Source organism: Kitasatospora sp. NPDC096204, assembly GCF_044763205.1.
Classification (GTDB): domain Bacteria; phylum Actinomycetota; class Actinomycetes; order Streptomycetales; family Streptomycetaceae; genus Kitasatospora.
Map to the genome: position 1 here is coordinate 225,852 of NZ_JBIWFT010000004.1, position 57,671 is coordinate 283,522.

The following is a 57,671-nucleotide window of genomic DNA, read 5'->3' on the forward strand; positions in this document are numbered from 1 at the left end:
GACGAGCGCCCGCGAGCGGCTGCCGCTGAAGTGGCCACTGGCGTCTCCTGGGCTCACAGTGGAACAAGGGGACGTGGGCGTCACGCCCGCCGGAGGCCGGGCGCGCCGCGGTCGGCCGCTGTCGAGGAGTCCGGGAGAGCCCGGTCCGGTCGGCATGCCCGGGGTTCGTCGCGTCGCCGGTCCGCGGCCGCACACCCGGCGAGCAGGTGGAACACGGCTGATCCCCCGTCCGACCGCTCGTGATTCCGAGAAGGGTGGTGGAGAAGATGGCAGAAAAGTTCACCGAGTTCGTGCTGAAGCTCGCGGAGGATCCTGGGACGCTGGCTCGTTTCCGAGAGGACTCACTGGCCACGATGTCTGCCGCAGGGCTGACTCCCGCCGAGCAGGTCGTGCTGGCGAGTGCGGACGCGACGCTGATCCGCAACGCGCTCGCGGCGGACATCGGAGCCAAGGCGAAGTTCGAGGCGGCGTCGCACGGATTCTGGCCGGTCTATGTCGTCGTGGCGGTGACCGTGGCGGTCGCGGCCGTCGAAGGGGTCGAGCCGGACACCGAGAAGTAGGGCAGCCGGGGCGAGAGAACCCGCCCTGTTCTGCAGAGCCGAAGGAGGGATCGACATGGCTCAGCGCCTGACGGAGTTCGTCCTCAAACTCGCGGAGGACCCCGCGGCCGTTCGTCGATTCGAGAAGTACCCGGCCGAGATGATGGCGGAGGCCGGACTCTCGCAGGAGGAGAAGGACGCGCTGACGAGCAATGACCCGATGCGCGTCAGGAGCCTCATCGCCGCTGAAACGGGCGGAGGGCCGGTATTGGCCAGCACGACGATCGTCATGACGCTCGTCTGGGTCATTCACCACCCCCACTAGGCGGAGGATCAGCGGGCGGAGGATCAGCCGAACCCCCGGCTTCCCCCCGTGGAGGCCCGGAACATCGACCACGAACCTGGAAAGAGGAGAAGTCTTGACAGCGCCGAAGACCCGCGGATCTCTGACCGTGGTGGGTACCGGGATCGGCATCGCCGGTCAGGTCACCATCGAGGCTCGCGCCCACATGGAGCAGGCGGACAAACTGCTGTTCCTGGTGGCCGACGTGGCCACCGGCTACTGGCTCACGAAGCTGAACAGCACGGCCGAGTCGCTGCAGTCGTTCTACGGTGAGGGCAAGGACCGCCTCGTCACGTACACCGAGATGATCGAGCGGATCCTGTCGTGCGTCCGGGAGGGCGGCCGGGTCTGCGTCGCGTTCTACGGGCACCCCGGCGTGTTCGTCCATCCCGCGCACGAGGCGGTGCGGATCGCGCGCGAGGAGGGGTACGACGCGCGGATGCTGCCGGGCATCTCGGCCGAGGACTGCCTGTTCGCCGACCTCGGCCTCGATCCCGGGAAACTCGGCTGCCAGAGCTACGAGTCCACCGACTTCCTCGTCCACCACCGCCGGTTCGACCCCAATGTCCCGCTGATCCTCTGGCAGATCGCGGTGATCGGTGAGATCGGATACCGGACCGACCAGGCCTTCAGCAGGGCGGGCGTCGAGGTCCTGGTGGACGCCCTGCTGGAGGACTACTCGCCCGATCACGAGGTGGTCGTCTACGAGGCGGCCCAGTTCCCGATCTGCGAGCCCGTCATGAAGCGCGTCCCGCTGGCCAAGCTTCCCGACGCGCCGGTGACGGGGATCTCCACGCTCTACGTCCCCCCGGCGGCGAAGACTCCGATGGACGAGGGGATGCTCGAACGCCTCGGTCTCCGGGCGGCCACGAGCACGAAGGGCTGAACGAGCGCCGGCCAGGACGGGACCGGGAGGACGGAACACATGGACATCCCGCAGGAACTGATCGATGCCGTGGACGCCGTGGCCCCCGGGCTGATCGCGATACCCGGAGTCACCGGGGTGGGACTCGGGTTCCGGGAGGAGAACGGCGAGTTCTTCGACGAACTCGCCGCTCGCGTCCTCGTCGCCGACGCGTCCGAGGTCCCGGCCGGGGTTCCGGACAGCATCGCGGGGCTCCCGGTCTGCGTCGTCGAGTTCATGGTCGAGCCGCTGTTCGCACCGGACACCACCCGCTATGACGATCTTCCCGGAGGTGCGCAGATCCAGCCGGCGCCGGGCGCTTCGGGCACGCTCGGCGCGATCGTGCAGGACGGCAGCGGCACCGAGGTCGGCCTGACGTGCCACCACGTCTCCGGTGACCCGGGCACGACGGTGTGGCAGCCGATCGCCCCGCCGATCATCGCGGGCGGCCCGCCCGTGGACCTCACCGACGCCCTCGGGCAGACCATCACCGTCGAATCCCCGGCGACCCAGACGATCCCGGTCCCGTCCGGCCCCGTCCTGCTGCTCGGACGCCCGCTCGACGCGGCCACCGTGGCGCTGGACGAAGCGCTCAACCAGGGGCGCACGATCTCGCACGCGATCGTGGACGGTCCGGACTTCGGGGTCGTCGACGCCACCAAGCCGCCGTCGGTCGGGACGTTCGTCAAGAAGCGCGGTTCACAGAGCGGCCCGACGGCCGGGACCGTCACCGGAATCCAGTCGCTCGTGCCGTGGGACGTCGGCGGGCCCCCGCCGGGCCACCGGTTTGTCATGTCCCGGCAGTACGAGATCTTCTACCTCCCGGACGGATGCCCGGACGGGATCTTCGCCAGGGGCGGCGACTCCGGTTCCCTGGTGCTCGAACGGGGCTCCCGCACCGCGGTCGGTCTGCTCTGGGCCGGGAACCGCGCGGGTGGCACGAGGGCCCTGATGTCCGACATCACCGTCGTGGAGAGTCGGCTCGGCGTCACCGTGGCCTGGGCCGGGCAGTGACGTCCCACCGCTCCGGACGGCGCCCTCAGGTGTCGATGCCCTCCCGGCCGCGGCGCTGCGGGCGTTCGGCCCGCCGCCCGGCGGACCGGCTGCGGTAGACCAGGTACGGGCGGAACAGGTAGAACCACGGGTCCGCTTCGACCTCCGGCAGATCCTCACCGGGGCCGGTGACCAGTGGGTGATCGCCGGGGCGCTGTCCGTCTCGGCCCTCGCCGCCGGCAAGCTCACCGCCCTGCCGGACCGGACGTCGGGCGTGCACTCCACCCTGCGCGCCGCCACCTGGGTGCTGCGCGGTTCGGCGCTCGCCGGGTACGCCGTCCTCCTGACGGCGGAGCTGCGCAGCCCGCGCCCGGCCTACGACCTGCGTCGCTGGGCCACCGTCTTCCCGCTCGGCATGACCGCCGTCGCCGCCCTGGTCGCCGCGACGGCGACCGGGGTGGACTGGCCGCGCCCGCTCGGCCGGGTGCTGCTGGGGGTCGCGGCGGGCGCCTGGCTGCTGAGGGCGGCCGGGTTCCTGGCTGCCGCGTCACGGTGGCCCCGGGTGCGCCGGGTGCGCCGGGTGCTGCGGCGCGGCCGCTGATCTTCACCCGGAGTTCTCTCGGAGGACAGCACGCACTCTTCCCGGAGCTGAGGTTCCGTCATATCGTCGGTCCTCGCCGACGGCACCGGTGTGCCCGGTCGCGGCCCGAGCCACCTCACCACAGCGGGGATGACGATGAAGAGTCTTGCGGCGCGTCTGCTCGCCCTGGCCGCGGCCCTGCCGGTGCTCGCCGTCCTGGCGGCGGGCCCCGGGGTCGCGGCGCCCGGCGAGGAGCCCCGGGCCACGGCGACCGCGTCCCCGGCCGCCTCCCTGTCCGCGTCCTGGACCGGCCCGCTGAGCACCCGCGGGCGTTACATCGTGGACGCCGACGGCGCGCGCTTCAAGCTGAAGGCGGCCAACTGGGCCGGTGCCCAGGGCACTTGGCAGGGCAGCGGGAGCACCGACGACCCGGCGAACAACCAGGCCGGGCAGGTGTCCCACAACATCCCGTTGGGTCTGGACCGGGTGCCGATGGCGCGGCTGCTGGCCGACTTCCACGGGCTGGGCCTCAACAGCATCCGGCTGCCGTTCGCCAACGCGATGATCCACGACACCGTCCCCGTCCCGGACTCCGCCGTCGCCGCCAATCCCGGTCTGCGCGGCCGGACCCCGCTCCAGGTGTTCGACGCCGTGGTGGCGGCGCTGACCGCCGACGGCTTCGCGGTGATCCTCAACAACCACACCACCAGCTACCGCTTCTGCTGCGGCCTGGACGGCAACGAGCGCTGGAACAGCGGCCAGTCGACCGCGCAGTGGGAGGACGACTGGCTGTTCATGGTGAACCGCTACAAGGCCGACAAGCGGGTGGTCGGCGCCGACCTGCGCAACGAGGTCCGCCGGGACGTCTGGGACGACCCCAACTGGGGGATGGGCGACGCCCACGACGAGTACGCCGCCTTCGAGGAGGCCGGCAACCGCATCCTCCAGACCGACCCGGACATGCTGGTCGTCATGGAGGGCATCAACTGGTACGGCATCCCCGCCGCCGGGTTCAGCCACGGTCGCCCGATGCTCACCCCCGTGCGCAACCTCTCCAACACCCTGATCGACTCCGGCAAGCTGGTCTACGCCGCGCACTTCTACGGCTACACCGGCCCGGCCAACACCGGTGCGGGCAGCGGCCCCGGATCCACCGGCGACCCGCGCTACCAGGACTTCACCCCCGAGCAGCTCGCCCAGGCCGTGGACGACGAGGCGCTGTTCGTCACCCGCTCCGGCCAGCACTTCACCGCCCCGGTGTGGATCAGCGAGTTCGGCGCCGGCGGCCGGGGCTCGACCGACGCCAAGGAACAGGCCTGGCTGCACGCCTTCACCGACATCCTGGTCCGCAACGACACCGACTTCGCCATCTGGCCGCTGGTCGGCTGGGCCGACACCGCCGGCCGCCCGCTGGACACCTGGGCGCTGCTCTCCTACGGGCCGGACGGCACCCGGACCGGCCTCACCGACCCCGGTGACTGGCGGGCCGCCGACTGGACGAAGCTGGTCGGCGCGCCGGCGGCGAGCGGCCCGGTGCCCGCGGTGAACCACTGGAACATGCTCAGCCTCGACCACGCCGACCAGGACCTCTCCCGGCGGATGCTCGCGCGCGCGGACTGGAGCCCCGGCAACCGCAAGGGCGACTGCCCGGACGGCCAGCGCCTGACCGCCCTCGCCCGCGGTGACAGCCGGGCCCTGTGCACGGACGCGGGCGAGCCGGCCGGTGGCAGCGGCGACTGGACCACCGTCACCGACGAGCGCTACGTCACCGGGGGCGACTGGGCGTCCGGCTACGACAAGCTCCAGTGCCCCGACCGCACCTTCGCCGTCGGCTACAGCGTGCGCAACAACGGCATGGCTGCGCTGCTCTGCGCCCCCGCGGCGGCCCCGCTGCCGTTGACCGGCCGCACCCTCTGGTTCGACCGGGGCGACAACCGGCCCGCCACGGGCGGCTCGGTGGCGAGCGACTGGGCGCCGGGCCGCTACAAGGGCCAGTGCGCGGACGGCGAGTACCTGGCCGGCGTCGCCTCCACCTGGCAGCGCCTCCAGTACGGCGCCCCGGCCGCGCTGCTCTGCCGCCCGCTCGGCTGATCCGGGCCCGGTCCGGCTGTCCCACTGATCCGGGCCCGGTACGCCCGATCCGACGCCGGGGTACCGGCCGCCGTCCGGGCGGCCGGTGAGACGATGACGAACGATCAGAAGCCCGCCCCCGTCGCCGCGTTCCCGCAGGTTGGACGCGTGCATGACGCCTCTTCCGGGGGGCGGGACGACCCTTGACGGCGCTGGGCTTCTCTGCCAACCTCTCGGCAGGTCTGGACCAAGATCGGCCTCTTCGTCGGGGGAGAGGACCGGCTCGGACCCGGTCGTGCGCAGGGGGGATCTGCGGGCCGGGAGGGTCGAGACCGCAGCGGCCCGTCGGCCGCGTCACCAGAGAAACCGCGGTGCCGGCCACGTCGGCGCCCGGTCACGGGGAACGCACCATTCACCGACTGCGGAATCGAGCCCCACATGCCACACTCCCTTCCCCCGCACGCCTCGCCCTTCCAACGGGGCATCTGGTTCACCGAGCGCCTCGGCCGGACGCACGGGGTGTTCCACCTGCCCGTCCTGATCTCCTTCGACCGGGTGGATGCCGAGGCCCTCGCGCGGGCCGTCAAGACCGTGACGGCACGTCACCCCGTCCTGTCCCAGGTGTTCGTGGAACGCGAGGGGAGCCTCCTGGCGGAGCCCGGCACCGCCCCCGCCCTCGAGGTGGTCGACGCCTCCGGAGACTGCGCGCAGGGCCGGGAGAAGCGGCTGGCCGAGGACGCGGCGCGGCCGTTCGACCTGGCGGCCGGGCCCCTGGCACGGTTCACCCTCCACCGGGGCCGCGGTGACGCGGCGGTGCTGCTCGCGGTGGTGCACCACACGGTGTTCGACGGGGAGTCCAAGGACGTCCTGGTGGCGGAACTCGCCGCCGCCTACGCGCAGGCCCTCGGCGAGGCCGCTCCGCCGACTCCGCCCGGCGGGACGCCCACCGCGCCGCCGACCCCGCCCGGCCCCGACCTGGTGCGCCGCGCGGCGGACTGGTACGGCCCGCGTTGGGCCGCGGTGGCGGAGCCCGTGCTGCCGGGGCTGCCGCAGGCCGTCACCGCCCCGGCGTCCGGGGCGTCCGTCGAGTGGCGGACGGACGCGCCGGGCCGGGCGGGACTGGCCGCCGCCGCCGAGCGCTGCGGCGTCACCGTCTTCGAGTTCCTGCTCGCCGCGCTGCACGGACTGCTGCTGCGCTACGGCGCCGAGGCGGCCGCGGTCTCCGTGCCGCTGTCCGTCCGGACGGCCGAACAGGCCGGGGACATCGGCCTGTTCGTCAACGAGCTGCCGGTGCACGCGCCCGCCGGGGCGAGCGCCGGGATGCCCTTCGCCGAGTACGCCCGGGCCGTGCGCGCCGAGGCCCGCGGCGGGTACCCGTTCCGCTCGGTGCCCTTCGGGGCGGCCGTCGGCGGCCTCACGCCGCGCGCCGGGCTGGCCCCCGTGTCGTTCGGCTACCGGCGCGCCCGGGCCGCCGACCCGGTGTTCCCGGGAAGCGCCGTCCGGGTGGAGCGCGCGGTGTTCAACGGCGCCGCCCGCAACACCCTCCACCTCCAGGCGGTCGACACCGCCGAGGGGCTCGCCTGTTCGCTCCAGTACGCCCCGGCGGTCCTGGCGCCGGAGGTCGCGGAGCGCATCGCCGGGCACTACCGGGCCCTGCTGGAAGCCGCGACGGCCGCGCCCGAGGCCCCGCTGGGCGCCCTGCCGCTCCTGGGCGAGGCCGAGCGGCACCTGGTGCTCGACGAGTGGAACGACACCGCCCGCCCCTACCCCCACGAGCGCACCGCCCTGGACCTGGTGCGGGAGCGGGCCGCCGAGACGCCGGACGCCCTCGCCGTCAGCGCGGGCACCGAGCGGCTGACCTACCGGGCGCTCGTGGAGCGGACCGACGAACTGGCCGCCGTGCTGGGCCGGGCCGGAGTCCGCCGGGGTGACGTCGTCGCCCTGCACCTGGAGCGCTCCGCCGACCTGCCCGCCGTCCTGCTCGCGGTGCACGCCGCCGGGGCCGGCTACCTGCCGCTCGACCCCGGCCACCCCGTCGAGCGGCTCGCCTTCCTGCTCGCCGACTCGGGCGCGGCCCTGCTGGTCGCCGACCGGGAGCCCGCGCCCGACGTGGTGGCGGCGGCACCGGCCGTACTCCGGCTCGGCGAAGCCCGCACGGAAGCCCGCACGGAACCGGGGCCCGCCCGGACCGAGCCGACCCCGCCCGGCGGCCTCGCCTACGTGCTGTACACCTCCGGCTCGACCGGCCGGCCCAAGGGCGTGGAGATCGGGCACCGGGCCCTGGTCAACCTCCTGACCTCGTTCGCCCGGCGCCTGGGCTCGGGCCCGCGGGACGTCTGGCTCGGACTGACCTCGCTCTCCTTCGACATCTCCGGGCTGGAGATCCTGCTGCCGCTGACCACCGGCGGCCGGCTGGTCCTCGCGCCGGACGGCGCCGCCCTGGACGCTCAGGGCACGCTCGCGCTGATCCGGCGCGAGGGCGTGACCCATCTGCAGGCGACCCCCTCCGGCTGGCGAGTGCTGCTCAGCGCCGGGCCGCTGCCCGCGGGGCTGACCGGGATCGTCGGCGGGGAGGCGCTGCCGCTCCCGCTGGCCCGCGAGCTGCGGGGCTCCCTCGCCCGGTTGATCAACGGCTACGGTCCGACCGAGGCGACGATCTACGCCACCTGCGCGGACGTCCCGGCCGGAGCGGACACCGTGGTGATCGGCCGGCCGATCGCCAACACCAGGGCGTACGTCCTGGACGCACACGGCCGGCCGCTGCCGGTCGGCATCCCCGGCGAGCTCCACCTGGGCGGCGACGGCCTCGCGGACGGCTACCGCGGGCGGCCCGAACTGACGGCGGAACGTTTCGTCGAGGACCCCTTCGGCGGCGGCCGGATGTACCGCACCGGCGACCTCGCGGCCTGGACCCAGGACGGCGAACTGGAGTACCACGGCCGGATCGACGACCAGGTGAAGATCCGCGGCCACCGGATCGAACTCGGCGAGATCGAGGCCGCGCTGCTCGGCCACCCGGCGGTCGCGGCGGCGGCCGTCGCCGTGCACGACCAGGCCGAGGGGGAGCCCGCGCTGGTCGGCTACCAGGTGCCCGCACCCGGCAGCCCGACGCCGGACGATGCCGAGCTGCGGGACCACCTGCTGCGCACCCTCCCCGCCGTCATGGTGCCCCGGCAGTTCGTGGCCCTCGACCGGCTGCCGCTCACCACCAGCGGCAAGCTCGACCGGCGCGCGCTGCCCGCCCCGCCGCGCGCGGCCGCCGCTGCCCCGGCGGAGGCCGACGACCTCACCGCGAGCATCCTGGCGATCTGGGAGGAGGTCCTGGGCGCCCCCGGCATCGGCCCCGAGGACGACCTCTTCGACCTCGGCGGGCACTCGCTGACGATCATCCAGATCACCGCCCGGATCCGCGCCTCCTTCGGGGTCGACCTCGCCTTCGACCTGTTCTTCGACGCCTCCACCCCGGCCGCCCTGGCCGACGTCGTGCGCGAGCGGCGTTGACCGCCGCCGGCCGCCCCGCCGTCGACCGCCCCGCCGTCGGCCGCCCCGCCGTCGGCCGCCCCGCCGTCGGCCGCCCCGCCGTCGGCCGCCCCGCCGCCGGCCGCCCAGCCGTCGACCGCCCCGCCGCGCCCTCCCCGCTCCACGCCCGAACGGACTGCCGATGACCGACACCCAGGACCTGCCCGCGGACTGGTCCGCCACCAAACGATCCCTCCTCGCCCAGCGCCTGCGCGGAGCCGCCGCGGCGGCGCCGGTGCGGGTGGTCGAGCCCCGCCCGGAGGGCAGCGCGCCGCCCCTGTCCAGCGGACAGGAACGGCTCTGGTTCATGGACCAGTTCTCGCCCGGCGGGACGGCGTACACGCTCGCCCCGGCCCGCCGGCTGCGCGGGCCGCTGGACCGCCCGGCCCTGGACGCCGCCCTGACCGCCCTGGTGGCGCGGCACGAGGGCCTGCGGATGACCTTCCCGGTCACCGAGGACGGCCGGGCCGAGGTCCTGGTCGTCGAGCCGGGCCCCTTCGCCGCCGCCTACCTGGACGCCTCGGACGACCCCGACCCCGGGCGAAGAGCCGCCGACGAGATCGGTGCACTGGTCTCCAGACCCTTCGACCTCGCGGCCGGGCCGCTGCTGCGGGCCCTGCTGATCCGGCTCGCCGACGAGGACCACGTCCTCGCCCTGGTCATGCACCACATCGTCGGCGACGGCTGGTCCATCGACATCATCAACCGGGAACTGGACCTGCTCTACGCCCGGTACGCCCACCACGCCGAGAGCGAACTCCCGCCCGTCCCCGTGCAGTTCGGGGACTACGCGCGCTGGCAGCGCGACCGGCTGGACAGTGGCGCCCTGGCAGCCTCCCGCGACTACTGGCGCACCGAACTCGCCGACGTACCCGCCCTGGAACTGCCCGCCGACCGCCCCCGGCCCCCGCTGCTCACCTTCGACGGCGCGGCCGTGGAACTGCACTGGAGCCCGGAACTCGTCCGCGCCCTCGCCGAGTTCGCCCGCGCCCACGGGGCGTCCCCGTACATGGTGCTGATGGCCGGGCTCCAGGTGCTGCTCGGCCGGCACGCCGGCCGGCGGGACTTCGCGATCGGCTCGGCCGTGGCCGGCCGCCTCCACAGGGAACTGGAGGGGGTGGTCGGGGCCTTCGTCAACATGCTGCCGATCCGGGCCCGGCTGGAGGAGGGGCTCACCTTCGGACAGCTGGTCGGCCGGGTGCGGGAGACGACGCTCAACGCCTACACCCACCAGGAGGTGCCGTTCGAGCAGATGGTCGCGGACCTGGACATCGAGCGGGACGTCAGCCGCTCGGCGGTGTTCCAGACGACCTTCGCCTACCAGAACTACGGCGAGCGCGCGGCCTCCACCGCCCCCGGCACCCCGGCCGAGGGATTCGGGCACGCGGTCACCACGAGCCACTCCGACCTCGCGTTCTACCTGCGGGAGAAGAAGGACGGCGGGCTCTTCGGCCTGATCACCTACCGCACCGACCTCTTCGACGCCGACACCGTACGACGGCTCGTCGAGCGCTTCGAGGTCCTGATGACGGCGGCCACGGCCGACCCGGACCGTGTCGTCGTCGACCTGCCGCTGTCGCCCGAAGCCGAGCACCGCGACCTGGTCGAACGATGGGCCGCCGGACCGGCGCTCCCCGAGGGCGGACCGGCGACGCTGACCGCCCTGCTCGCGGAGGCCGCCCGGCAGGCCGGCGACCGCCCCGCGCTGGTCTTCGAGGACGCCACCGTCACCCACCGCGAACTCGACGCGCGGGCGGCCGCCCTGGCCCGGCGGCTGCGCGCCCTGGGCGTCGGCCGTGACGACCGGGTGGCGGTCTGCCTGGAGCAGTCCCCGGACCTTGCCGTGGCCCTGGTCGCCGTGCTGAAGGCCGGCGGCTGCTACCTGCCGCTGGACCCGGAGCAGCCGCCCGCGCGACTGTCCTACCTGGTGGCCGACGCGGACGTCCGCGTGCTGGTGACGGACTCGCACCTGCGGGACCGGATCCCCGGGTACGGGGGCGCCGAACTGCTGGTGGACCGCGTCGACCTCCCGGACGGAGCGACGGACGAAGCGACGGACGAAGCCCCGGACGAGGAGCCGCTCGCCGAGGCGTCCGGACCGGAGGACCTCGCCTACGTCATCTACACCTCCGGCTCCACCGGACAGCCCAAGGGCGTCGCGGTCCAGCACCGGGAGATCCTCAACTACCTGGCCGGCGTCCGGGAGAGGCTGCGGATCGAGCCCGGCGCCCGCTACGGACTGCTGCAGTCCCTGGCCTTCGACTTCAGCATCACCATGCTGTACCTGGCCCTCACCACCGGCGGCCGGGTGCACCTGCTGCCGCGCCGCATCTCCGGCGCCGAACTCGCCGGACACATCGAGGCCCACGCCCTCGACTACCTCAAGATGACGCCCTCCCACCTGGCCGCGCTCTGCGCCGACGCCCCGGTCGAGCGCCTGCTGCCGCGCCGGGCCCTGGTACTCGGCGGGGAGGCCTCGTCCTGGGCCTGGGCCGCCGACCTGGCCGCCCGGGGCGGTTGCGCCGTGTTCAACCACTACGGCCCGACCGAGGCGACGGTCGGCGTCACCGTGCACGAGGTCCTCCCGGGGGAGCACGGCCCGGGGAGCACCCCGATCGGCACCCCGCTCGCCGGCGCGCGCTGCTACGTCCTGGACGGGGCCCGCCGGCCGGTGCCGCCCGGCGTGACCGGAGAGCTGTACCTCGGCGGGCAGCGGCTGGCCCGCGGCTACCTGGGCCGCCCCGACCTCACGGCGGAACGCTTCGTCGAGGACCCGTTCACCGGCGGCCGGATGTACCGCACCGGCGACCTCGCCCGCCGGCGCCCGGACGGTGTGCTGGAGTACCTGGGCCGCGCCGACGACCAGATCAAGGTCCGCGGCTACCGGGTCGAGCCCGGCGAGATCGAGGCCGCGCTCACCGCGCTGCCCGGCGTCACCCAGGCCTTCGTGACCGTCCGGGGCGAGGGCATCCGACAGAACCTCGTCGCCTACCTGGAACGCGCCGGCGGCGCGACCGTCCCCGCCCCGGCCGACCTGCGGACGGCACTCGGCGAGGTCCTGCCGGACTACATGGTCCCCGCCCGCTTCGTCGTCCTGGACCGCCTGCCGCTGCTGCCCCACGGCAAGATCGACCGCAGGGCGCTGCCCGAACCCGAGGACACCGCCCCGGCCGCCGGACACGTCGAACCCGAGGGCGAGACCGAGACCCTGATCGCCGCGATCTGGGCCGAGGTGCTCGACCTCGCGAAGGTCGGCGCACTGGACGACTTCTTCGAGATCGGCGGGCACTCGCTGCTCGCCACCCAGGTCGTCGCCCGGCTGCGCCGAGCCTTCCCCGACCTGCCGACCCCGGTCGGCGTGATGGACCTCTTCCGCTTCCCGACCGTCCGGCAGCTCGCCGGGCTGGTCGCCGACCCGGGCGCCGACCGGGGGCCGCGGGGACTGCTGCACCGGCTCACCCCCGAACGCCGCCGCACCACCGCCAGCGTGGTCTGCGCACCCTACGGCGGCGGCAGCGCACTGATCTACAAGCCGCTCGCCGACGCCCTGCCCGAGGACTGGGCGCTGCACTCCATCGCCGTCCCCGGACACGAACTCGGCGAGGAACCGATGGACGTCGACGAGGTCGCCGACCGCTGCGCGCGCGAGATCCTCGACAACGTCGAGGGCCGGATCGTGCTGTACGGGCACTGCGGGGTCGGCGTGCGCCTCGCCGTCGAGATCGCCCGCCGGGTCGAGGCCGCCGGCCGGGAGATCGACGCCGTCCACCTCGGCGGCATCTTCCCCTTCGCCCGCCCCGGGGGGCGCGGCGCGGTGGTCGGGGAACGGTGGGCCCGGCTCCTCGACCGGATGCGCAGCGACCAGGACATGATCAACGGGCTGGCGGCCGCCGGGATGGACACCGACGACCTGGAGCCCGAACAGCTGCGGCTGATCGTCCGCAACCGCCGCACCGGCACCAAGGACGTCGAACGGTACTTCACCCGGATGTTCGGGACCGAGGGCGGACGGATCAAGGCGCCCGTGATCGCGGTCTGCGGCGACCGCGACCCGGCCACCGAGTTCTACCGGGAGCGCTTCCGCGAGTGGCACCGGATCGCCGACACCACCGCCGTGGTGGTCCTCGACGAGGCCGGCCACTTCTACCTCAAGTACCGGGCCGCCGAACTCGCCGCCATCGTCTGCGGCGTCCACCGGTCGATCGCCGAGGGGCGGGAGGACCGCCACCGCCGGACGGACGGCGCGACCTGGTGGCTGGCCGGGCTCTCCCGGGACGCCGAAGGGCCGGCGGCGGACGACGGACGGGCGCCCGTCCGCCCGACCATGCGCCGTTTCCTCACCGTCGCCTCCGGGCAGCAGGTGTCGATGATCGGATCGGCGCTCACCGAGTTCGCCCTCCCGGTCTGGATCTACCTGCGCACCGGCTCCCTGGCCCAGTTCGGGCTGCTCGCCGCCTGCGGCCTGGTGCCCGGCATCCTCGCCGCCCCGATCGCCGGCGCGATCGTCGACCGGGGGGACCGCCGCAGGACCATGCTCCTCGGCGACCTCGCCGCCGGCCTCACCCAGGCCGTCCTGCTCCTGCTGTACGCCACCGGCGCCCTGGCGGTCTGGCACGCCTACGCGCTCGTCGCCGTGCTGTCCGCCGCGCTCTCCTTCCAACGGCTCGCCTGGAACGCGGCCGTGCCCCAGCTCGTCCCCAAGCGCTACCTCGGCCGCGCCAACGGCGTGGTCCAGATGGCCTTCGGCCTCGCCCAGTTCCTCGTCCCGCTCTTCGCCGTGGGCCTGCTCGCCACGCTCGGGCTCGGCGGCATCCTCGCCCTCGACGTGGCCGGCTACGCCGTCGCCATCGCCGTCACCCTGGCCGTGCGGTTCCCGGACGTGCTGGGCGCCACCCGGCGGGAGAGCATCCCCACCGAGATCCGCGAAGGCTTCCGACGGACCCTCGGCAGCCGCCACTTCCGCGCGATGCTGCTGTACTTCGCCGTCCTGAACGTCTTCCTCTCCCCGCTGTTCCTGCTCATCACCCCGCTGGTGCTCTCCTTCGCCCCGCTCCCGGCGGCCGGCTGGGTGTCCACGGCGGCCGGCCTGGGCGCCGTGCTCGGCGGGATCACCCTGGTGGCCTGGGGCGGACCGCGCCGACGGAAGCTGCGCGGGGTGCTGCTCGCCACCCTCGCCGTCGCCGCGGCCTGCCTGGTCACCGGGCTGCGCCCGTCGATCTGGACCGTCGCCCTCGGCGCGTTCGGCATGACGTTCGCGCTCGCCCTGCTCAACGGCTCCTACGCGACCATCGTGCAGACCAAGGTGCCGCTGCGCTTCCACGGCCGGGTGATCGCGGTCAACACGATGGTCGCCTGGTCGACCCTGCCGGTCGGCTTCGCGGTGGTCGCCCCGTTCGGCCCCGGACTCCTCCAGCCGCTGATGGACCACGGCGGCGCCCTCGCCTCCACCGTCGGCCGGATCGTCGGCACCGGCGACGGCCGCGGCATCGGACTGCTCTACCTGCTGTTCGGCCTCGCCATGGCCGCCCTCGCGCTGGTCTGCCTGGCCGTCCCGGTGCTGCGCCACTTCGACCGGGACGTGCCCGACGCCGAGCCCGAGGACCTGGTCGGGCTGAAGGCCATCCAGGACCGGGCCGCCGCCGCGGCTGAACCCCTTCCCCCGTACCGCTCCGAGACCGAGGTGACCGTCCGGTGACCACCGCCACCCACCCCCTGACCGCCGAACAGCGCCGGCTCTGGTTCCTCCAGCAACTCCACCCGGACGACGCCGGTTTCAACATGTACCTCAACCGGCGCTGGACCGGGCCGATCGACCCGCGGGCCCTGCGCACCGCCCTCGCCCGGCTGACCGCCCGGCACGAGATCCTGCGCACCCGCTTCGTGGTCGACGGCCCCGAGGCGGCGGAGCCCGTCCAACTGGTCCAGCCCCCGGCCGAGATCGACCTGGTCACCCTCCGACTGCCCGAGGGCGCCACCGAGGCGGACTTCACCGACGCCTGCCGCCCGTACGTCAACGCGCCGTTCGACCTCGCCGCCGCGCCGCCCCTGCGCGCGACCCTGATCAGCGCGGGGGAGCGGGAACACGCGGTCAGCGTCGTCGTCCACCACATCGTCGCCGACGGCTGGTCCTTCCGCACGATGTGGCGCGAACTGCTGGCCCTCTACCGCGAGGCGATCGGCGAGGCGCCCGCCGACCTGCCGGAACTCCCGCTGCAGTACGGCGACTTCGCCCGCGCCGAACAGGCCAGGACCGGCGGGGAGGCGGGCGAGGAGGCGTTCCGCCACTGGGCCGAGCGGCTCGCCGGCACCGGCGCGCTGCGCCTGCCCCTCGACCGGCCGAGACCGTCGAACCCCACCAGGCCCGCCGGGTTCGTCACCGTCGACCTCGGCCCCGAGCTGACCACCGCCCTCGACCGGCTGGCCCGGCAGGAGCGGTGCACCCCGTTCATGGTGCTGCTCACCGGCTACCAGTGCGTGCTCGCGCGCTGGACCGGCAGCCGGGACTTCGTGGTCGGCACCCCGCTGGCGGGCCGCACCGAGAAGGCGCACGAGGCGCTGCTCGGCTACTTCAACCGCACCGCGGTGATCAGGTCGGACCTCACCGGCGACCCCTGCTTCCGCGACGTGCTGAAGCGGACCAGAGCCGCCGCGCTCGCCGCCCTCAGCCGCCCCGACGCCCCGGCCGAGCGGCTCGCCGCCCACCTGGGCCTGCCCGCGGACACCGGGGCCGGGCCGCTCTACCAGGCCGTCTTCGTCCACCAGAGCCAGAACGAGCTCGCGGACGGCTCCGGCGGGCCCGCGCTGCCCGCGGGCGTCCGCACGGCGAGCATGGACTCCGGCTTCGAGCAGGCCAAGACCGACCTGCTGCTCGACAGCTGGCGCACCGCCGACGGCGGCCTCACGCTCTCCTTCTGCTACGACCGCGAGCTCTTCGACCGGGAGACCGTCGAGGCGCTCGGCGGCCGCTGCCGCGAGCTGTACGCGCGGATCGTCGAGGATCCGGAACTCCCTCTGCACGGCGACTGGTTCGTCGGAGCGCAGGAGCGCGCGGCGCTGCTCGCGCTGGGCGCGGGGCCCGACGCTCCCGCCGGCGTGCGCACGGTGCTGGAGCGGTTCGCGGAGCAGGCCGCCGCGAGGCCGGACGCACCGGCGCTGGAGTGCGACGGCCGGACGCTGTCCTACGCCGAACTCGACCGGCGCTCCACCGAACTGGCGCGCCGGCTCGGCCCGGTGGCCGGCCGGGTGGTCGCGGTCTCGATGACGCCCTCCTTCGACCTGGTCGTCGCCCTGGCGGCGGTCTGGAAGGCCGGCGCCGCCTACCTCCCGCTCGATCCGGCCCACCCCGGGGACCGCCGGGCCCTGATGGTCCGCGAGGCCGACGCCGTCCTCACCCTCACCGACGCCTGCACCCCCACGGACCTGACGGGAGCGGCCGCCGCCGAGCCCGCCCCGGTGGACCCGGAGGGCTTGGCCTACGTCCTCTACACCTCCGGGTCCACCGGGACGCCGAAGGCCGTCGCGGTGGACCACGCGGCGGTGTCCGCCCGGGTCGACTGGATGGCGGGCCCGGACGGCTACGCGCTGGGCCCCGCCGACCGGATCGTCCAGTTCGCCTCCCTCGGCTTCGACACCCATGTGGAGGAGCTCTGGCCGGCGCTGGCGGCCGGGGCGTGCGTCGTACTGCTGCCCGGCGGCGGCCGGACCCTGCCCGACCTGCTGGACGGACCGGCCGGACGGGCCGTCACCGTGTTCGACCTGCCGACGGCCTACTGGGAGGAGCTCGTCGGCCTCGGCGACCGGACCCGCTGGCCGCAGGCGCTGCGCCTGGTGGTCATCGGCGGTTCCGAGGCCCGGGCCGACACCGTCGCCCGCTGGCGCCGACGGCACGGGGACGCCGTCCGGCTGGTCAACACCTACGGCCCCACCGAGGCCACCGTGATCGTCACCGCGGCCGAGCTGACGGCCGCGGACGCCGAGCGCCGGCCCTCGCTGGGCCGCCCGCTGCCCGGGGTGGGGCTCCACGTGCTGGACGAGCGCGGAGGGTTGCTGCCCCGGGGGGCCGAGGGCGAGCTGTACATCGGCGGCAGCGGCCTGGCCCGGGGCTACCTGGGCCGGCCCGACCTGACCGCGGCCGCCTTCGTACCCGACCCGTACCTTGGCGGCGTGATGTACCGCACCGGGGACCGGGCGCGGTGGCGGGCGGACGGCCGGTTGGAGTTCCTGGGGCGCGGCGACGCGCAGCTGAAGCTGCGCGGCTACCGGATCGAGCCCGCGGAGATCGAGTCGGCGCTGACGGCGCACCCGGCCGTGGCGCAGGCCGCCGTGCTGGTCCGCGACGGGCGGAGGCTGCTGGCGTACGCCGTCCCGTGCCCCGGCGCCGAGCCGGGACCGGCCGAGCTGCGCGAGCACCTCGCCCTGCGGCTGCCCGCCTACATGGTCCCGGACACCGTGCTCACCCTGGCCCGGCTGCCGCTGACCCCGAACGGCAAACCCGACCTCGCGGCCCTGCCCGACCCCGGGCCGGCCGCCCCGGAGGGCTACGTCGCGCCGCGCACCGACGCCGAGCAGCTGGTCACCGAGCTGTGGCAGGAGGTGCTCGGAGTGCCGCGGGTCGGGGTGTTCGACGACTTCCTGGCGCTGGGCGGGGACTCCCTGCTGGTCACCCGGGTCGCCGCGCGGATCCGGGCCGGCCTCGGTCTCGACATCCCCATCCGGGACGTGTTCGAGAGCAGCACGCCGGCCGCCCTGGCGGCGCGGATCGAGGCGCTGCTGATCGCCGAGATCGACGCGCTCACCGAGGAGGAGGCGGCCGGGCGCCTGACCGGCTGAGCGGTGGGGCCCGGCTCCGCGTGCTGCGGAGCCGGGCCCCGGCACACCCGCGTCAGATCCCGGCCGCCCCCGTCAGCGCGGCGGCGAGGTTCTCGGCCAGCGCCGTCACCGCCCCGGCCTCGAAGGCGTGCTCGTTGTAGCGCAGCCAGCACCGCAGCCCGCCGTCCGGCTGCTCGGTGACCGCGAGTTCGGGGACGTGCAGGTCGCCGCCGGGCAGCGGGTACGGCACGGTGGCGTTGCGCGGCAGTTCCCAGGCGGCGCAGGCCACCCCCGGCAGCTGGGCCGGCGCGCTCCAGCTCTCGTACCGCAGCCAGGCCGCGAACGGCGCCAGCGGGCTGAACTCCGCGAACGGGTACAGCTGGTGGTCGAGCGCGGTGGTGGCGGCGGACCGGACGCGGTCGAGCAGTTCGGCGAACCCGGGTGTGCCCGAGACGTCCACCCGTACCAGCAGCGACTGCACGAAGCAGCCGACCGCCCGCTCCGCCTCCGGCCGGGTCCGGCCGGGCACCGGCGTCATCAGGACGAGGTCGGGCTGTCCGCTGCGGGCCGCCAGCAGGCCGCTCCAGACCGCCGCCACCGCGAGGAAAGGGGTGGCCCCCAGGTCCGCCGCCCTGGCCCGCAGCGCGTCCGCCGTCTCCGGGGGCACCGTGAACGCGTGGGCGGCGCTCAGCACCACCTCGGTGTGGCGGCGCCCGGGGAAGGGGTCGATCGCCGCGGGTGCGTCCGCGAGCGCCGCCGCGAAGTGCGTCCGGGAAGCCGGCCAGTGGGCGTTCGACCACTCCACCAGTTCGCGGTACTCCGGGCCGGGCCGGGCGGCGGGCGCCCGGCGGCCGTGGCGCAGCGCCGAGTAGGACACGCCCAGGTCGCGCAGCAGCGGGCCCAGCGACCAGCCGTCGCTGACGAGGTGGTGGACCGCCAGCAGGACGACGTGGTCCTCCCGGCCCCGGCTCACCACGGCCAGCCTGGTCATCGGCCCCGAGGCGACGTCCGTCAACCGGTCGCGGACGGCGACCAGCCGCGCCGACACCTCGTCGTCGCTCGCGCCGGGGGCGTCCACCAGCACCACGTCCGCCCGCGGTTCGTCGTCCAGGACGGCCCGCAGCACCCCCGGTTCGGCCCCGGGCGCCGGGACGAACCTGGTCCGCAGCGCGGGGTGGCGGCGGATCGCCTCGTGCAGGGCGTCGGCCAGGACGTCCGTCCGCAGGGCCTCCGTCACCCGGAACATCACGGCCACCGAGCCGACGTTGCGGCCCGGGACCTCGGCCATCCAGCGCAGGAAGTTCTCCTGCTGGGAGGTGAGCGGCAGGTCGTGCGGCTGGGCGCGCAGCGAGCGCAGGAAGTCCGACTCCTCGGTGCCGGACTCCACCGCCGGCGGGGCCGGCGCGGCCTCGGCCCGCTCCAGCCAGGCCGCCTGGGCGCGCAGCGAGGGGCGTTCGAAGACGAGCGCGGTACGCGCCGTCACGCCGAACTCGGCGGAGATCGCGGCGGCCAGCTGGACCGCGCGGAAGGAGTCCCCGCCGAGGGCGAAGAACTCGTCCTCCACCGCGTGGACCGGCCGCCCCAGCACGGTCCGCCACAGGCCGGCCAGGGTCAGCTCCCGCTCCGTCTCCGGTGCCCGCCCGGCCGCCGGGGCGGCCTCCTGGAACGCGGTCCGCAGTCGGTGCTTGACCACCTTGCCGCTCGGGTTGCGCGGCAGGGAGTCCAGCACCAGGACGCGGACGGGCAGTTCGGGCCGGGTGAGGCGCTCGCTCAGGAAGAGCCGCAGGCCGTCGAGGTCGATTCCGCCCGGCAGCGGGACCACCGCGGCGACCGGCACCTGGCCCATCACCGGGTGCGGCAGGCCGAGCGCGGCCGCGTCGGCGACCTGGGGGTGCTCGTGCAGCACTGCCTCGATCCGCAGCGTCGAGACCTTCAGCGCACCGGACTTGACGATGTCGCTCTCCCGGTCGACGAGGTGGAGGAAGCCGTCCCGGTCCAGCCGGCCGAGGTCGCCCATCCGCACCCAGCCGTCGCGGAAGACGGTGTCCGAGTCCGCTCCGGCGTACCCGCGCGGCGGGCCGGGCTGGCGCAGCCAGATCTCGCCGGTCGCGCCGGGCGGCACCGGCTCGCCGGCCTCGTCCAGGATCCGCAGGTCGGCCGGGTCGGTGGGGCGGCCCAGCGAGCCCGGGCGGTCGGGGTCCACGACCGCGGCTATCTGGGCGGGGGAGGCCTCGGCCGAGGTGTAGGTGTTGACGACCGTCGCCTTCGGCAGGGCGGCGGACAGGCCGGCTGCGACGGCCGGCGGGAGGGCGGCGGCGGTGGAGCCGACCAGCAGCACGCTGCCGAGGTCCCGGCGGCCGGCGATCCCGGAGTTCAGCAGTTCCACCGCCGTGGACGGCACCAGGAAGACGGTGCCCGCCCCGAACTCCTCGACCACCCGCCCGAATTCCTCCGCGTCGAAGCGTGGCAGACAGATCGTCGTGGGCTGTGCGGTCAGCGCGTTCACCAGGACCGCCTGGGCCGCGTTGGTGCCGATCGGGAAGGCGTGCACGGCGTGCCGCGAGTGGGCGTACGGGCGGGGGCGGGGGTCGAGGAGCAGTCCTGCGGTCAGGCTCGCGTGGGCGGCCCGGACGCCCTTCGGGGTGCCGGTGGTGCCGGAGGTCCCGATGATCTGGGCGAGGTCCCCGGGGGCGGCCCGGTGCGGCGGTTCGGTCCCGTCCGGGGCGCCGCGCTCGAGGTGGTCGAGCGTGAGGGTGGGCAGCGCGGTGCGCGGGCCGCTCCCGGCGACCGCCCGGTGTGCCGCAGTGGCCTCGACGAGCCGCTCCACGTCGGCCGGGGCGAGGTCCTCGCGGACCACCAGCCCGGCCGCGCCCGCGTAGTGGGCGGCCAGGAACGCCACGGCGTACGCGTCCCACTCCCGGTTGGTGAACAGCAGCGCCACGGTGTCGCCCGGCCGCACGCCCTCCCGGGCCAGCCCGTGCGCGGCCCGCACCGCCCGCTCGCGCCACCGCCCGTAGGTGAGGCTGCCGCCGCCGGGCACGAGCAGGGCGGTGCGGTCGGGATGGAGCGCCGCCCGGTGGTCCAGGAGCGCGGGGAGCGTGAGCGGGACGGGGGCGGGCTGGGCGCTGATGACGACTCCCGGGAGGCTTTCGGAGCGCGGCGGAGCGGCGCCGGAGGAAGATCGGCCGCTGATTGGTCCAGACCGTAGCGGACCGGTGAAGGCGGGCGCCACATCCGTCCACGGATCGTCACAAGCCGTGCTGCACAGGCCCGGAGCGCCGTCCCCGCCTCGTCGGATGCCGGGGCCCGGTCGGACCGGGCCGACGCGCCGGGCGTCAGGGGAGCTCCGGCCAGCCCGCCGTCCGGCGCCCGCGCTCCTGCCACTGGCGGGCCCCCGGCCCGTCCGGGTCACGTCGGCGGCAGAACTCCTCCAGCCGGGCGCACTGGGCGAGCATGGCGGCCCGGCGCCGCGGCCAGGGCGGCGCCGGCTGCCCGTACGCGTCGAAGAGGTGGCGCAGGGCGCCCGCCTGGGCCGGGTGGTGCGCGCGGACGATCCACTCGCACCAGGCCAGGTCCTCCACCGGTTCGCCCGGGTGGGCGAACTCCCAGTCCAGCAGGCCGGTGACGGTGAAGTCGGCCGGGTCCAGCAGCAGGTTGTTGGGCCCGAAGTCCCCGTGCACCAGTACCGATCCCTCGGGCGCCGGACCCGCGCCGGCCACCCCGGGGTCGACGGACCGGAGCAGGCGCAGAACCCGCCCGCAGGCGGCCAGGACCTCCGGGCCGTGCCCGGCGTCCAGCAGTTCCTGCGCGGGCACCCCGGGCAGGTGGCCGAGTGTGACGGTGCCCGGCCCGGTGTCGAGCACCGGGGGGACCGGCAGCAGCCCGTGGAGCCGGGTCAGCAGCCGGTGCTCGCGCCGCTTGCGCTCCTCGGCGTCCGGCCCCACGTAGCGCTTCACGACGACCTTGCCGTCACCCGTGGTGTGGTTGGTGTAGCCGTGTGGAAGGGGCCGCAGGGCGGACGGGTCGTCGCTCACTCCCGCCACTCCTCGGCCAGCAGTCCGAGCACGACCTGGTCCACGAACTCCCCGTACGCCCAGGCGGCCTGGCGCAGCCGTCCCTCGATGGTGAAGCCGGCGCCGGTAGCGGCCCGGAGCATCGGGGTGTTGTCGGCCAGGGTCTCCAGTTGCAGGCGGCGCAGGCCGAGCACCGGGAAGGCGTAGTGGCAGAGCACCCGCAGGACGTCCGGTGCGAACCCGCGCCCCCGGTGGCCGGGCAGCAGGGCGAGGCCGACGTGGGCGCCGCGGTTGTGGGTGTCGATGCCCCAGAGCAGCGCCTCGCCGGCGAGTTCGCCGGTGGCCGTCTCGACCACGGAGAAGCAGGCGGCCTCGTCGGACGGCTCGGGGACCACGTACGGGGAGTGCGGCGAGCCGGGCGGGAGGGGCCGCCAGGGTCGGGAGTCGGCCCGCGCTCGGGTCGCCACGTCGTCGTACAACTCGGCCAGGAGCACCGGGAGGTCGGCGTCGTGGCGGGCCCGGAGGGTGATGTGAGTACCTTGTAACATGTCACATGTTTACCATTGGCGGTCGCGCCGCGGCCACCGGGTTTCCGCGCCGGACGGCGAAGGGCCCCGGTGGACGGCACGCCGTCCACCGGGGCCCTTCGGTCGGGTCACCCGAGCGGGACCTCCAACTGCCGGGCCAGGTCGGTCACCAGGGTGTCCAGCCAGCCCCGGATGGTGCCCGGGTCGAACAGGTCGGCGTCGTACTCGACCTGGCCGGCGTAGCCGTCGGCGTCCGGAGTGAGACTGAACGAGCAGTCGGCGCGGGCGGAGGGGCCGGCGATGTCCTCGATCTCGGTGGTCAGGCCGGGGAGGTCGAGGGTGATGGGCGGGGTGCTCTGGACCGCGAGCAGGATCTGCGGGAACACCGGGGGCAGCACGATGCCGCGCTCCCGCAGGGGCTCGACCAGCAGGCCGAAGGCCGTCACCGAGTGGTCCAGGGCGGAGGCGATCGCCTCGGCGGCGTGGTCCACCTGCTCCCCGAACCCGCCGGCGCCCCCGGTCGGCACCAGGATCGGCACGCTGTTGGTGAGCAGCCCGACCACCTTCTCGTCGGCCGGCCGGGTGCGGTTGGCGTTGGAGAGCAGGACCAGCGGCGCCGGGGCGCCGCTGAGCGAGCCGAGCAGCCGGGCGAGCGCGGCCAGCAGGACGGCGGAGGCGGTGGCGGAGCGGGCCGCCGCGTAGCGTCCGACCGCCTCGGCCACCGCCGCCGGGATGCGGAACCCGGCGGTCGCGCCGTGCCCGGAGCGCTTTTCGGGGCGCGGCCGGTCGGTGGGCAGGTCCACCGAGAGGGGCGCGCCGTCGAGGACCTTGGCCCAGTGGTCGGTGGCCGCCGCGACGGCGGCCCGGGTGACCACCGTCCGCTCCCAGCAGGCGTAGTCGGTCATCCGGCCGGGGGCGTCCGGCAGCGGGCCGCCCGTACGGTAGAGCGCGCCCAGGTCGGCCAGCACGGTGGCCAGCGACCAGCCGTCCAGCGCGATGTGGTGGACGGACAGCAGCAGCACCCACTCCTGCTCCGCCGGACGCAGCAGCCGGGCGCGCAGCAGCGGCGGTGCGGTCAGGTCGTAGGGGCGGGCGATCTCGGCGTCCAGCGCCCCGGCGAGCGCCGCGTCCCGTTCGGCGGGGGCGAGCCCGCGCAGGTCCTCGACGGGGAGGTCCAGCGGGGTGTTCGGCAGCACCTGCTGGAGCACCCCGAATTCGGTCTCCGGGAAGCGCGTCCGCAGGCTCTCGTGCCGCTCGGTGACCGCCGTCAGCGCGGCGGCCAGCCGTTCGGGCTCCAGCGGGCCGCGCAGGGTGATCCGCTGGGTGATGTTCCACACCGCCGGATCGGCCGACTTGGCGTGGGCCTTGCGCATCCGCCACTGCCCCACCGCGGTCGGTGCGGCCGCCAGGGCCGTCCCGCCGCCGGTCAGGACGGTGAGCAGCCGCTCGCGGTGGGCCCGGACGAGGCCGGTGAGCTCCTCGTCCATCGCCCCGGCGGGCGCCAGGTAGCCGATCCGGTCGCCGGTGGTGCGCAGCACGACCTCGCGTTCGTCGAGCAGGCGCAGCAGCCGCGCCCAGTCGTCCTCCACAGCAGCCTCCGCCGCGCTCACAGGGTGCCCTCCTCGTAGGCCGGGGCCTGGTGCTGCTCGGCGGCCGGCTGGTGGGCGGCCATCGCGCGGACAGTCGGGCGGCGGAAGAAGTCCAGCACGCCGATCCGCAGTCCGGTCGCCTCGCGGACCCGGTTCAGCAGCCGGGTGGCGGCCAGGGAGTGCCCGCCCAGGTCGAAGAAGGAGGTCTCCACCCCGGCGGGGCGGCCGAGTTCCTCCTCCCAGAGCCGTTGCACGGTGCGCTCCAGGTCGGTGACCGGCGCGGCCTCCGGCTCGTCCGCGCCGAGCGGGCGCGGTTCCGGCAGGGCGGCGGTGTCCAGCTTGCCGTTCGTGTTGAACGGCAGGGCGTCGACGGCGGCCCAGAGCCCGGGCACCATGTAGTCGGGCAGCAGGTCGGCCAACTGGTCGGCGATCCGGGGCAGTTCGGTGTCCGGGCAGCCGACGTAGCCGGCCAGGACGGTGCCCGCCGCGGTGCGGCGCGCCGTCACGGCGGCGGCGTGCACGCCGGGCAGGCCGAGCAGCACGGTCTCGATCTCGCCCGGCTCGACCCGGTAGCCGCGCACCTTGACCTGGCGGTCGGCCCGGCCGAGGAACTCCAGCGAGCCGTCCGGGCGCCACCGGCCGAGGTCGCCGGTGCGGTAGCCGCGGCCGTCGGGGGTGTCGGTGAAGACGGCGGCGCTCTCCTCGTCGCGGCCGACGTAGCCGATGCCGACCTGGACGCCGAGGGCGTGGATCTCGCCGACCGCTCCGGCCGGCACCCGGCGTCCGGCGGCGTCCCGCAGCACGATCCGGCTGCCCGGGGTGGGGCGGCCGATCGGCGCGTACTCCCCGCCGTTCCGGTCGATCTCGCCGGCCGTCAGCGCGTGGGTCTCGGTCGGGCCGTAGTGGTTGATCAGCCGGCAGTCGGGGTTGCGGCGCAGGAAGGCCCGCAGCGCGGGGGTGAGCAGCACCTGTTCGCCGCCCGAGATCAGCTCCCGCAGGTGCGGCACCGGTTCCTCGCCGAGCGCGTCGGTCAGGGCGGCCAGCGGCGTGTACGGCAGGTGGATCCGCTCGGCCCGGGTGGCCCGGACGACGGCGGCCAGCTCCGTCACGTCGTAGCGGGTCTCCTCCTCGATCAGCAGCAGGGTGCCGCCGCCGGCCAGCGTGGTCAGGATCTCCTGGACGCTGACGTCGAACCCGCAGGAGGCGTACTGGAGGGTGCGGGCCGCCGGGTGGTCGGCGACGTTCCAGGCCACGAAGTGGGCCAGGGCGAGGGAGTGCATCAGCACGCCCTTGGGGCGGCCGGTGGACCCGGAGGTGTACAGCAGGTACGCGGGCGCCTGCGCCGAGGGGGCGGGCAGCGGGGGCAGCTCGACGGCGGCTTCGGCCGGGGCGGCGCCGGTGAGCACCGTCGGCACGGTCAGGCCGAGCTCCGCCGCGGCGGCGTCCGAGGTGGTGAGCAGCACGGCGGGCGCGCTGTCCTCGACGATCAGCCGGCAGCGCTCGGGGCCCTGCAGCACGTCGACGGGGACGTGGACGGCGCCCAGGCGCAGGACGGCCAGCAGCCCGGCCACCAGGTCCACCGAGCGGGGGAGCAGGACGCCCACCCGGGTGCCCTCGCGGACGCCGGCCGCCAGCAGCCGGCCGGCCAGGTCGTCCGCCCGGGCCAGCAGCGTCCGGTAGTCCGTCCCGGTGCCGTCGGGGGCGACCACGGCGGTCTGTTCGGGCCGGCCGGCCGCGGTCGCGGCGACGGTGGCCAGCGGGTGCTCGGGGTCCTGGGCGGCCGCGGGGCCGCACTCCAGGGCGGTGTCGGCCTCGGCCGCGGGCACGGCGGTGAGCTCGACCAGCGGTCGCTCGGGGTCGGCGACGGCGGCGGTCAGCAGCCGCTCGAAGGCGCCGAGCAGCCGGTCGACGGTGGCCCGGTCGAAGAGGGTCTCGGCGTACTCGACGTGGCAGCGGATGCCGTCGGGCAGGCTGGTCAGGAAGAGCGTCAGGTCGAACGCGGCGCGGTCCGCCACGTGGTCGAGCGGGCGGGCCGTCACCCCGGGCAGGTCCAGCTCGAAGACCATGTGGTTCTCGAACTCGACCATGACCTGGAACAGCGGGTTGCGGCTGGTGTCGCGCTCCGGGTTCAGGTCCTGCACCAGCACCTCGAAGGGCAGCTGCTGGTGCTCGTAGGCGTCCAGCGCGGTGGAGCGGACCCGGCCGAGCGCCTCGGCGAAGGCCGGCTCGCCGGACAGGTCCAGGCGCAGCGCCAGGGTGTTGACGAAGAACCCGACCAGGTCCTCGGTGCCCTCGGTCCGGTTGGCCACCGGGGTGCCCAGCACGATCTCGTCCTGCCCGGCGTAGCGCTGCAGCACGGCGGCGAAGCCGGTCAGCAGCACCATGAACAGGGTGGAGCGCCTGGAGCGGGCCAACTCCCGCAGGCTGTCGGAGAGTTCGGCGGGCAGATGGTGGACGAAGGAGCGGCCGCGACCGTCCGGCACCGCGGGGCGCGGCCGGTCGGTGGGCAGGGCCAGCACCGGCAGGTCGCCGCCGCCGAACACCTTGCGCCAGTAGGCGAGGCTCTCGTCGTACTCGCCGGCGGCCACCCGGGCCCGCTCCCGGGCGGCCTCGGCGGCCGGTCCGGTGGCGAGCACCGGCAGCCGGGCGGCCCGGTCCTCCCGGGCGGCCAGGTAGAGCTCGCCCAGCTCGCGGGTGATCACCACGGTGGACAGGGTGTCGATCACGATGTGGTGCATCGACAGCACCAGGACGTGCCGGTCGCCGGCCCGCTCCAGCAGCAGGGCCCGGAACAGCGGTCCCTCGGCCAGGTCGAAGCGGTGCGCGCCCTCGGCGGCGACCAGGTCGGCGACGGCGTCCGGCGCGGCCGCGTCGGCCGTGACCCGCTGCAGCAGCGGGCCGGTGGGCGGCGCCAGCACCTCCTGGAACGGTTCGCCGTCCTGCTCCCGGAAGACGGTGCGCAGCGCGACGTGGCGCTCGACCAGCCCGCGCAGCGCGGTGTCCAGTGCCTCCGGGTCGAGCGGGCCGTCCAGCTCGATCGCCTTGACCTCGTTGTACTGCCCGCCGTCGGGCAGCATCCGGTGCAGGAACCACATCCGCTGCTGGGCGTACGACAGCGGCGCGCCGCGCTGGGTGTCCCGGCGCAGGACGTCGAGCTGCGGCAGGCCGGCCGCGACCAGCTCGGGGGAGAGCCCGAAGTCCACGAAGGCGGCGATCTCGTCCGCGCCGGCCGCCCGCAGCTCCGAGAGCACCCCCTGGACGCTCTCCGGGGTGCCGATCAGCGCGCGGGAGGCGCAGTAGCGCTCGTACGCGCGCTCCAGCACGAACTCCAGGTCGTCCTCGCGGGCGTTCTTGAAGTCCAGCGTCAGGCCCAGACTGTTGGCCATCTGCCCGAACAGCGACAGCGAGGAGCGCAGGTAGTTGCAGAACGGCCGGTAGGCCTGCTCGCGCGCGGTGGCCAGGTCGGTGCCCAGGTAGGTGTGGACCAGCACGACCACCCGGCCGGCCTCCGGGTCGAGGCCGTGCTCGGCCCGGGTGCGCCGGTAGATCGCGATGTTCTCGGCCAGCTGGGCGACGTCCTGGGTCATCAGGTTGGTGATGACGCCGAGGTCGTGCCGGGCCGCCTCGCGGAAGCTGTCCGGGTTGCCGACGATCGCGGTGAACATGGGCGGCAGGTCCTGCAGCGGGCGCGGGTGGAGGGTCACCTCGATCGGCTCGCCGTTGCCGTTGCGCCCCCGGTACGGCTCACCGCGCCACAGCGCCCGGACGGTGTCGATCTGCCGGTGCATCAGCTCCTTGTGGCTGCCGTAGTTCTCCGGGAAGAACAGGAAGTCGTTGGGGTGCCAGCCGCTGGCGCAGCCCAGGCCGACCCGGCCGCCGGACAGGTTGTCGACCACCGACCACTCCTCGGCGACCCGCACCGGGTGGTGCAGCGGCAGCACGGCGCAGCCCGCGTTCAGCCGGATCCGGCTGGTCTCCCGGGCCAGGGCGGCGGCCAGCACCGAGGGGTTGGGGAAGATGCCGCCGAAGGAGTGGAAGTGGCGCTCCGGCAGCCAGACGGAGTGGAAGTCGTTGCGGTCGGCGAAGCGGGCGCTCTCCAGGACGATGCGGTACTTCTCGTCCTCGGGGGAGTCCAGCGGGTAGTCGCCGAAGAAGTAGAGGCTGAAGTCCACCGGCCGCTGCGGGTCGCTGACCGGCTGGTACGGGATCGGCTCGGCCTGGGCGCCGACGGCCAGGGTGCCCGCGGCCCCGGCGGGGACGGGGAGTTCGGCGGCGGGCCGCGGGGCGGGCAGGCGGACGCCGGGCGAGGCCGGGAAGAAGCCGCCGCGCCGCAGGTCGCGCAGCGACTCGCGGACCGCGTCGATCACGAACTCCACGTCGCCGTCGGTGTGGGCGGTGGAGAGGAAGAAGTTGCGCCACTCCCACACGTAGACCCCGCGGGTCAGCAGGTGCGGGAAGAGCAGCTCCATGTCGGCCCGGGGCTCGAAGCGGAAGAGCGAGCCGAAGTGGGCCAGCCGCAGCGGGAACTCCTCCTCCTCGAAGAAGCCGTTCAGCGTGGCGGCCAGCTCGTCGGTGCGGGCGTTCAGCCGCTCCTGGAGGCCGGGGCCGGCGGCCTTGAGGTGGCGCAGCACCGCGCCCGCGGCGGTCATCGCCAGCGGGTGCTGGATGTAGGTGCCGCCGAAGAAGGTGGTGTCCTTGGGCGGGTAGCTGTCGTCGCCGTAGTCCCAGTGCCCGCCGTCGATCCCGTCCAGGATGTCGGCCCGCCCGGCGATCGCGCCGATCGGGTAGCCGCCGCCCAGCACCTTGCCGTAGGTGGAGACGTCCGGGGTGACGCCCCAGAAGCCCTCGGCGCCGCGCAGGTGGGGCCGGAAGCCGGTGAGCATCTGGTCGAAGACCAGCACGATGCCGAGCCGGGTGGTCAGTTCGCGCAGCGAGCGGACGAAGTCGACGGGCTGGCGTCCGGGGTGGCGGCTCTGCACCGGCTCGACCAGGACGGCGGCGATGCGGTCGCCGTGCTCCTCGATGACCTTGAGGCTCTCCGGGTCGCCGTACCGCAGCACCAGCAGGTCGGCGACCGCGCTGCCCGGGATGCCGATGGACACCGGGACGGTCTCCCGGTCGGCGCCGTGGCCCAGCGTCCGGCCCAGGGTGTGGTCGAAGTGGCCGTGGTACGAACCCTCGAACATGACGATCTTGTCCCGGCCGGTGTGCGCGCGGGCCAGCCGGATCGCCCCGGCGTTCGCCTCCGTACCGGAGTTGGCGAAGGCGACCCGCTCGGTGCCGGTCAGCTCGGCCAGCAGCTCGGCGGCCTCGCCGGTCTCCGGACCGCGCGGGCCCAGGCGCAGGCCGGAGGCCTGGTGCTCGCGGACGGCCTCGGAGACGAACTCCGGGTCGTGGCCGAAGAGCAGGACGCCGAAGCCCATGGTGATGTCGACGTACGGGTTGCCGTCGACGTCCTCCAGCCGGGAGCCGCCGGCGCGGCGGGCGGCGAGCGGGTAGAGCATCTCCTTGGTGCCGGAGCGGAAGCCGACCACGGCGCGGCTGTCCGCCAGGGTGCGGCGGTGGCGGCGGGTGATCGCCTTGGAGGCGGTGGTGCGGGCGGTGAAGCGGGCGACCAGCTCGTCCACGTGGGCGCGCTGCTGGTCGGTCAGGCCGCCGGAGGCCATGCCGGACTCGCGGGAGACCGTCACCCGGGGGCCGTGCACCTGCGGGGCGGCGGGCGCCTCGGCGGCGGGGGCCTCGACCGCGACCGCGGGGGCGACCGCGGGGGCGGGGGCGACCGCGGGCGCGGCGGCCGGGGGCAGGGCGGCGGGCGTGGGCGCCGGGGGGAGGAGTGCGGGCGCGGGCGTGCCGCCGGCCAGCAGGCCGAGCTGGTCGCGCATCAGGTCGGAGAACTGGCCGAGCAGCGCGAGCTGGCGCTCGATCAGACCGGTGCCGTCGGTCACCGGGGGAAGCGCGGCGGCGGCCGGCGGGGCGACGGCGGGTACGGCGGGCGCGGCGAGGACGGGCTGGGGCGCCGGGGCGGCTTGGACGACCGGGGTGGCCGGGGTGGACGGGGCGGCCTGGACAACCGGAGCCGTCGGCACGGCAGTCGGCGGCGCAACAGGCGCGACAGGCGCGACAGGCGCGGGCGCGGCCTCGGGTGCCGCCACGGGCTCCGGCTCGGCGGCCGGCAGCAGCGTGGCCAGCACCGCCGGCTCCAGCCGGGAGGCGATCAGCCCGGCCAGCCGGGCCGGGGTGTCGGCCGCCTCGAACAGCTCGCGCATCGACACCCGTACCCGGAACGCGCGCTCCAGGTCCCGGATCATGTTGATCATCGAGAGCGAGTCGGCACCGAGGTCGAAGAAGGGCTCGTCCACGCCGACCGAGGCCTCGTCGTAGCCGAGCTGGCGGGCCGTCTGCTCGACGACCTGCCGCAGCACGGCCTGCTCGGCGAGTTCCTCGGGGCTCGGCGTCGGTGCCGGGGCGGGTGCGGCGGTCGGGGTCAGGGCCGGTGCGGCGGCCGGTTCTTCGGCCGGCGCGGTCTGCTGGGGTGGGTCCTGGCGCATGGCGGGGTCCTCGGTGGTCGGCCGGGCAGGGGCGGTGAACCAGTGGCGGCGGCGTTGGTAGACGGTGGTGGGCAGCGGGACGCGGCGGGCCGGTCCGTCCGGCCAGTCCCTGGCGGCGGCGAAGCGGGCCCAGTCGAGCGGGACGCCGTGCGACCAGAGCGCGGCCGCGGCGGCGTCGAACTGCTGCTCCGGCGAGGCGCCGCGCCGTCCGCCGGCCACGAAGTGGCGCTGCGGAAGCTCCCGGCGGCCCATGCCGGTCAGCGTCGGGTGCGGGCCGATCTCCAGGTACAGCTCGTGGCCCTGCCCGTCCAGGGCGGCGAGCACCCGGTCGAACCGGGCGGTCTCCCGGGTCTGCCGCAGGAAGTACTCGGGCGTCGGCACGGTTCCGGGCTCCAGCACCTCGCCGCCGAGGTTGCTGACCAGCGGTACGGCCAGCGGCCGCAGGCGCAGCCGGGCCAGCTGGTCGCGGAACGGGTCGAGCACCGGGTCGAGCAGGCGGGAGTGGAACGCCCGGTCGGTGGCGAGGCGCTCGGTGGTCACCCCGTCGGCGGCCAGCACGGCCTCGGCGGCGGCGATCTCGCGCGGCGGGCCGGCCAGCACGCACTGGCCGCTGCCGTTGACCACGGCCAGGTCCACGCCCGGCAGCCAGTCGTCGAGCCCGGACAGCCGTTCCAGGCCCGCCGAGACCACCGTCATGGCGCCAGGACCGCTCAGCCGGTGCATCAGCCGGCCGCGCAGCGCGGTCAGGAACATCCCGTCGGCGAGGTCGAGCGCGCCGGCCGCGTGGAAGGCCGCGTACTCCCCGGCGCTGTGCCCGGCGACCGCCGCCGGACGGACCCCGAGCTCCTGCCAGAGCCGCAGGTAGGCCGCCTGGAGGGCGAACAGCGCGGGCTGCGCCGCCTCGGTGGTCCAGCTGTCCTCGGTCTCCTGCGGAGCGGGGTCGAGCAGCAGCGGCAGCAGCGGCTCGTCCCAGTTCGCGCGGTGCAGCCGGTCGCACTCGTCCAGGACGGCGCGGAAGGCCGGGAAGGCGTGGTACAGCTCGGCGGCCATGCCCCGGTACTGGGCGCCCTGGCCGGTGAAGAGCAGCACCGGCCGGATCTCGCCGCGGCCCGTCTCGCGGTGGGCCGCGCCGGCGGTGGGCCGGCCCGCCAGGAAGGCGTCCAGGGCCTTGCGCAGGGCCGCCGGGTCGGGCCCGGTGACGGCCAGCCGGTGGCGCAGCGCGCGGCGGCCGGCGCCGAGGGTGAGCGGCAGGTCGCCGGGGGCGAGGGCGGGTTCGGCGTCCAGCCGCTCGCGGATCAGCCCGGCCAGCTCGGTCAGACCCTGGGCGGTGCGGGCCGACAGCGGCAGCACGGTCGGGGCCGGCCGCGGCGCGGGCACGGTCGCGGCGGCGGTCGGGGCCTGCTCCAGCACCAGGTGGGCGTTGGTGCCGCCGACGCCCAGCGCGCTGACCCCGGCCCGGCGCGGGGTGGGGCCGTCCGGCCAGTGCCGGCGCTCGGCGGCGAGCCGGAACGGGCTGCCGGCCAGCTCCAGCGCGGGGTTGGGGCTGGTGAAGTTCACCAGCGGCGGGATGGTGCCGTGCCGCAGCACCAGCAGGGCCTTGATCAGGCCCGCCAGGCCGGCGCAGGTGTCCAGGTGGCCGATGTTGGGCTTGACCGAGCCGAGCGAGCAGAAGTCGGCGGCCTCGGTGCGGGCGCGGAACGCCTGGGCCAGGGCCCGGAACTCGATCGGGTCGCCGAGTGGGGTGCCGGTGCCGTGGGCCTCGATGTAGCCGATGCTGTCGGCCGGTACACCCGCGAGGTCCAGTGCCCGGCCGACCACCGCGGCCTGCCCGTCCACGCTGGGCGCGGTGTAGCCGACCTTCCGGCCGCCGTCGTTGTTGACGGCCGAGCCGAGGATCACCCCGTGGATGGTGTCGCCGTCGGCCAGTGCCCGGTCGAGGCGCTTGAGCAGGACGGCGGCGACGCCGTTGCCGCCGACCGTGCCGCCCGCCTCGGCGTCGAAGGCCCGGCAGGCGCCGTCGGGGGAGAGGATCGAGCCCTCCTCGTAGCGGTAGCCGGTGGCCTGCGGGATGTGCAGGGCGGCGGCCCCGGCCAGCGCCAGTTCGCAGTCGCCCGCCAGCAGCGACTGCACCGCCAGGTGGACCGCGACCAGTGAGGTGGAACAGGCCGTCTGCACGCCGATCGCCGGACCGGTGAGGCCCAGCCGGTAGGCGACCCGGGTGGCGGCGAAGTCCGCCTGGTTGCCGATCGCGGTCTGCAGGGCGGCGACCGGCTCGGTGGGGTCGGCGGTGGTGGCCAGGGCGTGCTGGTAGTAGGTGCGCAGCGCGTACAGGGTCATCCCGGTGCCGGCGAAGACCCCGACCCGGCGCTCCGGGTCCGGCGCGTCGTAGCCGCCGTCCTCCAGGGCCTGTCGGCAGATCTCCAGCAGCAGGCGCTGCTGCGGGTCCATCAGCGCGGCCTCGGCGCCGCTGATGCCGAAGGCCTCGGCGTCGAACCGGTCGATGTCGGTGAGCGCGCCGGTGACCGGGACGAAGTCGGGGTGGCGGTACTCCTCCGGGCGCAGTCCGGCGGCCGCCAGCTCCTCCTCGGTGAAGCGGGTGGTGCTCCGGACGCCCTCGACGATGTTCCGCCAGTACTGCTCGGGGGTGTCGGCGCCCGGCAGGCGCAGGGCCAGGCCGACGATCGCCACCCGGCGGTCGTCGCCGGGGCCGGCGGCGGGGTCGGTTCCGGGGGAGAGCGGGGCGGTGGGCGCGGCCGGCTCGGCCGCCAGGTGGGCGATCAGCGCGTCCACGGTGGGGTGGCGGAACAGCTCGGTGGGCGCCGGGGGCGTGGGCAGCGCGGCGCTCAGCGTGCCGTGCACCCGCATCAACTGAAGGGAGCCGATACCGAGTTCGGCGAGCGGGCGGCCCGGGTCCAGCGGGGTGTCGAGGACCGACTCGAAGGCGTCCAGGACCAGCCGGCGCAGCCCCGACGGTGCGGCCCGCTCGGGGGCGGGCCGTACGGTGGGCGGGGTTCCCGGGGTCGCGGCGGACGGCGCGGACGGCGCGGGCGTGGTGGGGCTGGCCGGCACTCCGGCGGCGACCGGGCGGGGCGTGGTGGCGAGCAGCCGGCGCCGGGCGGCGGGGGAGCTCGGGTCCGGGCCGGCGTACCGGTGGCCCGGGGCGCCGGCCAGCAGCAGCGCGGCGAGCCGGCGGCCGTGCGCGGCGCTCAGCACGGCGATGCCCCGTCCGGCGGCGGCCTGCTCGTTCTCCGTGTCGCGGTTCATGCCGATCCCGCTCCACAGGCCCCAGGAGATCGTCCAGGCCGGGGTGCCGGTCTCCCGGCGCAGCCGCTCCACGGTGCTCTCCAGGTAGCGGTTGGCCGCGGCGTACCCGGTGGAGCCGACCGCCTCCTGGAGGCCGATCATCGAGGAGAAGGCGACGAACTGCGCCCCGGGCCGCTGCCGGACCAGCTCGACGAGGTGGTCGGTGCCCTCGGTCTTGGCCCGCAGGGCCTCCCGCCAGCCGTCGGTGTCGGTGTCGGCGAGCAGCGCGAGGCGGTAGCCGCCGGCCAGGTGGAGCACGCCGTCCAGTGGCGCCTGCCACTCGCGCTCGGCCTCGGCGAGCACCTCCGCCAGTTGCCGACGGTCCGTCACATCGGCCTGCCGGTAGGTGACCTGGCCGCCCTGGGCGGCCAGTCGGCGCAGTGCGGCCCGGCGTTCGGCCGCGTCGGCGGTCGGGGCGTCCAGGTCGCTCCGGCCGACGATCAGCAGCCGGGAGCCGTACTCGCGCAGCAGCCCGGGCAGCAGCTCGGCGGCGATCCCGCCGAGGCCGCCGGTGACCAGGTAGTGGGCGCCGGGGGTGAGCAGCGAGCAGCCGGCCTCGCCGGGGGCGGCGGTCTCGACCGGTCCCAGCCGGGGGACCCACGGGCGGCCCGAGCGCCAGGCGGCCTCGGGCTCCTGCCGGGGGTCGGCCAGCAGGGCGAGTAGCGCGGCGGCCTGGTCCGCGGCCGGCGCGTCGCCGGGCAGGTCGAGGTGTCGGGCGGCGGGCACCAGCTGCTCGGCCCGTGCCCCGGCGGTCAGTGCGGCCGTCAACGCGGCCCGTGGGCTGGGGAGTTCGCCGGGCAGGACGGCGTGCAGACCGGCGCTGACGGAGACCAGCTCGCGGACCTGAGCCCGGCCCGGGAGCGCCCGCAGCAGGGCGAGCAGTGCCTCGTCCGGGCGGGCCGAGCCGTCGCCGCCGGTCGCGCTCCACAGGTAGACCAGCCGGTCGGCCGTCCCGTCGCCGAGGGCCCGCAGCCACTCCTCGGGGTCGCCGGTCGGCGGGTGGTCCACCACCCGGGTGTTCGGCAGGGCTGCGGCCAGGGCCTCGGTGAGGGTGCCGGGACCGGACGGGCCGAGCAGCAGGATCGTTTCCTCGGCCGTCGTTTCCTCAGTCAACGGCTCGGTTGAGGCCTCCGCCGCCGGGCGGGCCTCCCAGCCGAGTTGCCGCACGCAGTCCGGCAGCGTCCGGGAGTTGGCCTCGGCCAGGTCCAACGCCACGATGTGGTCGTCGAGTTCGCCGTCCAGCAGGCGGCCGCGCAGCGCGGTGCGCTGGATCTTGCCGCTGGTGGTGCGCGGGAACTCGGCCGCCGGGACGGGGAGCACCAGGGCGGGCGCCGGCTGCCGGCGGGCCGCCAGCACCTGCCGCACCTCGGCGGCGACGGGCGGCGCGGCGGCGGCCGGGTCGCTCGGGACGTAGGCGATCACCAGCTGCTCGGTGCCGGTGCGCTCGTCCGGCACCCCGAAGGCCGCGACGTGCCCGGAGCGCACCCCCGCCACGGAGGCCACCACGTCCTCCAGCTCGTGGCAGAAGTAGTGCACGCCGTTGACGATGATGATCTCCTTGCGACGGCCGGTGAGCACCACCTCGCCGTCGACCAGGAAGGCCAGGTCCCCGGTGTCGAACCAGCCGTCGCCGACGAAGGCCTCGCGGTTGGCGGACGGGTTGTTCAGATAGCCCGGCGTCACCCGGCCGGAGTGCACCTGGAGCCGTCCGACCCGGAGCTCGGGCAGCGCCCGGCCGGCGTCGTCGGCCACCCGGATCCGGGTGCCGGTCGCGGGCCGTCCCATGCTGAGGAAGGCGGTGCCGCGCTCCGCCGAGTCCGGGTCGGCCGGCTCCAGCCGGCCGGTCAGCGAGTCGGTGCGCACCAGTCGGCGGGCGCCGTCCTCGTGGTAGCGCTTGTAGGTGATCGCGGTACAGGTCTCGGCCATGCCCCAGGCCAGCAGCAGGTGCTCCGGGCGGACGCCGAACGGGGCGGTGGCGGCCAGGAACTCGTCCAGCACCGCCTCGGTGCACTGCTCCCCGGCGTTGATCAGCGACTTGACCGCGGACAGGTCCCAGTGGCGGTCCGGCCCGGCGGCGCGGACGGCCTCGGCGACCAGCCGGTAGCCGAAGTTGGGCGACCAGGAGTGCGCGGCCCGGTAGCGCTCCAGCGCGTCCAGCCAGACCAGCGGGTCGGCGAGCACGAGTTCGGTGGGGATCTGCACCTGGTCGGCGGCCAGCACGACGTCGCGCAGGTGGAACATCAGCAGTCCGGCGACGTGGTCCAGGGGCAGCCAGTTGACCGTGGTGTCGGCCGGGTCGGTGCCGGTGGCGACGGACCCCGCCACGTACTCCAGGATGCCGCGATGGGTGATCTGCACCGCCTTGGAGCGCCCGGTGCTGCCGGAGGAGAGCTGGAGGAAGGCGATGTCGCCGGGGTCGGGGGCGTGGGTGGGGGCGGTCCGCGGCTCGCCCTCGGCGGGTCGGTCGACGGCGGGTCGGTCGACGGGGATCACCTGCAGGCCGGGCGCCGGGTACAGCTCCCCGAGCCGCTCCAGGCCGGCCACCGCCGGTCCGCAGGCGAGGACCGGCGGCTCCTCCAGGGTCTGCCAGGCGTGCCAGAGCTTCTCCAGGACGGGGTTGCGCTCGTGGTAGTCCGGCGGGCGGGCGACGGTCACCGGCTGCACCCCGCCGAGCAGGCAGGCCCACAGGGCGGGGAAGTAGAACTCCGGTTCCGGGACCTGGAGGATCGCCCGGTCCCCGGTGCGCAGCCCGGCGGCGGTCAGCACGGCGAGGATCTCGCGGGCCCGGTCGAGGAGTTGACGGTAGGTGAGCCTGGTCGCCTCGCCGCCCGCCCGGACCAGGTGCAGCCCGCGGTCGGGGTGCAGCTCGGCGGCGCGCACCAGCGCCTCGGGCAGGGTCCGGGGCGCGTCCGGCGCGGGGACGGGCAGTGGGGTGCCGACGGCCTCCGTGCCGGGTTCCTCGGCCGCGGTCGCCGGCTCCGCGGGAGCGGCGCCCGCGGCGGGCGGGGCCGTCGCCTCGCCGAACGGGCGCCAGCGGTCGGTGAGTTCGCGCAGGTGGCGCAGCGCAGGGCCGGGTGCGGCGGGCTCCCGGCGGAGCGCCGCGGCCAGCGCGGCGGCGTCGGGTTCACCCTCGGCGGTGCGGACGATGCCGTCCAGGACGTGCACGTCGGCGCTCGGGTCGGCGTCCAGCAGCGCCGCGGCGGCCCGGCGGCGCAGGGCCTCGGGATCGCCGTCGACGGCGGGTACCAGGTAGGCGAGCAGGCCGGGGCGGCCGTTCTCGTGCTCGACGGGCAGCAGCGCGCAGTCGGCGATCTCGGGGTGCAGCAGCAGTCTGGCTTCGAGGGCGCGCAGCCGGCCGTGGTCGGGACCGGTGGGGCTCATGAGGTTCGGCACCTTTCGGATCGGTGCCGGGGCGCGGGTGTGGGCCGCCCCGGGGCAGGGAGGGGAGCGGAGACGGGTGGCGCGTACGGCGCGGGGCGCCGGGGTGTGGAGCAGCGGCGGTGCGGGGGGTGACGTGGTGCGGAAGCGTGCTGGGGAGGCGTGCTCAGCGGCGGCGGGTGCGGGACACCAGCACCAGGAAGCCGAGCGCCAGCACGATCGGGACGGCGTGGGAGACGCCGACCACGGTCAGCGGGCTGAGCAGCGCCAGCAGCGAGCCGCTCAGCAGCATCCCGGTGCCCATGCCGACGTTCTCGGCGGAGGCGAGGATGCCGAAGGCCTCCCCGCGCCGCTCGTCGGCGAGGGCCTGGATCCGGGTGGTGTAGGAGATCTCGGTGAAGCCGTCGCCGAGGCCGGCGCCGATCGCGACCACCAGGAACAGCGGGGTCGGCAGGTCGGTGAAGACGAGGATGAAGCAGGCGGACATCAGGCAGGTGCCCAGTGCGAAGCCGCGCTCGCCGGGTTCGATGCCGCGCCGCAGCATGAACCGGGAGACCAACTGCTGGGCGGCGAGGTTGCCGATCGCCCAGGTGGCCCAGAAGGTACCGAGCAGCGCGGCCGGGTTGCCGGGGGAGGACTGGTTGGCGAACACCGGCAGGCTGATGTTGTGGGCGGCCGAGCCGAAGGCGTCCAGCAGTCGGATGCCCGCCATGGCGCCCACCACGGGGGTGGCCCGCAGGACGATCAGTGCCTGCCAGCGGCGCCGGCGCTCCTTGGCCGTCGGCGCGGGTCGGTCCGCCTCCGCCGTGGGCTGCTCCGGCTCGGCCGCGGGCCCGTCCGCCGGTGCGGCGCGGGTGGGCAGCGGCAGCCGCAGCACCAGCGCGCCGAACAGGACGAAGCTGGCCGCGTCGATGAGCAGCGCGGCGCGGAACCCGGCCCAGGCCACCACCACGCCGGCGGAGGCGAAGCCGAGCACCATCGCGGTCGAACGGCAGCTCGCCATCAGGCTGTTGGCGCGGGCGCGGCGGTCGGCGCCGACCATCTCGGGGATGCTGGTGCGCAGGGAGACGGCGCAGACCGCGGCCGCGCCGCCGAGGATCAGGGCGAGCGGGTAGAGCACGGGAATACGCGCCGAGGCCGGGGCGAGGGCGACCACGACCAGGGCCAGCGCCTGGGCGGCGGCGCAACCCGTCATCAGCCGGCGCCGGTCCAGCCGGGCGACCAGCCGCCCGGCGACGAGTCCGCCGCCGAGGCCGCCGACCAGCCGGAGGACCAGGTACCCGGCGGTGCCGAGCGCGTTCCCGGCGGCCTCGTAGGCGAACAGGCTCAGCGCGACCAGGTCGAGCTGGCTCCCGTACGTGGAGAGGGCGTCGCCTGCGGCCAGCCGGTAGAAGACCCGGGGCAGCTTGTTCGCGGGCTGGTGCGGTGCTTCGACTGCGGTGTCCGGCACGGTAGTCCCCCCGGGCACGCCATATATGGCGGTTCAGTGTGACATTGCACCGCAACTTAGAGGTGAACGGGCGTTAGATCAATACTTTGATCATTCCATGTCCAAAAGATCGTGGACTCGGCCGACTTACTGTCATCTTTCGCGCCATCCTGGCCGATTGTTGGCGTACGGACGGGAGGGGGTGCGGGTCAGCGGCGCCCGAAGAGCTTGCCCAGCCAGCCCTTGCTCGCGCGGCCCCGCTCGGCGCAGCCGCAGCGGGCGGACTTGGGCACTCCGGCGAGGACCTGCTCCACGTGCATCCCGCATCCGGCGAAGGTCGGCTTCCCGCAGGTGCGGCAGGCGACTCGTCGGCACATGTCGTTCTCCGTTCTCCCGGCCCCCAGGGGTGGGGCCACCGCTCCAATATACCCCACCCCGTATTCGTGATGTCGGATTCGTACCGCCGTCGGGGTCGGGGTCACGGCGGCGGAGGCGAGGCTGGGGGGCGACGGCGACGGCGACGGCGACGGCGACGGAGGCGGGGCCGGGAGGGGGTGCGGTCAGGCCGTCCCGGTCCGGGCCGGCGGGATCGCGTAGGTCAGCGTGGCGCTGGCCACCAGGACGTCGTCGGCGTCCAGCAGCTCGGCCAGCACCACGCACAGCCGGCGCCCGAACTTGGCCGTCCTGGCGTGCACCCGCAGCGCCCCGGGCCTCGGCCGGTTGAGGAAGCTGATCTGCAGCGAGCTGGTCAGCGCCATCAGGGTGGGCCCCAGCCGGGCGTTGATCAGCAGGAACGCGGCCAGGTCGCAGAGGCCGGCCTGCTCCGGGCCCGAGACGGTGCCGCCCGGGCGGACGCGCAGCCGGTCGCCGTCCACCGCCATGGTCAGGGTGCGGCCGTCCACCTCGGTCACCCGGCAGGCGGCGTAGTCGGGGAACTGGTCGGCGATCAGGGTGTTGAGCTGACCGGGGTCCAGGAGGACGTCGACGGTGGCGACCGCCGTGTTCGCGTCGGTGGTCATGGAGGTCAGCGTAACCGTCGGCCCGGGGGTGCGCCCGGAGCGCTCCAGGCCTGCTTCCGGCCAGCTTCGTTCGCCGTGGTCATCCGCCAAGATCCGTTAAGGGAAGGATAATTGCGCATGTCGTGTCGGTGTCGGCACGGCCGGAACCAGTCGCTCCGGTGGCCCGGGATGGCCGGATCCGCTCGGCATGATTCGTGAGGGACCTTGTTCGGCCCAAAATGCAGCACCTACGCTCCGAGCAAGTTCAGCGGAGCCGGTGTAGCTCCGCAGGCCGCTGGGGGGCGGCGTCTCTTTCCTTGCGGTCGTCATCGAGGGCCTCGGCGGAAGCGGGCCCCCGGCTGCCCACCCGCGTCCGTGTCCTGCTTCAGAAACGGGGTGTCGCGCCATGGGTATTTCCATTCCGGACGACGAGGCGGTGGTGGTCCGCACGCCCGCCGAGTTCCTGGCGATGCCGGACGAGTACCGCGAGATCGCGATCCGCGGCATGGTGGTCAACACCGAAGGGGAGCTCTCCGGCGGCGACGACTACGTGCAGGTCTTCCTGCCGCTGGCCCCCGACGCGGAGGAGCGGCAGGTCTGCGCCGAGCGCGCCGCCGAGGAGTACGACCACTACAAGATCGGCAAGCGGGTCCTCGCCGAGGTCGGTGTGGACACCAGCTACATGGAGAAGCAGACCCTGGCCGAGCGGAACCTCTTCCGCGCCCAGGAGTTCCACAACTGCACCACCTGGGCCGAGCGCGGGATCTTCTCCTACATCGGGGAGGAGACGGCGATGGTGATGATCTCCGAGTTCGCGCAGAGCAGCTACCGGCCCTGGGCGGACGCGGTGCGCACCATCATCCTCGACGAGAAGGTGCACATCGCCCACGGCGCCCGGGTGTGCCGCAACCTCGCCGCCACCGACGACGGCCGCGAACAGCTCCAGCAGGCCCTGGACCGGCTGTGGCCGACCTTCGTCCGGATCTTCGGCAGCCCGCGCTCCGAGCGCGCCAAGCTGGCCGTCCGCTTCGGCCTGCGCCAGACCACCAACGGCGAGGCCTGCGACCTGTGGCGGGAGAAGGTCACCCCGCGGATCAAGAACCTGGGTCTGCGCCTCCCGGAGTAGGGGAGCAACAGCACACCGAGCCCGCGACTCCCGAGGAGCCCACCGTCATGGCAACACCCGTCACCATCGAACAGCGCCCGCTGAGCCGACGCGAGGCCAAGGCGCGCACCGCCGAACTCATCGCCGACCGGCCCGACCTGGCCGAGCGCCTGCACCGGCTGCGCCGGCTGGGCCGCGAGGTCCGCTCCTGCGAGGTCCACCTCACCAACACCTGCAACATCCGCTGCAAGGGCTGCTGGTACTTCGAGGGCGGCTTCGACACGGCCGTCAGCGAACTGTCCGACCTGGACCGCATCCGGGCCTTCGCCCGGAAGCTCGCGGACGACGGCGTCAACCAGGCCACCCTGATCGGCGGCGAACCCACCCTCGTCCCGCGCCGGATCGAGGCCTTCGTCGAACAGCTGCCGTACGTCACCATCTCCACCAACGGCCTGCGCCCGATGCCCAGACAGGGCTTCGAGAAGATCGCCATCGCGGTCAGCATCTTCGGCGGCGGCCCGCTCGACGACGACCTGCGCGCGATCCGGGTCAACGGCTCGAAGTTCACCGGCCTGTTCGACACCGCGCTCTCGCACTACCGCGACGACCAGCGGGTGCTGTTCATCTACGCGCTCTCCGAGGCCGGGGTCGAGCACATCGAGCCCACCGTGCGGAAGATCGCCGAGAACGGCAACATCGTCACCTTCAACTTCTACAGCGAGCACGGCACCGAGACCCCGCTGAGGATCGCCGACGAGCGGCGGGTGCTGGACGAGGCCCTGCGGGTCAAGGAGCTGTACCCGCAGGCGGTGGTGAGCCACCCGTACTTCATCCGGACCCTGGTGACCGGCCGGACGCACTGGGGCGGCAGGTTCGGCTACGACGTCTGCCCCAGCCTCAGCGTCGACGCCCCCGAGCACGAGGAGCGCGTCGCCAACGGCAACCCGGTCATCCCCGGCTTCAACGTCTGGGGCGCCGACTACGAGTCGCTCCAGTTCTGCTGCACCTCCGGCGACTGCGGCGGCTGCCGGGACAGCCAGGCCGTCTACAGCTGGCTGGTGGTCAGCGCCAACCGCTTCCTGGACGACGCGGCCCGGCTGGAGCAGTGGCTGGACATCGCCGAGAGCTACTGGCGGCAGTGGCACTGGGCCCCGTACCACGCCACCAAGGCCTGAGCCCACGGCCATTCACCCCGTAGGTCCCCCGCACCGCCACCGCCGCCCCGCGCGGACGAGGAGAGCCATGCCCGACACACTGGACCGCACCGCCATCGAGACCTTCGTCGTCGACGCCCTGGTCGACCTCGGCGTCGACCGCGAGGGCATCGTCGACGACGCCGCCCTGGACGAGCTGGAGATCGACTCGCTCGACCTGGTCGAGCTCAGCCAGTCCATCCGCAAGCAGCTGGACATCCCGGTGAAGCCCAAGGACTTCGACCAGCTGTACACCGTCGGCGAGGTGCTCGCCCTGTGCTGCAGGAAGGCCGGGCTGGAGTGAGGCCCCGGGCCGTCGTCACGGGCCTGGGCGCGGTGACCCCGCTGGGCGTGGGCGCCGAGGAACTCCACCGGCGGGCGGTGGCCGGGGAGAGCGGACTCGCCGACGGGCTCGGGCTCTGCCGGGACTTCCGGCCCGCCGACCACCTGTCGCGCCAGCAGCTCCGCCGCACCGACCGCTTCACCCAGCTCGCACTCGTCGCCGCCGCCGAGGCGCTGGCCCAGGCGGGCTGGACGGACGGCCCACCGCCCTACCCCGCCGAGCGGATCGCCTGCGTGGTCGGCTGCGCGCTCGGCGGGACGGCGAGCTTCGAGCGCCAGGCCGAGGTGCACCGGCAGCAGGGCGGGGAGTTCGTCTCCCCGCTCATGGTGCCCGCCATGATGGCCAACGCCGCGGCCTCGCAGATCGCCCGGCACCACGGCTTCCGCGGCGAGGCGCTCTGCCTGGCCTCCGCCTGCAGCAGCGCGACCCAGGCGATCGGCACCGCCCTGCTGCTGCTCGCCGCGGGCGCCGCCGACGCGGTGGTGGTCGGCGGCGCCGAGGCCTCCACCTCCGAACTGGTGCGGGCCGCCTTCCGGACCGCCGGGGCGCTGTCCGAGAGCGGCCGGTCGGTGCCCTTCGACCGCGACCGGGACGGCCTGCTGATCGGTGAGGGCGCCGGAATCCTGGTCCTGGAGACCGAGGCCGGCGCCGCCGCGCGGGGCGCCACCGTGCTCGGCGAGGTGCTCGGCTACGGCGCCACCTGCGACGCCCACCACCTCACCGCCCCGGACCCGACCGGCGAACCCGCGGCCCGGGCCGTGACCCTGGCCCTCGACGCGGCCGGCGTCACCCCCGGGCAGCTCGGCTACCTCAACGCGCACGGCACCGGGACCGTCCTCAACGACCGCGCGGAGTGCGAGGCGCTGCGACTGGCCCTCGGACCGGCGGTGGAGGCGGTCCCGCTGTCCTCCACCAAGTCCGGCACCGGCCACCTCTTCGGCGCGGCCGGCGCGGTGGAGGCCATCGCCACCCTGCAGGCACTGCGCCACGCCACCGCCCCGCCCACCGCCGGACTGCGCGAGCCGGACGAGCGGCTCGGCCCGCTGAACCTGATCCGCCGCGCCACCCCGCTCGCCGCCCCCGCCCTGCCCGGCGGCCGCCGGGCCGGGCTCTCCACCTCCTTCGGCTTCGGCGGGCACAACGCGGCCCTGGTGCTGGCGGCGGCCGAGGCACCGGACCCGGCCGGGAGGGCCGGTGCAACCAGCGCATCCGGTGGAACCAGCGCAACCGGTGCAACGGGTACGCCCGGTACGCCCGGTACGACGAAAGGCCAGGAGTGATGCTCGGCTTCCACGGACGCCGCTATCTGATCACCGGTGTCCTCAACCAGGACTCCATCGCCTGGCACACCGCCAGGGCGCTCCAGGAAGCCGGCGCCGAGGTCCTGCTCACCGGCTTCGGCCGGGCCCGGCGGATCACCGAGAAGGCCGCGGGCGTCCTGCCCCGCCCCACCGAGGTGCTGGAGCTGGACGTCACCCGGCCCGAGGACTTCGCCCGGCTGGCCGAGGACCTCGAACGGCGCTGGGGCGGGGTCGACGGCGTGCTGCACGCGGTGGCCGCCGCCGAGCAGACGGCGCTGAGCGGCAACTTCCTCACCACCCCGCCGGAGGCCGCCGGCCTGGCGCTGCGCACCGCGGCCGTCTCGCTGCACTCGCTGGCCACCGCCCTGGCCCCGCTGCTCGGCGCGGACGGGCGGCGCGGCAGCGTCGTCGGGCTGGACTTCGACGCCGACGGCGCCTGGGCCGGCTACGACTGGATGGGCGTGGGCAAGGCGGCCCTCGGCGCGGTCTGCCGGTACCTGGCGATGTACCTCGGCCCGTCCGGCATCCGGGTCAACCTGGTGGCCGCAGGACCGGTGGAGACCGTCGCCGGGCAGGCGATCAGCACCTTCGACCGGATCGCCGACCGCTGGCAGGCCGAGGCCCCGCTCGGCTGGGACCGCACCGACCCGGCCGTGGTGGTCGGCCCCGTGCTGTTCCTGCTCTCCGACCTCGCCGCCACCGTCAGCGGGGAGATCCTGCACGCCGACGGCGGGATGCACGCCGTCCGGATGGGCACCGGCCCGGCCTTCGCCGAAGGAGGCGCGGCATGACGCCCGCCATCGTCGGCGTCGGCGCCGCCCTGCCCGAACGGGTCGTGCCCAACGCGTACTTCGAGCGGATCGGCGCCTCCCCGGAGTGGATCGTCAAACGGACCGGCATCGAGGAGCGCCGCTTCCTCGCGCCGGACGGCCGGCTCGCCGACCTCGCGGTGGCCGCCGCCGAACGGGCACTGCGGCACGCCGGGCGCAGCGCCGCCGGCATCCGGCACGTGGTGGTCGCCACCATCACCCCGGACCGGGTCACCCCCGGCGTGTCGGTGGAGGTCGCCGCCCGGCTCGGGATGCCACGGGCCACCGCCTTCGACCTGCACGCGGCCTGCGCCGGGTTCGTCTACGGCCTGGACCACGCCGCCGCGCTGATCGAGACCGGCCGGGCCGAGGCGGTGCTGGTCTGCGGTGCCGACGCGCTGACCCGGATCACCGACCACGAGGACCGCGGCACCGCGGTGCTGCTGGCCGACGGCGCCGGCGCCGCCGTGGTCGCCGACGTGCCCGGCGCGCCCGACCCGTGCTTCTCGCTCGGCAGCGACGGCGAGCAGATCCCGCTGCTCTACGCCGACCGGGACGACCGCAAGCTGCGGATGGACGGCCGGGAGGTGTTCGACCACGCGGTGGAGAAGATGTCCGCCGCCACCCGGGAGGTGCTCGACCGGCGCGGCCTGACCTGCGAGGACCTCGACCTGTTCGTCGCCCACCAGGCCAACGCCCGGATCGTGCGGGCGGTCGGCAAGGAGGTGGGGCTGCCCCCGGAGCGGCTCTACCTGAACGTCCACCGGGTCGCCAACACCTCGGCGGCCTCGATCCCGCTGGGCCTGACCCACGCCCGCGAGGAGGGCCTGCTGGACGGCCCCCGGCTGCTCGGCCTCGCCGCGTTCGGGGCGGGCATCACCTGGGGCGCCGGGGTGATCGGCTGGCGGCCGGGCGCCGGTGCCGAGCGGGAGGTGCGGACATGAGAACGCCCCGGTTCCCGGTGATCGCCGAGATCACCGCGCCCGACGGGGCCCGGCTCACCGTCCGGGCGCTGGCCCGGCCGGAGCCGGCCGCCCCGGTGGTGACCATCCTGCCGGCGATGGGGACGGCCGCCCGGCACTACGCCCCGCTGGTCCGCGCGCTGCACGCGGCCGGGCTGAGCGTGGCCACCTGCGACCTGCGCGGTCACGGCGAGAGCGTTCCGGTGCCGCGGCGCGGGGTCGCCTTCGGCTTCCGCGAGCTGGTGGAGCACGACTTCGGGGCGGTGCTCGACGCGGTGGCCGAGGCGTTCCCCGGCGCGCCGCGCCTGCTGCTCGGCCACAGCCTGGGCGGGCAGCTGGGCCTGGTGCACTGCGGCGTCTTCCGGCCCCGGCTGGCCGGCGTGGTGCTGGTGGCCGGCGGATCGGCCTGGTACCGGACCTTCGGCGTACGGGCGGGCCTGCGCCGGCTGGCACTGAGCCAGTTCTCGATCGTCGCCTCGGCGGCGGTCGGCCACTGGCCGGGCGAGCGCTTCGGCTTCGGCGGCCGCGAGTCGGCCCGGCTGATGCGGGACTGGGCGCGGCAGATGCGCACCGGCCGCTACCGGGCGCGCGGCGCCGTCACCGACTACGAACGGGCGCTGGCCCGGGTCGACCTGCCGGTGCTGGCGGTGGACGTCGAGGGCGACGAACTCGCCCCGCCGCGGGCCGTCGACCACCTGTGCGCCAAGCTCCGCTCGGCCCGGGTGGAGCGCTGGAGCTACACCGCCGAGCGGGCGGACGGGCGCCCGCTGGACCACTTCCGCTGGATCCGGCACAACCGCGGGCTGGTGGAGCGGATCGCTCCGTGGATGCTCGCCGCCGCAGGAGATGCCGCGGGTGCCGAGGAGGCCGAGGAGTCCGCGGAGTCCGCGGACAGCGGCGGGACCGCCGCGTCGCCCGGCGGCGTCCGCCCGACCGTATGAGGATCAGCCCGAGCCCCGCCGCCCCGAGGAGCGTCCGCATGCCCGCCGTCCCCGCCCCGACCGACCGAAGCGCCGACCAGTCGCACGGCTCTCCCGACCAGTCGCACGGCTCTCCAAGCCCGCAGTACGGCATTCCCGACCTGCTCACCGCGACCGCCGCGCGCTGTCCGGAGCACCCCGTCCTGCGGCTCGACGAGGAGGTGCTGGGCTACGCCGAGCTGGACGCGCGCAGCACCCGGGCCGCGCACTGGCTGACCGCGCTCGGCGTCGTGCCCGGCGACCGGGTGGCCGTACTGCTGCCCAACGTCCCGGAGTTCGCGGTGCTGTACTACGGCATCCTGCGCGCCGGGGCGGTGGTCGTCCCGATGAACCCGCTGCTGAAGGCCCGGGAGATCGAGCACTGCCTCGCCGATGCCGAGGCCGCCCTGCTGCTCGCCTGGCACGCGGGCGCCGAGCAGGCGGTCGAGGGCGCGCGGCGCACCCGCACCCGGCTGGTCCCCGTCGAGCCGGCCGACCTCGCCGCGGCGCTCGCGCGGCAGCCGGCCGGCCCGCCGGAGAACGGGGGACGCGGGGGAGAGGACACCGCGGTCATCCTCTACACCTCCGGCACCACCGGCGCCCCCAAGGGCGCCGAGCTGACCCACCGCAACATCGTGTGCAACATCCGGGCGGGAGTCCAGGTCCTGGGTCTGGTCGAGGGGGACGTGATCTTCGGCGGGCTGCCGCTGTTCCACTCCTTCGGCCAGGTGCTCGGCCTCAACTGCGCGGTGTCCGTCGGCGCCTGCCTGACCCTGGTGCCGCGCTTCGACCCGCTGGGCGCGCTCTCGGTGATCCAGCGCGACCGGGTGAGCGTCTTCCTCGGCGTCCCGACGATGTACACCCTGATGCTGGCGCACCCGCAGCGCGCCGGGCACGACGTCTCCTCGCTGCGGGTGTGCCTGGGCGGCGGCGCCTCGATGCCGCCGGAGGTGCTGCGCGGCTTCGAGACGGACTTCGACTGCGTGGTGCTGGAGGGCTACGGGCTGTCCGAGTCCTCGCCGCTGGCCTGCGCCAACCGCGGCGACCGGGAGCGGATCGCGGGCACCGTCGGCATCCCGATCGAGGGGGTGCGGATGCGGATCGTCGACGAGTCCGGCAAGGAGGTGCCGGACGGTACGGTCGGCGAGGTGGTGATCAGGGGCCACAACGTGATGAAGGGCTACTGGCGCCGGCCGGACACCACCGCGCGGACCGTCCGGGACGGCTGGCTGCACACCGGGGACCTCGGCACCCGCGACGAGCGCGGCGACTTCCGGATCGTCGACCGCCGCAAGGACGTCATCATCCGCGGCGGCTTCAACGTCTACCCGAGGGAGGTGGAGGACGTGCTGTACGAGCACCCGGCGGTCGCCGAGGCCACGGTGGTCGGCGTCCCCCACCCCACCCACGGCCAGGAGGTGGCCGCCGCCGTGGTCCTGCGCGAGGGCACGTCGGCGACCCCGGAGGAGATCCGCGGCTTCGTCCGGGAGCGGGTGGCCCCGCACAAGTACCCGCGGCTGGTCTGGACGGTGGACGCCCTGCCCAAGGGGCCGACCGGGAAGATCCTCAAGCGCGAGGTCGTCGTGCCGGAGGAGGAGGCGGGCCGGCTCGGGAACTGAGCGGGCCCGGGGCCGGGCGGCCCGGCCGGGCCGCCCGGGGCGGTCACACCACCCTGCGCATCCAGCCGTGGACGTCCTCGGCACGCCCGTACTGGATGTCCAGCATGTGCTCGCGGATCGCGAGGGTCTGCTTGCCCGGCGAGCCGCTGCCGACGGTGAACTCGTAGCCCTCGCCCTTGAATCCGACGATCGGGGTGACCACCGCGGCCGTCCCGGCGGCGAACACCTCGGTGACCGTGCCGTCGGCGGCACCGGACCGCAGCTCGGAGAGGGTGATCGAGCGCTCGACCGGCGTCAGCCCGAACTCGCCCGCCAGGGACAGGATCGAGTCCCTGGTCACCCCGTCGAGGATGTTGCCGAGCGCGGGGGTGACCAGCTCGCCGTCGGAGGTGACCAGGCACAGGTTCATCGTGCCGGACTCCTCCAGGTCGCCCTCGCCGCCGGTGTCGTCCAGGAACAGCACCTGGTCGCAGCCGTTCCTCCGGGACTCCAACTGGGCGGCCAGGCTGGAGGCGTAGTTGCCGCCGCACTTGGCGGCACCGGTGCCGCCCCGCCCGGCGCGGGTGTAGTTGCTGCTGACCCAGAGCGTGATGCCGGTGACACCGCCGGCGAAGTACGGGCCGGCCGGGCTGGCGATGACCGAGTAGGCGATCTGCTCGGCCGGCCGGACACCGAGGAAGGCCTCCGAGGCGAACATGAACGGCCGCAGGTAGAGGCTCTTCTCGTCGGCGGAGTCCGGCACCCACGCCTCGTCGGCGCGGACCAGTTCCTCGACGCTGGTGAGGAAGTCCTCCTCCGACAGCACCGGCAGGGCGAGCCGCTCGGCGGAGCGGGCGAAGCGGCGGGCGTTGAACTCCGGGCGGAACAGCCAGACGCTGCCGTCGGCGTGGCGGTACGCCTTCAGCCCCTCGAAGATCTCCTGGGCGTAGTGCAGCACGGCGGCGCTCGGGTGCAGCGAGTACGGCACCAGCGCGGAGACCCTGCGGTCGTGCCAGCCGTCGGCGGGCGTCCAGGTGGCCGAGGCCATGTGGTCGGTGAAGAACTTCCCGAACCCCGGTGCGGCGAGGACGGTGCGTCGCTCCTCCTCGGGGACGGGATCGTTCCTCCGGACCAGAGGGAATGCGCGACTCATCGTCAACTCCTCAACACCGCTGTGGAATCTGTGCGAACCGGCGCCCAACCTCCGGCGCCATACCCGTCATGCTAACGGTCGTCAGCCGGACGTGATACGGCGCGACCGGCCGCGCGCCGAGCCGTCGGCCCCCACGGGACCGACGGCTCGGGGGTGTTCGCGCTACGCGTCGCTGCCGTGGAGGTGGGCGACGAGGCCGTCGAGGGTGGCGCGCAGGGCCTCGGTGTTGGCCTGGTCGAACCAGATCGTGCGGACGCGCTCGTTGCTCCCGCCCGGGGTCTCGTGCTCGGACCCGAGCTGCTGCAGGGACCGGGTCTCGTCGCCCAGGGTGCGCCCGGCGTCCTGGTAGAGGCTGCGGACGAAACGGTCGGCGTCCGCGGCGGGGATGCCCTGACCGGCGGCCCAGGAGACCAGCGTGGTGAGGAAGGCGTAGTAGGTGGTCTGGGTCGACGTCAGCGCGGAGAAGACGTTGAGGGCGGCCTCGTCCGCGACCGGGAGTGCCCCGCCCAGCCGGTCGAACAGGGCGTCCGCATCGGGGTGCGAGGGGCACACGACGGTGATGCAGCGCCGTTCGCGGACGGTGGGCAGCGGGATGGCGTGGGTCACCTCCGCGCCGGTGGCCAGGACCTGGCGCAGTTCCGCGGTGCCGACGCCGGGCATCACGTTGACCACGATCCGGTCGTCGGGCACCGTCAGCCCGGTCAGGGCCGCGCGCCAGTCCTGGCGGCGCAGGGCGAGGATCACCAGGTCGGAGCGGTCCACCACCTCCTGGTTGTCGGCGCAGACCCGGACGTCCTGGTACCGTTCGGCCAGCTCGGCGGCGGTGCGCGCGCCCCGTGGGGACAGGAAGACCTCCGGCCCGGGATCGTCCCCGTCCTGCAGGCCCATCACGAGGGCCCGGGCGATCTCGCCCACTCCGATGATGCCGATGCGCTTCATTGGTCACTGCCTTCGCTGTCTGCGGTATTCCGAGACATTCCGAGATATTCCGACAAAGCATGTTTTCATGCCCGCCGTGACCTTCTGCGTGGTGGTGTGACCGTCACGGATCCGGCCGGCGCGCCGCCGCCGACCGGGGAGTGGACGAGCTTCGCCCGCGGTCAGTGCTGCTGGGCGGGCGGGGTGGTGGCCGGCGCGGTGGTGGCCCCGGTGCTGGTGGGGTTGGGCCGGGGCGCCGGGTCGGGGATGTCGGCCATCGGCAGGGACTGCTTGGGCGTGCCCTTGAGCGCCTGGTCCATGGCGTCCCGCCAGATCGGTCCTGGGCCGTCGGCGCCGAACACCTCGGTGCGGTGCTTCCCGTTGATGGTGATGTCGCGCATCTCGACGCCGCCGTCCGGGCCGCCGAGCCAGACGGCGGTGGCGAGCTGCGGGGTGTAGCCGTTGAACCAGGCGGCCTTCTTGTGGTCCGAGGTGCCGGTCTTGCCCGCGATCTGCCGGTTGTCCTCCAGGTTGAGCGCCGCGCCGGTGCCGTTGTTCTCGGTCACGCCGTTCAGGACGGTGTTCAGCGCCCGGGCCGTCGACTCGGAGAACGCCTGCTCGCAGTGGCCGGCCGGGACGGGGACGTCCTTGCCGTCCACCGTGGTGATCTTGTTGATGGCGATCGGGGCGCAGTAGGTGCCCTGGGCGGCGAAGGTCGCGTAGACGTTGGCCATGGTCAGCGGGCTCATCTCCTCGACGCCCAGGGCCATCGCGGGGACCTCCTCCAGGGGCTTGCCGCTGGCCCGGGTGGTGATGCCGAGCTTGTTGGCCATCTGCTTGACCGCGCAGAGGCCGATCTCCTGCTCCATCTGCACGAAGTAGGTGTTGACCGAGAGGGCCATCGCCTCCTTCAGCTGGTAGGGGCCCTTCTCGTTCGCGGACTCGTTGGGCACCACCGTCTTCGGCCGGGCCTCGTTCTTCCAGGTGCCCTCGCAGGTCTTCATCGTCGGGTACTCGAGCTTGTTCGGGGACGAGTACTCCTGGGTCGCCGGCAGGCCCGCCTCCAGCGCCGCGGCCGCGACGACCGGCTTGAAGGTGGAGCCGGGCTGGAAGCCGTTGCCGCCGCCCATGGCCGAGTCGACGTTGAGGTTGACGACGGTCTGGTTCTTGTCCTTCAGTAGACCGTAGGGGCGGGTCTGGGCCATGGCGAGGATCTTGCCGGTACCGGGCTCGACCATGGAGACGGCGGCGGAGACGCTGTCGGTGACCCGCACGTTGGTGGTCACCGCGTTCTGGGCGGCGGCCTGCTTGTCCGGGTCCAGCGTGGTGTGGATGTTCAGGCCGCCGGTGTTCCACACTTTCTTGCGCTCGTCGGCGCTCTTGCCGAAGGCCGGGTCCTGCTTGACCACGTGGCGGACGTAGTCGCAGAAGAAGCCCATCCCGGCCTGGGCGGTGATGCAGCCGTTCTGCGGGGCCTGGTAGTTGAGGCCCAGCGGGGCGGCCTTGGCCTCCTTCGCCTGGTCGGCGGTGATGTGCTTGTTCTCCACCATCTTGTCGATGACGGTGTCGCGGCGGTTCTGCGCGGCCTGTGGGTGCAGCTTGGGGTCGTACTGGGACGGGTTCTGCACCAGCCCGGCGAGCATCGCCGCCTCGGCGACGGTCAGGTCCTTGTTGCTCTTGCCGAAGTAGCGCCGGGAGGCGGCCTCCACCCCGTAGGCGCCGTTCCCGTAGTACGTGATGTTGAGGTAGTTGGTGAGGATCTGCTCCTTCGGCAGGTCCTCCTCCAGCTTGATGGCGACCTTGAGCTCCTGGATCTTGCGGCCCAGGGTCTTGCGCTGGGCCTCCAGGACCGCGTCGCGGTCGTCGCCGGCCTGCTCCACGTTGACGTTCTTCACGTACTGCTGGGTCAGGGTGGAGGCGCCCTGCGCGGTGGTGCCGCTCTCCGCGTTCTTGCTGATCGCGCGGAGCACGCCCTTGAGGTCGACGGCGCCGTGCTCGTAGAAGCGGGCGTCCTCGATGTCCACCTGGGCCTGTCGCATGAGCGGCGACATCTGGTCGGCGGTGATGACGGTGCGGTCGCGCTCGTAGACCTTGGCGATCAGGCCGCCCCTGGCGTCGAAGATCTGGGTCGCCTGGGTCAGCGGCGGCGTCTTGAAGTCGTCGGGAACCTCGTCGAATCCCTCCGCCGTGTCCTTGGCGGCCAGCCCGATGCCGCCGGCGGCGGGCAGGGCGATGCCCGCCAGCAGCACACCGGACACGACGCTCACGCCTATGAAGGTCGCACCGAGGCGGGCCAGCCGAAGCGGAGCGGGGCGGGACGGGCGGAGATCCGCGGCATCCGCGGCATCCGCGTCATCGGAGGAATTCCATAGGGGCGGGAGGTTCGATTCCATTCCGGAATGCTAGCCCGCCGAACCTGCTGGTCGAACGGATTTTCCTGTCGGATCGTCACGGCTGTGCAACAGATGCGGAGTTCGACCACGACAGGTCAAGTCGCATGCGAACTACATGGATGGGAGAAATCGACGGTCCGAACACGTCGGAATTACTTCGGGTGCGGCCCCCGTTCCCGCCCACGGTCCTGACATCACTTGGATGCCGTGACCCGGGTGAAAGGTTGCGTCCCTTCCGGTGCCGGTCCCGACGTCGCCGGTCACCGGTCCGTTCGCACGGTCCGCCGCGTCATCGACCAGGGTCGAGAGGGGTAGACCGTACGGGTGAACACCTTCGGAAGGATCAAGGCCAGGAACGCCATCGAGGTCCGTACCGCCGCCCTCCCGCCCTGTCGGCGCTGCGGGATCCCGGCCCTTCTGACCGCCCGTTACCCGCACTCCTGGCCGAACCAGGCCGGGAAACAGGTGACCGGCTTCAAGGAGACCGCCCTCTGCTCCACCTGCGACGAGGGCGACCCGGCGGCGACCGGACTCCTCGCCCTCCTCGCCGGCCCGGTCGCCGGCCGGCTCGCCGACCTCAGGGCCCTCGTCCAGCAGTGGGTGAGCGCCGTCCGCCACCGCACACCCGACCTGGCGGACCTGGAGGACGAGGCCGCCCGGTTCAGGTCCGGGGAACTCTGAAACCGAAGGCGCCCGCGCGGAAACCCGAACAGCGGTGCGGATTCACCCGCATGCGCAGTGTGATGTGCTGCCCGGGCGACGCTGTGGGCAGGGTGGCTCCAGCCCCCCACCTCCTCCGAAAGGGCAGGAACCATGGGCATATCGCTGTCCCGCCGTACGATCTCCTCCGCCGTCACGGTGGCGTTCGCGACCTGCGCGGTCGCCGTCACCGTCTCGCCCGCCCTGGCCGCCGAAGCCGGCGGCAGGCCGGGCGGCGGCGGGGGAAGACCGACGGTGGTCCTGGTGCACGGCGCGTTCGCGGACGCCTCCGGCTGGAACGACGTCGCCGCACGCCTCCTGGACGACGGGTTCGACGTCGTCGCCCCGCCCAACGAGCTGCGCGGCCTGGCCAATGACGCCGCCGACGTGGCGAGTCTGCTCAAGAGCATCGCCGGCCCGATCGTCCTGGCAGGCCACTCCTACGGCGGCGCCGTCATCAGCCAGGCCGCGGCCGGGAACCCGAACGTCAAGGGCCTGGTCTACGTGTCGGCGTTCGCGCCGGACGTGGGCGAGTCCCCGGCGGAGCTGTCGACGAAGTTCGCGGGCAGCGACCTCGCCGCCGCGCTCAACCCCGTCCCGTTCACGGAACGTGGCGGCAGCGGGACCGACCTCTACCTCCGGGGCGACAAGTTCCGGGACGTCTTCGCCGCCGACCTGCCCGAGTCCAGGACCAGGCTGATGGCCGCCGAACAGCGCCCGGTGGCCCTGGAGGGGTTCGGGGAGAAGGCCACCGCCGCCGCCTGGCGCGACATCCCGTCCTGGTTCGTCGTCTCGAAGCAGGACCGGGCCATCGCCCCCGACCTGGAACGTTTCGAGGCGAAGCGGGCCAAGTCCCACACCGTCGAGGTCGACTCCTCGCACGTGTCGATGATCTCCCACCCCGACGTGATCGTCCGGCAGATCCGCGAGGCCGCGGGCGTCGCCGGTGACGGCGGTGGGAGCGGCCGCGGTGGCGGCGGCAGTGGTGGCGCGGCCGCGGCGGCCGAGCTCGCGGCGACCGGCTCGCACGGCCAGGCCGTCGCGGCGGTCGGCGCCGTCGGCGCCGCCGCGCTGGTGTCCGGCTCGGCGCTCACCCGCTTCGTCCGCCGGCGCGAAGCCCGCTGACGCTGCGGCACCTGCTGTACGCGCTGTATCCGCTGAACCCGCTGAGCGGCCGGCCCGACCGGGCGGCCGGCGGCCCGGGGCCTCTGCTCCCGGGCCGCCCGCCCCCGGTCGGGCCGTCTCGCGTGCGCCGACGGCGTCCCTCACGGCGTCGACGGTGCGGCGGCGAAGTCGCGCAGGACGCCCGGACTGCGGCGGGCCGCTCCTCCTGGGCGAAGTGCCCGGCACCGGCGACCGCCGCGGTGGTGGGATCGCGGACGCCCGCGGCCCGGAAGCCCCGGGCGTGGGCCTCGATGTCCCCGCCCTCGCGGTCGCCGCGGACGTACGGCAGCGGCGTGTCGACGGGGCCGGCGGCGGACTCGGCGTCGTCCCGGGCGTCCCGGGGGAAGGCGCGGTACAGATCGAACCCGCCCGCAACCCCGCCCCCGTCCCCGTCCCCGTCCCCGTCCTCGACCAGCCGGCCGACCGGCAGCTCGTCGAACGCCGTCCGCACGACACCGACCGGCGCCGCCGCGTCGTCATCCTGACGGACCGGGGGGAGTGCCCTGGTCATGGCGGTCGCTGTGGCTGCCGCCGCCGGGCAGGACCGGTTCCTCGACGCCCTGACCCCGGCCGAACGCCGGCTCCTCGACGGCCCGCTCCAGCGGCTCCGCGCCGCGCACGTCCCGCCGACGGCCCCGAACAGGGCCGGCCCGGGCGCCGGCCCGTCAGCTGTGCGGGACGAGCGCGACCGGGCACCGCACGTGGTGGATCGCGGCGTGCGCGACCGGGCCGAGGTGGGAGCCGAGCAGGGTGCGGCGCAGGCGCCGGCCGATGACGAGCAGCCGGGCCTCGGCCGCCGCGTCCACCAGGGCGACGGAGCGGCTGCCCTGGATCAGGTCCGCGGTCACCGACACCTCCGGACGGCGCTCCCGCCACGGGTCCAGCTGTTCGGCGAAGCGGGTCCGCTCGACCGACGAGAGTTCGCCCTTCAGCCCGCCCACGGCCTGCAGCGCCATGTACTCGCTGGCGACCGGCGGCGACCAGACGTGCACCACCCGCAGCGGCGCCCGGCGCCGGGCGGCCGCGTCGAAGGCGAAGGCCAGCACGTCGTCCATCGGATGCGCCAGGTCGAGGCCCACCAGCACCGGGCCGTCGGACTCGACCGCCTCGGCCCGGACCAGCGCCACCGGGCAGCTCGCCCGCCGCAGCACCTCCTGGCTCACCGAACCGACCAGGAAACCGCGCACGGCGCCCAGCCCGCGCGAGCCCAGGACGAGCAGCGAGGCCGAGTTCCCGGCCGCCTCCAGCGCCTCCGCCGGGTCGGTCCGGACGACCGCCGAGGTGACCGGCTCGTCCCCGACCAGCCGGCGCAACTCCTCCGTCCGGACCGCCAGTCGGTCCAGCGCGTGCCGGTAGGTCTCCTCGCTGCCGACCACGTCCCGGTGCGGCCACGGCCAGGCCTCCAGGACGTCGAGCGGGCAGGCGCGGCGCCGCGCCTCGTGGGCGGCCCACTTGGTGGCGGCGAGGCTCTCTGGCGAGCCGTCGAATCCGACGACGACGGGTGCGGTCATGGTCTGCTCCTCATCCGCGCAGCGCGTCCAGGGCGGCGGTCAGCCGCTGCGCCGCCTCGTCCGCGACCTCGCCCAGCCCGCCCTCCGGCCCGGCCAGGGTGACCATCGTCTGCGGGTCGACGGCCTCCACCACGGTGGCGTCGCCGTCCGCCCGGACCACCACGTTGCAGGGCAGGAGCAGTCCGATGCGGCGGTCGGCCCGGAGCGCGCGGTGGGCGAGGGCGGGGTTGCAGGCGCCGAGGATCAGGTAGTCCTCGATCTCCGCGCCGATCTTCTCGCGCAGCGTCGCCCGGACGTCGATGGTGGTCAGGACGCCGAAGCCCTGCTCCTTGAGCGCGGCGGTGACCGCCTCCACCGCCTGCGCGAACGGCCGGTCGAGCCGGACGCCGAGACCGTAGTCCATGGTTCCTCCACAAGAGTCCGGGCGGCCCCAGTATCGACGGGTGCCGGGCCCGCCGCCTCCCGGAGCGGACCGCGGCGCGGTGTCGGTGGTGCCGCCTACGCTCGGGCCGTACCGATTTCGGGAGGGTGTGGTGAGGGTGCGCAGGCCGGTGGACGGCGAGGTCCGGGTCCACTACGGACAGATCTACGTCGAGAGCGATCCCGACTACCCGGGGCCCGACCTGGCGAGGGCCTTCGCCGGCCAGCGCGCGGGGCTCTGCGGCGCGGCCGTCCCCGGGGCGCTCTGGCTGACCACCGGGCTGCACACCGGCGCCGTCGGCTTCACCGTCGAGGTGCACGAGCAGGCCCCGCCGCTGGACGAGGCCTGGGAGGACGTGGTGGAGGTCTCCTTCCGTCCGGCCACGGACTCCAGCCTGCTGGTGGAGTGGGGCGGCGGCGACGCCCGGGAGCTGGGACTGGCGCAGTGCGACCACCGGGTGCGCTACTGCGCCCGGGGCCTCGACGAGGGGCACCGGCTGGACACCCGGACGTCCGGCGAACCGGGGGCGGAGCGCTACCTGCTCCAGTTCTGGCCGGCCCCGCCCGAGCCGGACCGCGTCCTGCGGCAGACCTCGCGGAAGGCGGCGTACTGGCACGACTACGCCCGGGAGCTGCCGCCGCCCCCCACACCGGAGGAACGCGCCGCGGAGGAACTCCGGGCCCGTCGCGCGCGGGAGCGGGTGAGGCGGGAGAACGCGGCCGCCGCCGAGCTGTGGGAGTGGGGCGGACGCCGGCCGAGCGAGGCCCTGCGCGGCGTGGTCGGCAACGTCCGCGGCCTGCTGGAGTTCGACGCGTCCCTGCCGCACGCCCTGGACGACGCCGGCCCCCGGGCCCAGCGCGTGGTGGCGCGGTTCGCCGCCCGCCGGGCCTGCGCGGCAGCCGGCCTCGCCGGGCTCGACTGGGTCGCCGCCGCGCTGGCGGCGCTGGAGGAGGACCGCCCGCTGCCGCCGCCCTTCGACGACCCGGACGCGCTCTGGCAGGCCCTGGCCGCCGACCCGCGCGTCCCCGCCCGGACGGTCCGCCGGGCCGTCGCACCGGGGCGCGAGCCCTTCCGCCCCCCGCACGCGGACCTCTACGCCCCGTCGCCGATGTTCGCGCCGGTGTCCGTGCCACCGCCGGTGATCTCCACCGGTACGGTGACGGAGCGGCAGGAGCCCCCGGCACCGCCCGCCGCGGGCGCGGAGCCGGCCGTGACCCGCACGGCCCGTCTCGTCCCCGGTCCGCTCGATCCCGACCCGCCGGTGTCGCAGCCGCACATGGCGCTGCCCGCCGTCCTCGGCGCGGCCGAGCCGGACCCGTTGCGGGCCGCGATCGACGCGGTGTTCGCGGCGGTCGTCACGTACGGCGAGGACCACCGGACGCTGCTGGCCGAGGTCAGAGCCGTGCTGGCGGAGCACCGCTGACGCCGACCACCCGCCGTGGTGGGGTGTCGGGGTGGTACCGCGGTACTACGGGCTCGCCGATGATCGGACCGCGGTACCACGGATCGGAGCCGACTCCGCACGTAGCGTGGTGCGCGAGGGCAGGCGGAAGGGCAGGCCCCGGAGCACAGGGGTGAGCGATGATCGAGGCGCACCGGCT

The 57,671-nt window shown here is 74.8% G+C and carries 35 protein-coding genes (1 of these 35 only partly in view); 21 read left to right on the top strand and 14 right to left on the bottom strand.

The window, feature by feature from the left end; translation table 11 throughout:
- Positions 1 to 257: 257 nt before the first annotated feature.
- The 9 genes from ACIQ87_RS06495 to ACIQ87_RS06535 all read left to right on the top strand — a co-directional run bounded on the left by ACIQ87_RS06495 (position 258) and on the right by ACIQ87_RS06535 (position 17,777).
- Complete coding sequence (locus ACIQ87_RS06495) at positions 258 to 560, top strand: hypothetical protein (protein ID WP_402402448.1); 303 nt, start codon at positions 258 to 260, stop codon at positions 558 to 560.
- Positions 561 to 615: 55 nt separating this feature from the next.
- Entirely contained in the window at positions 616 to 864 is a 249-nt protein-coding gene (locus ACIQ87_RS06500; RefSeq protein WP_402402451.1) for a hypothetical protein, read from the top strand.
- 94 nt (positions 865 to 958) lie between these two features.
- Positions 959 to 1,768 (top strand): SAM-dependent methyltransferase, encoded by an 810-nt coding sequence (locus tag ACIQ87_RS06505; RefSeq protein ID WP_402402454.1) that lies wholly within the window; start codon positions 959 to 961, stop codon positions 1,766 to 1,768.
- 39 nt (positions 1,769 to 1,807) lie between these two features.
- On the top strand, positions 1,808 to 2,800 hold the full coding sequence (locus ACIQ87_RS06510) for a hypothetical protein (protein ID WP_402402457.1): 993 nt from the start codon (positions 1,808 to 1,810) through the stop codon (positions 2,798 to 2,800).
- Between the two features lie 178 nt (positions 2,801 to 2,978).
- The gene (locus ACIQ87_RS06515) at positions 2,979 to 3,380 is read left to right on the top strand and encodes a hypothetical protein (RefSeq protein WP_402402460.1); all 402 of its coding nucleotides are present in this window, start codon (positions 2,979 to 2,981) and stop codon (positions 3,378 to 3,380) included.
- 129 nt (positions 3,381 to 3,509) lie between these two features.
- On the top strand, positions 3,510 to 5,450 hold the full coding sequence (locus tag ACIQ87_RS06520; RefSeq protein ID WP_402402463.1) for a glycoside hydrolase family 5 protein: 1,941 nt from the start codon (positions 3,510 to 3,512) through the stop codon (positions 5,448 to 5,450).
- 417 nt (positions 5,451 to 5,867) lie between these two features.
- Positions 5,868 to 8,930 (top strand): amino acid adenylation domain-containing protein, encoded by a 3,063-nt coding sequence (locus ACIQ87_RS06525; protein WP_402402466.1) that lies wholly within the window; start codon positions 5,868 to 5,870, stop codon positions 8,928 to 8,930.
- 160 nt (positions 8,931 to 9,090) lie between these two features.
- Complete coding sequence (locus ACIQ87_RS06530) at positions 9,091 to 14,643, top strand: amino acid adenylation domain-containing protein (RefSeq protein ID WP_402402469.1); 5,553 nt, start codon at positions 9,091 to 9,093, stop codon at positions 14,641 to 14,643.
- Positions 14,640 to 17,777, top strand: coding sequence for an amino acid adenylation domain-containing protein (locus ACIQ87_RS06535; protein WP_402402472.1), 3,138 nt, complete (start codon positions 14,640 to 14,642; stop codon positions 17,775 to 17,777). Before ACIQ87_RS06530 ends, ACIQ87_RS06535 begins: the two co-directional genes overlap by 4 nt.
- 52 nt (positions 17,778 to 17,829) lie before the next feature.
- On the opposite strand, the gene ACIQ87_RS06540 is transcribed toward ACIQ87_RS06535, so the two are convergent.
- From ACIQ87_RS06540 to ACIQ87_RS06575, 8 genes are all read right to left on the bottom strand, one after another.
- A complete protein-coding gene (locus ACIQ87_RS06540; RefSeq protein WP_402402740.1) occupies positions 17,830 to 20,949 on the bottom strand; it encodes an AMP-binding protein in 3,120 nt (1,039 codons plus the stop codon).
- A gap of 142 nt (positions 20,950 to 21,091) precedes the next feature.
- On the bottom strand, positions 21,092 to 21,790 hold the full coding sequence (locus tag ACIQ87_RS06545; protein ID WP_402402475.1) for a phosphotransferase family protein: 699 nt from the start codon (positions 21,788 to 21,790) through the stop codon (positions 21,092 to 21,094).
- The gene (locus ACIQ87_RS06550; RefSeq protein WP_402402477.1) at positions 21,787 to 22,317 is read right to left on the bottom strand and encodes a GNAT family N-acetyltransferase; all 531 of its coding nucleotides are present in this window, start codon (positions 22,315 to 22,317) and stop codon (positions 21,787 to 21,789) included. The genes ACIQ87_RS06545 and ACIQ87_RS06550 overlap by 4 nt, the downstream gene beginning before the upstream one ends.
- Positions 22,318 to 22,424: 107 nt before the next feature.
- The gene (locus ACIQ87_RS06555; RefSeq protein ID WP_402402480.1) at positions 22,425 to 23,906 is read right to left on the bottom strand and encodes a condensation domain-containing protein; all 1,482 of its coding nucleotides are present in this window, start codon (positions 23,904 to 23,906) and stop codon (positions 22,425 to 22,427) included.
- Positions 23,903 to 37,117, bottom strand: coding sequence for a MupA/Atu3671 family FMN-dependent luciferase-like monooxygenase (locus ACIQ87_RS06560; RefSeq protein ID WP_402402483.1), 13,215 nt, complete (start codon positions 37,115 to 37,117; stop codon positions 23,903 to 23,905). Before ACIQ87_RS06560 ends, ACIQ87_RS06555 begins: the two co-directional genes overlap by 4 nt.
- 163 nt (positions 37,118 to 37,280) lie before the next feature.
- A complete protein-coding gene (locus ACIQ87_RS06565) occupies positions 37,281 to 38,564 on the bottom strand; it encodes an MFS transporter (RefSeq protein WP_402402486.1) in 1,284 nt (427 codons plus the stop codon).
- Positions 38,565 to 38,752: 188 nt separating this feature from the next.
- The gene (locus tag ACIQ87_RS06570) at positions 38,753 to 38,920 is read right to left on the bottom strand and encodes a hypothetical protein (RefSeq protein WP_402402488.1); all 168 of its coding nucleotides are present in this window, start codon (positions 38,918 to 38,920) and stop codon (positions 38,753 to 38,755) included.
- Between the two features lie 183 nt (positions 38,921 to 39,103).
- On the bottom strand, positions 39,104 to 39,562 hold the full coding sequence (locus ACIQ87_RS06575; RefSeq protein WP_402402491.1) for a PaaI family thioesterase: 459 nt from the start codon (positions 39,560 to 39,562) through the stop codon (positions 39,104 to 39,106).
- Positions 39,563 to 39,947: 385 nt separating this feature from the next.
- Between ACIQ87_RS06575 and ACIQ87_RS06580 the strand changes: the two genes are divergently transcribed.
- The 8 genes from ACIQ87_RS06580 to ACIQ87_RS06615 all read left to right on the top strand — a co-directional run bounded on the left by ACIQ87_RS06580 (position 39,948) and on the right by ACIQ87_RS06615 (position 47,832).
- Positions 39,948 to 40,667 (top strand): Phenylacetic acid catabolic protein, encoded by a 720-nt coding sequence (locus ACIQ87_RS06580; protein ID WP_402402494.1) that lies wholly within the window; start codon positions 39,948 to 39,950, stop codon positions 40,665 to 40,667.
- Positions 40,668 to 40,714: 47 nt separating this feature from the next.
- A complete protein-coding gene (locus tag ACIQ87_RS06585) occupies positions 40,715 to 41,821 on the top strand; it encodes a radical SAM protein (protein ID WP_402402497.1) in 1,107 nt (368 codons plus the stop codon).
- 67 nt (positions 41,822 to 41,888) lie between these two features.
- Positions 41,889 to 42,143 (top strand): acyl carrier protein, encoded by a 255-nt coding sequence (locus ACIQ87_RS06590; RefSeq protein ID WP_402402500.1) that lies wholly within the window; start codon positions 41,889 to 41,891, stop codon positions 42,141 to 42,143.
- The gene (locus ACIQ87_RS06595) at positions 42,140 to 43,462 is read left to right on the top strand and encodes a beta-ketoacyl-[acyl-carrier-protein] synthase family protein (RefSeq protein WP_402402502.1); all 1,323 of its coding nucleotides are present in this window, start codon (positions 42,140 to 42,142) and stop codon (positions 43,460 to 43,462) included. Before ACIQ87_RS06590 ends, ACIQ87_RS06595 begins: the two co-directional genes overlap by 4 nt.
- Positions 43,462 to 44,274 (top strand): enoyl-ACP reductase FabI, encoded by an 813-nt coding sequence (gene fabI / locus ACIQ87_RS06600; RefSeq protein WP_402402505.1) that lies wholly within the window; start codon positions 43,462 to 43,464, stop codon positions 44,272 to 44,274. Before ACIQ87_RS06595 ends, fabI begins: the two co-directional genes overlap by 1 nt.
- Entirely contained in the window at positions 44,271 to 45,236 is a 966-nt protein-coding gene (locus ACIQ87_RS06605) for a beta-ketoacyl-ACP synthase 3 (protein ID WP_402402508.1), read from the top strand. Before fabI ends, ACIQ87_RS06605 begins: the two co-directional genes overlap by 4 nt.
- A complete protein-coding gene (locus ACIQ87_RS06610) occupies positions 45,233 to 46,195 on the top strand; it encodes an alpha/beta fold hydrolase (protein WP_402402511.1) in 963 nt (320 codons plus the stop codon). The genes ACIQ87_RS06605 and ACIQ87_RS06610 overlap by 4 nt, the downstream gene beginning before the upstream one ends.
- Before the next feature lie 38 nt (positions 46,196 to 46,233).
- A complete protein-coding gene (locus tag ACIQ87_RS06615) occupies positions 46,234 to 47,832 on the top strand; it encodes a long-chain fatty acid--CoA ligase (protein ID WP_402402513.1) in 1,599 nt (532 codons plus the stop codon).
- Positions 47,833 to 47,875: 43 nt separating this feature from the next.
- On the opposite strand, the gene ACIQ87_RS06620 is transcribed toward ACIQ87_RS06615, so the two are convergent.
- The 3 genes from ACIQ87_RS06620 to ACIQ87_RS06630 form a co-directional block, all read right to left on the bottom strand.
- Entirely contained in the window at positions 47,876 to 48,964 is a 1,089-nt protein-coding gene (locus ACIQ87_RS06620; RefSeq protein WP_402402516.1) for a branched-chain amino acid aminotransferase, read from the bottom strand.
- A 162-nt stretch (positions 48,965 to 49,126) separates the two neighbouring features.
- Entirely contained in the window at positions 49,127 to 49,903 is a 777-nt protein-coding gene (locus ACIQ87_RS06625) for an NAD(P)-binding domain-containing protein (protein WP_402402519.1), read from the bottom strand.
- A 161-nt stretch (positions 49,904 to 50,064) separates the two neighbouring features.
- Positions 50,065 to 52,149, bottom strand: a complete 2,085-nt coding sequence (locus ACIQ87_RS06630; protein ID WP_402402522.1) for a transglycosylase domain-containing protein — start codon at positions 52,147 to 52,149, stop codon at positions 50,065 to 50,067.
- A gap of 450 nt (positions 52,150 to 52,599) precedes the next feature.
- Between ACIQ87_RS06630 and ACIQ87_RS06635 the strand changes: the two genes are divergently transcribed.
- Both ACIQ87_RS06635 and ACIQ87_RS06640 read left to right on the top strand, forming a co-directional pair.
- On the top strand, positions 52,600 to 52,956 hold the full coding sequence (locus ACIQ87_RS06635) for a DUF6300 family protein (RefSeq protein ID WP_402402525.1): 357 nt from the start codon (positions 52,600 to 52,602) through the stop codon (positions 52,954 to 52,956).
- A gap of 132 nt (positions 52,957 to 53,088) precedes the next feature.
- Positions 53,089 to 54,099 carry an alpha/beta fold hydrolase gene (locus ACIQ87_RS06640; RefSeq protein WP_402402528.1) on the top strand — a complete coding sequence of 337 codons (1,011 nt, stop codon included), beginning with the start codon at positions 53,089 to 53,091 and terminating at the stop codon, positions 54,097 to 54,099.
- Here ACIQ87_RS06640 and ACIQ87_RS06645 read toward each other — a convergent pair.
- The 3 genes from ACIQ87_RS06645 to ACIQ87_RS06655 form a co-directional block, all read right to left on the bottom strand.
- Positions 54,065 to 54,649: a hypothetical protein gene (locus ACIQ87_RS06645; protein WP_402402531.1), complete on the bottom strand. Its 585-nt coding sequence runs from the start codon at positions 54,647 to 54,649 to the stop codon at positions 54,065 to 54,067. The genes ACIQ87_RS06640 and ACIQ87_RS06645 overlap by 35 nt on opposite strands.
- 154 nt (positions 54,650 to 54,803) lie before the next feature.
- Positions 54,804 to 55,649, bottom strand: coding sequence for a universal stress protein (locus tag ACIQ87_RS06650; RefSeq protein ID WP_402402533.1), 846 nt, complete (start codon positions 55,647 to 55,649; stop codon positions 54,804 to 54,806).
- A gap of 10 nt (positions 55,650 to 55,659) precedes the next feature.
- Complete coding sequence (locus ACIQ87_RS06655) at positions 55,660 to 56,052, bottom strand: DUF302 domain-containing protein (RefSeq protein WP_402402536.1); 393 nt, start codon at positions 56,050 to 56,052, stop codon at positions 55,660 to 55,662.
- A gap of 130 nt (positions 56,053 to 56,182) precedes the next feature.
- Between ACIQ87_RS06655 and ACIQ87_RS06660 the strand changes: the two genes are divergently transcribed.
- Entirely contained in the window at positions 56,183 to 57,493 is a 1,311-nt protein-coding gene (locus tag ACIQ87_RS06660; RefSeq protein ID WP_402402539.1) for a hypothetical protein, read from the top strand.
- Between the two features lie 158 nt (positions 57,494 to 57,651).
- A protein-coding gene (locus tag ACIQ87_RS06665; RefSeq protein ID WP_402402542.1) for an ATP-binding cassette domain-containing protein crosses the window boundary here: on the top strand, positions 57,652 to 57,671 show its start. The gene runs 934 nt beyond the window's last position; the window shows 20 of its 954 coding nt (coding positions 1-20); the start codon lies at positions 57,652 to 57,654; its stop codon lies beyond the right edge, outside the window.

What these genes read in the sequence shown, in the direction of transcription:
- ACIQ87_RS06510 (WP_402402457.1), top strand. Translation starts at nt 1,808, where the DNA reads ATGGACATCCCGCAGGAACTGATCGATGCCGTGGACGCCGTGGCCCCC.
- ACIQ87_RS06575 (WP_402402491.1), bottom strand. Translation starts at nt 39,562, where the DNA reads ATGACCACCGACGCGAACACGGCGGTCGCCACCGTCGACGTCCTCCTG.
- ACIQ87_RS06625 (WP_402402519.1), bottom strand. Translation starts at nt 49,903, where the DNA reads ATGAAGCGCATCGGCATCATCGGAGTGGGCGAGATCGCCCGGGCCCTC.
- ACIQ87_RS06525 (WP_402402466.1), top strand. Translation starts at nt 5,868, where the DNA reads ATGCCACACTCCCTTCCCCCGCACGCCTCGCCCTTCCAACGGGGCATC.
- ACIQ87_RS06620 (WP_402402516.1), bottom strand. Translation starts at nt 48,964, where the DNA reads ATGAGTCGCGCATTCCCTCTGGTCCGGAGGAACGATCCCGTCCCCGAG.
- ACIQ87_RS06570 (WP_402402488.1), bottom strand. Translation starts at nt 38,920, where the DNA reads ATGTGCCGACGAGTCGCCTGCCGCACCTGCGGGAAGCCGACCTTCGCC.
- ACIQ87_RS06650 (WP_402402533.1), bottom strand. Translation starts at nt 55,649, where the DNA reads ATGACCGCACCCGTCGTCGTCGGATTCGACGGCTCGCCAGAGAGCCTC.
- ACIQ87_RS06590 (WP_402402500.1), top strand. Translation starts at nt 41,889, where the DNA reads ATGCCCGACACACTGGACCGCACCGCCATCGAGACCTTCGTCGTCGAC.
- ACIQ87_RS06500 (WP_402402451.1), top strand. Translation starts at nt 616, where the DNA reads ATGGCTCAGCGCCTGACGGAGTTCGTCCTCAAACTCGCGGAGGACCCC.
- ACIQ87_RS06605 (WP_402402508.1), top strand. Translation starts at nt 44,271, where the DNA reads ATGACGCCCGCCATCGTCGGCGTCGGCGCCGCCCTGCCCGAACGGGTC.
- ACIQ87_RS06655 (WP_402402536.1), bottom strand. Translation starts at nt 56,052, where the DNA reads ATGGACTACGGTCTCGGCGTCCGGCTCGACCGGCCGTTCGCGCAGGCG.
- ACIQ87_RS06530 (WP_402402469.1), top strand. Translation starts at nt 9,091, where the DNA reads ATGACCGACACCCAGGACCTGCCCGCGGACTGGTCCGCCACCAAACGA.
- ACIQ87_RS06550 (WP_402402477.1), bottom strand. Translation starts at nt 22,317, where the DNA reads ATGTTACAAGGTACTCACATCACCCTCCGGGCCCGCCACGACGCCGAC.
- ACIQ87_RS06580 (WP_402402494.1), top strand. Translation starts at nt 39,948, where the DNA reads ATGGGTATTTCCATTCCGGACGACGAGGCGGTGGTGGTCCGCACGCCC.
- ACIQ87_RS06585 (WP_402402497.1), top strand. Translation starts at nt 40,715, where the DNA reads ATGGCAACACCCGTCACCATCGAACAGCGCCCGCTGAGCCGACGCGAG.
- ACIQ87_RS06610 (WP_402402511.1), top strand. Translation starts at nt 45,233, where the DNA reads ATGAGAACGCCCCGGTTCCCGGTGATCGCCGAGATCACCGCGCCCGAC.
- ACIQ87_RS06520 (WP_402402463.1), top strand. Translation starts at nt 3,510, where the DNA reads ATGACGATGAAGAGTCTTGCGGCGCGTCTGCTCGCCCTGGCCGCGGCC.
- ACIQ87_RS06615 (WP_402402513.1), top strand. Translation starts at nt 46,234, where the DNA reads ATGCCCGCCGTCCCCGCCCCGACCGACCGAAGCGCCGACCAGTCGCAC.
- ACIQ87_RS06560 (WP_402402483.1), bottom strand. Translation starts at nt 37,117, where the DNA reads ATGAGCCCCACCGGTCCCGACCACGGCCGGCTGCGCGCCCTCGAAGCC.
- ACIQ87_RS06640 (WP_402402528.1), top strand. Translation starts at nt 53,089, where the DNA reads ATGGGCATATCGCTGTCCCGCCGTACGATCTCCTCCGCCGTCACGGTG.
- fabI (WP_402402505.1), top strand. Translation starts at nt 43,462, where the DNA reads ATGCTCGGCTTCCACGGACGCCGCTATCTGATCACCGGTGTCCTCAAC.
- ACIQ87_RS06645 (WP_402402531.1), bottom strand. Translation starts at nt 54,649, where the DNA reads ATGACCAGGGCACTCCCCCCGGTCCGTCAGGATGACGACGCGGCGGCG.